Below are 51,194 nucleotides of genomic sequence, written 5' to 3' on the forward strand. Positions count from 1 at the left end.
AGATAGCACCAGAAAATGGAAAAGGTGAAAAAATTGATAATCTTTTACGTTTTGAACGCCATATTAAATTAAGTTGTTATCAAAGAGATTATATTTTAAGTCAGACTTCTGATGCTGAACGTAGTGCAAGGGATGCTGAAAAGGTGGCTAAAAAGGCTAAAGGTAAAGTAGGCCACATTTATTCCGAGTTTGTGGGTATATTAGCGATTTTTACAGCTATGTCTTTTGCAATGATGGGTTCAGTTCAAGTTTTAGGAAATTTATTCCATGATGTTAAACTTTGGGGTAAAAGTTCGATAGGATATGCTCTAGTTATTGGTGGTATATATATTCTCATCATGTATTTAATAATAATGATTCTGCTAGTGGGTATGAAGAAGTTATATGGTGATGATGATAATGATTATAAATTTACACCTAAAATTGTTAGAGCAGTTATTGAAATAAGTATATTTATGATAGTTACTGGAATATTAAGTATCTGGATGCTCAAATAATACTAATACCTATTAAGAAAAGCCGCTTCAGCTTATAGGTTGAAGCGACTTTTTATTGTCCCCGATTTCCACGATATCTATGTCTCACTTGTCTTCGACTCAATCTTAATTTTAAAAATTGAGATTGTCAAATATATTGACTCACGATTTAGATGCTTAATTACAGCTGTAATCACAACTTAATCCACGATTAAAGGTGTAAGTAGGCAAAAGAGTGAGTCAATTTGGCTATGGCGTTTTCTTCTTAACTTTATTAAGAAGAAATAAGAAAATAGAATATTTGGCTAAAAAAGAACCGCAAAGAAAAAAAGGATAATGCATTAAACTGCATTATCCTTTTTCAAATTTCCCTATAAACTAGCTAATAACATTAACTAGATTTGAACAAAACTCCCCTGGGAATGGGGACAAATACAATATTGGATCTTTGGTTGTTTCCGCCCATCGAATAACTCCCGCCTCGAGAACCTCGAGTGGGACAAATGCGGCTAAGTTGATGTTTTTTCCGATTGCTAACCAAGAGAAACTCCCTCTGAAGTGAGGGACAAATTGTAATGTTCGTAGCTTGGTTGTTACCACCTTCGGAATAACTCCCGTCTCGAGAACCTCGAGCGGGACAAAATTGGCTAAGTTGATGTTGTTGCCAAGAGCAATTCCCTCTGAAATGGGGACAAATTATAATTAATTAACGAGTGTAAACCTTGTAGAAGTGGCCTTTGTGATAAATGCCGCCGCGAGCTAAACTTGCGTTGGTTTCGTAGTCGCCATCATCATCGAATACAAATTTAGTATTTGGTGAGGCTTTTCTACAATTGTTTCTAAATTGTGATTGAGTAATTTTAAGCCATGCAGATGAATGATAGCTACCATCTTCAACAAATCCAGTTAAACCGTGTTTGTTATCGTCAATTGGAGAACCAATACTTACAATATCGTTATCCGTTGAGTACATATCAACTTCAATTGCTGCACCTGGATGAAGCATTAAATTAGTCTTTGAAGCTTGCATATCACCGTTACGTGGTGAGAAGGCCTTGGTTACAGTGTAAACTTGCTCATATGATAAATCATTGTATTTCTTGGTGAAATACTTTGCATTGATGTATGCACTTGCATCGTCAAAGTAATTATAAATTTTATAATATTTTTGGCCATTAATATATTTCCAACCATGAGTTTTCAATAAAAAAGCAGAACCAATTGCTTCATCTGTGAAATTGCCATCATCTGTTGGATCATCATTGTAATATACATGTCTACCATTTCTATATAAACGTAATGGAAGTTTTTGTCCGAATCCCAAAGTTACTAGTTTATGATCACGTCTTAAATAATGAAAGGTGCTAGCTTGAACAGTTGAAACGTGTGACATAGTATTGATGCTGCTAATACCAACAACTGCAAATGTAGCTGCAGTTAACAATTTGATAAATTTATTTTTAAACATTTTTAATTTACCTCGTTTTTATTAATTATTAATAAGGAAATCGTAAGGTGATAGGAAAGATAAGTAAATAGAATCTTCATATTTGCACGCTTAAAGTTAGAAAATGTATTTCAGCGGTATAAATCCTTTAGAGAATTGGAGTTAACTATTCTGTACTGGGTATAACAGCGTAATGCAATATCATATGTTTCATTTTTACCATGCTCGGCAGCCCAGTGATATGCTCTCATAAGTATATTTATTTCAGTAAGTCCATTTTTGAAATCCGCTTTAACAGGTAGTTCGCTAATACCTTGAATAAAACGTGTTATATAGCTATTTCAGTATCAGAATTAGTTTTTTCATTTAAAGATTCATCAAGTGCTTGAAATAATAGAAGCAAAGTGGCATGTTGCATATATTACCTTCTTAGTAAATTGTATATAAAAATAAACCTGAGTATAGACCCAGGTTTATTTTTAATTATTCTTCAATAGCACCGTGTTCTTTAGCTTCTTTGTTGTGGTCAAGCATGTATCTCATAACGTGATCTACAAAATCATTTTGTTCGCGCGGGATATACTCAAAGTGAACATGAAGCTTTTTATCACTGACAATCTTATTGTACTCTTTGATTAAGTCAGTATTTACATGTGCATGTTTCTTTCCAGAAAGTACTCCAACACTGTATTCACTATCAGAATACAATGTGATCTTACTGTCTTCATGACACATACGCACAGCTTGAACAATCGCAAGCAGTTCCATTCGATTATTCGTTACATCGAACTTCTTACTATTTCGTACTATGCCTGAGAATGTGCGTGTGTCTTCTGTACTTTTAATGTAAGTACACCAGGCACCAATGTGAAAGTCATCCTTATGGCGATCAGCACCATCTGTGTAAACTATATATTCAGTTTCCATTTATATCACACTTTCTAGTTCAAGTAATCTTGCTGAACAAATCCATAGTAGAGTCAAATAAATTATTTGAAAATAGAATCTTCATATTTGCAATAAAATAATGAGCTTAATAATTTTCTTACTTTCAGAAAAAGTAAAAGAAAAGTTTAAAAAGACCATCTGTGAATTAATGCAGATGGTCTTTTTGATTTGGCGCATCATAAAAAATCTTCCATACAGAAGATTTCAAGCATTTATTCTCATGTTTATTTAGGATATAAGCGGAAAGTGGTGAGAATGAATGACAATTGGACGTCAACTTAAGAAGATGCGGCAATTATTAAATTTAAGTCAGTCACAAATGTGTGCGGGAATTATTAGCGAATCATTTTATTCTAAAATCGAACATGATAAAAATGAGCTTAGTATCAATAAGCTTTTAGCCCTTTTGAATGCGCATAATATTTCGCTTTATGACTTTTTTGAAGAGTTTGATGAGGAAAACTTATCAAAGATTAAGTTAGAAAAGCAGGTTTATACGGCTTTTAATAATCGTAATATTAATCAACTAAGAACAATCAAAAAGAATTTAAATAATAAGGATACGATTGAATTATTAAAAATCAACTTGATGTTAGCCACTTTGAACCATCAAGTTTACGAAATACCTGAAAAAACTCGAAAAGAGATTATAAATGGTTGCCTAAAAGTTGATCTGCAAAATGAAAAGAATTTCTGGAATTTAGCGATTTCAACCTATGTCTATAATTTCAATGAATTAAGCACATTTATAGATTATATTTTAGACAATGTAACTGAATTAGACTTAACAAATGATGATATGTTAGTTTCATTATTGAATCTAATCATTAATTACATGGATCGCTGTTTTCGTGAAAATAGTCTAAATAGGATTCAGATACTAGGTGCCTTTGTAAAGCAAATTCCTGATAGTTTTGCGGTTAGTTTTCATAAGTTAATTGTGAAATATTATGTTGCGTTGGCAGATAATGATATTGCACTTGCAAACCAAATTGAAAATTTGTTGAATAAGAGTGGATATCAATCTTATATAAAAACACTATCGGTAGTTGAGTGAGAGAATGATACTCTATAGGAAATGGTTTGAATTATAAAGTGGAGGGTAAAAAAGTGACTATTGGAGAAGCACTTAAGCAGGCTCGTTTGCACAGAGGCCTAACGCAAGAGCAAATGGCAAATGGTATTATTTCGGAGTCTTTTTATTCAAAAGTTGAACGTGATGTTCACCAAATAGATACTAATTTATTGTTGAATATCTTAATTTCACAGCACATAGATGTGGGAAGTTTTTTTAGTAGAATTAGCAATCAGACGTCTAAGAAAGAGCCGGATTTTGATTTAATGAATCAAATCAGTTTTGCACAGAATAACAGGGATTTAGATAAGCTTGATAAAATTGCGAGAGAAATCAAGAGCAGAAAAGAGAAGCCGAGTTTTTGGCTACAATTTAGACTTGAGAATGCTTATGCTTGGGTACTTCATTCTGGTGATCAGATCGATCCACAATTGAGGAAAAAAGTTAAAGCTATCATAGTTGATGAAAACTGGAATAGAACGGCTTACCATTATTTGAGTCAAGCAGTGATTTTCTTAGACATTGATGATGCATATCAGTTAGTTAACTTGGCTTTTAGAGCATATAGAAAAAGACCAGATACTGATACTTTTACACTGCAATTTGTAGCTATGATTGCAGTGAATTTCTTGAATTGTTGCTATCATAAGCACGCTAATAAGGAATATGCTGAAAGTGCAGTTCAATTCCTGCGCGAGCTTCCAACAGATGGTGCGATTGGTATTAATAGTGTTTTAGGAACGTATTATGAAGCTCTATTTAATAATGATCATGCAACAGCTGATGAAGTAGTTGATGTTTTAAGAAAGAGTGGGTATGTTTCACTGATTGAAGATACCTTAGAATAAATATTGAAAAGCAATGTCATTAGTAGCGTTATTTTTAATAATTGTACCAGTGTTAGCAACTACGCAAAAGGTAGAAGCCGCTTGGGGCAATTTAGGTGTCTACAATATGCCTAGCAAGATGCGCGGAACTTGGGTCAGTCGTGATAAGAAGAGCGTCTACAATAAGATTCGGATCACTAAGAATACAATTACTCTTACGCATAAACATAAGGCTAAAGGAACTTTGTCAGCTAATGATATCAGTCCTCAAGAAAATGTAGCCTTGATTACTGTGTATGCGGCTAATAAATATCGCGGTGCATGGCAAAGCACATTGCAAAATGCTGAACATAGTAGCTTAAATGTATCTTTGATCAAGCGAGACGATAGTTCAAATTATCGCGGTCAAGGTTATATTTATGAAGTGAATGCGGGGAAAAATTTGCAAACACGCTACACTTTGCAAGGCGATGGTAGTGGTCAAAAAATCTTTTTGTATCAAGGTGAACGTTATCTTGGTATTGCTACAGTAGAGCAAATTGTGCGATTTTTGAACAAGATAAACTGTGATGCAGAAATTAGTCACTTGCAAAAGAAAGTCACGATTGGTGGTTCTTCATCAAGTAACGCAAGTGCTACCGATGACTCTAAGAATGATGCTCAAACTAATAAATCTGATATTCCTGGGGATGTTGGTATTTTTACAGTCCCAGCAAATTATCGCGGCGTTTGGTATAGCAATGATTCTAAAATGGAATTAATGGCACACAGTATGATTGTAAATGGTGATAAAACTCAACTTCATCATCAAGCTTCTAATTTTAGTGAAAAGCAAAGGCAAAGTCGTGATATTCAAGATAAAACGATGCACATTGCGGCAGCTAATATGACTAATATTAATGGTTTTAGTGGTATTTTTATAGCAGGCTGGTGTCAATCTGCTGGTGAAAAGACAGTATATGCTCTCCATCAAGAAAAAGGTCAGCCTGTTTTGCTGGAAATTGGGACAGCTGGTGGCTTGCATGATGTTATGTGGCGTAGTCCGCAACTTGCTAAGAAATATGCTCACACTAAGTTCACTGATTTGCGTAAATTAGGTGGCATTGAACTAAACTAATTTTTAGCTTTTAGAATAATCGCGCGCAAAAACGGTCGATTTCGTTTTCGACCGTTTTTTTGCGCGTGAAAGAGTATAATTATAAATAAATAGTTTAGAAACGGTGATCTAAATGAGAGAAACCAAAAATTTAGAATTTAAAGAGAAATTGACGAATACTTTTCTGAAAACGGTTAGTGCATTTGCAAATTATGGCAATGGAAAGATTAAATTTGGAATAAAGGATGATGGATCAATCGTTGGTGTGAAAAATCCAGTTGAATTTTGTTTAAATGTTGAAAATAAAATCAACGATTCGATCACACCAAATCCAGATTATAATTTAGAAATTGATCCTAAAACTAATGTGGTTACTTTAACAGTAAAGCAAGGAATTAATCCTCCATATTTATATAAATCAAAGGCCTATAAGAGAAATGATAGTGCTTCAATTGAAATTGATCGATCTGAATTATCACAGTTAATCTTAATTGGTGAAAATAGAACCTATGATAGTTTAACCGCGATGAACCAAAATTTGTCATTTAACATTTTAGAAGAAGCATTAAAAGAAAAGATAGGAATTAAAAGTTTAACATCTGATATATTGATTACGCTTAATTTAGAGCATAAGGATACTAGTTACACTAACGCCGGTGAGCTTTTGGCAGACAAAAATAATTATCGTGGAATTGGTATTGTTCGGTTTGGTGAAAGCATTAATATTATGCTTGATCGAGCAAGTTATGAGCATGAATCTATTCTTAAAGAGTATAAGCAAGCAATTCAAAAATATCGTCAATATTATCAACATGAAGAAATACAGGGAGCAACGCGAAATATTGTAAGTCAGATTCCAGAAGAAGCTTTTCGTGAGGCAATAGCCAATGCCTTAGTTCATCGAGTTTGGAACATTAACTCGCAAATTAAAATTTCTATGTATGATGATAGAATTGAAGTAGTATTTCCAGGTGGATTGCCACAAGGACTTAGCAAAGAAGAATATCTTTCAGGTCAGATTTCCATTTTGCGTAATCCAATTATTGCTAATGTTTTCTTTAGGTTAGGATTAATTGAGCAATTTGGTACAGGTGTAAGAAGAATAAATGATTCTTATAGAAGTAGTTTGGTTCAACCGCAGTTTGAAATTTTTGATAATTCGATAAAGATAATATTGCCAGTTTTAAAATTTATTACGGACGATCTGTCTAATGATGAAAAGAAAGTATATCAAATAATTCATGAAGGTGCGGATACTACGAAGCAAATTAGCCAAATGAGTAAGTTTGGTAGGACGAAAGTTTTGAAGATTTTGCGGCAACTAGAAAAACAAGGTTATATTAGAAGAATGGGTGAAGGCAGAGCTACAAAATATATTTTAAGCAAATAATCGCGCGCAAAACGCGCGTAAAAACGGTCGAAAACAAAATCGACCGTTTTTGATTAGTGTCGCAATTCGAAATTGGGTTAACTTTCTTATATAATTAATATTAATCAACACATAAGAACGAAAGAAAGACATAATGCGCATAGACAAATATTTAGCCAATATGAATGTTGGATCACGAAAAGAAGTACACCAATTAATTAAGCAGGGAATTGTTGCAGTTAATGGTACAGTTGTTAAAACACCCAAACAGCAAGTTAAAGAAAGCGATCAGGTCACTGTTAATGGGGATATTGTTGCTTATCAGAAATATCATTATTTCTTATTGAATAAACCTAAAGGTGTTTTGTCAGCGACGGAAGACCGCAGTCAGCCAACAGTGATTTCCATACTGGCGCCGCAAGATCGCTATCAAGGAATCGTACCCGTTGGTCGTTTGGACAAGGATACTACTGGCTTGCTCCTTTTGACGAATGATGGTCAGTTGAATCATGAATTGCTTGCACCTGGTAAGCATGTTGATAAAGTTTATCGTGCTGAAATTGCTGGTGTAGCTAATGATGCAACTGTTAAAACTTTTGCTTCAGGAATGACACTAGGCGATGGGACCAAACTGCAGCCAGCAGAATTGAAGATATTATCCCAGGATGAAGAGCACGATAGGTCTACAACTGAAATTAAAATTCGTGAAGGTAAATATCACCAGATCAAGCGCATGTTTGGTGCGGTAGGGATGAAAGTAGTTGAATTAGAACGAATTTCGATGGGAAAGTTAACCTTGCCTGCTAACTTAAAGCGGGGAGAATATCTGGAATTGAAGTTGGAAGATATAATAAAGTGATGGCAAAGATTAAAGAATTCAATGAAGATCCGGAATGGAGTGATTATATCATGGACTACGAAGAGAAAATACTGGAGCGAGAACAAGACGCGCGTGAGGAAGGCTTGATAAAAGGGCGTGAGGAAGGTAAAGAAGAAGGCTTCAAAGAAGGCATAGTATACGGGATTCACAATTTGATTACCATAATGCGAGATTACGGTGAGAATAATCAGAGAATTCTTCAACGGCTTAAACAAGAAGTACGGCTCTGATTTTACTGATGAGCAATTAGAAAATTTCTTGAAACAAAATTAAAACATCGAAATTAATGGCAATAATTCCTTATTTAGAAATTCTAAATGAGGGTATTTTTCTATTTAAAGTTTTAACTTTAATAATGAAAACGTAGAGCTTAAAAACAATGATATAATTAAGACCATATTAGTTAAATATGTTGAAATCCAGGACCTCTTGTCTGGATTTTTTATTAGGAATAATTATGGAAAAAATCAAAACAGCAATCTATTCAGAAGATTTTGTTCAATTAGTAAAGTATGTTCTAATTGGCGTATTAGGGCTAGTCGTTGATTTTGGAATTTATACAATTTTGACGCATTTCAAGATGAATGTTGAAATAGCTAACATTATTTCGTCTACCTGCGGGATCATCAATAACTTTTTATGGAATTCTTATACTAACTTTAAAGTTCATGATCGCATGATATTAAGATTTATTTCTTATTTTATCGTTGGCCAGATTACCACAGTGTTTACTACGATTTTCCTATTTGTTTTCGTTACCAAATTGGGTTATCCGCACTTAATGGTCAAAGTTATAGCTACTTTTATGGCTACTTTAATTCAATTTGTAATAAATAAAGTAGTTACTTTTAGAAAAGCTAAGAAAGAAGAAATCTAATGGAAAAATTATCAATTGTGGTCCCTTGTTTTAATGAACAAGAGACAATTCCACTTTTTTATCCAGCAGTGCAAAAAGTATTAGCTAAAATGCCCAAAGTGACGCCCGAATATTGGTTTGTAGATGATGGCTCCAATGATAACACACTGACCGAATTGAAAAAATTGCATGAGCAGGACAAACATGTTCACTATATTTCTTTTTCTCGTAACTTTGGTAAGGAATCCGCTATCTATGCGGGCCTATCAGCTGCAACGGGAGATTATATTGTCTTAATGGATGTAGATTTGCAAGATCCGCCTTCACTTTTACCAAAAATGTATAAAATTTTGCAGACTGGTGACTATGATGCAGTTGGCTGCAGACGAGTAGATCGTAAAGGGGAAGGTAAGTTTAAGTCTTTCTTGAGCAATCAATTTTATAAGGTGATTAATCGCATTTCTAAAGTGGAAATTGTTTCAGGCGTACGCGACTATCGCATGATGACCAGGCAGATGGTTAACGCAGTTTTATCAATGAAAGAATACAGCCGCTTTTCTAAAGGTATTTTTGCTTGGGTTGGTTTTAAGACTAAGTATCTTGAGTACCACAATGTCGAGCGCGTAGCTGGTGAAACTGATTGGACGACTCACAAATTATTCAAATATGCGTTGGGCGGGATTGCTGATTTTTCTCAAGCACCGCTTAACTTAGCTGTTTGGATTGGGACAACTTCATTCATTTTGTCAATTATTGGTCTCCTGGTTGTGATTGTTCGTAAACTAATAGTTCCTGGTTCTAGTATTTTGGGTTGGGCCAGCACAATTTCAATTATTTTATTGATTGGTGGCTTGCAGCTTTTGTGTATCGGAATTATTGGCCGTTATATTGGTAAAATCTATTTACAAGTTAAAGAACGACCAATTTATATTGTGAAGGAAGAGAAATGAGAAAGAGCCGTAAATTGTTGAATGTCTGGGATATAATTCTCAGACGTTTTTGTTTGTAAATTTTAATTTCTCACAAAAAAAGCGTGCTTTTTTGCGTAATAAATGGTGAGGGATAATTCTGTCCTACTATTTATGAAAGAGGTGCGCGATGAAAAATACGCATACATCACGATTCATGAAAAGCAATACCAAAGTCATTTTGTATCATGGAAGCAATCAGGCTGTTTATCAGCCTCGTATAAATAAAAATGTTTTTACAACTGATTTTGGTAATGGCTTTTATGTGACTGCTAATCGTAGACAAGCAGAAAAATGGGCAAAGCGTAAGGCTAGATATTCAGGTCAACCGACATTAAATAGATATGTATTCGATGCTGATCAACCCGACTTGAAAATATTAGTTTACCAAGCAGATATTGATTGGATTAAGTTTGTCATTCAAAATAGAATGAATAATATAAAAGATAATTCTGATATCGTCATTGGCCCAACAGCAGATGGTAAACTTTTTTCTGTTGTTAATTGTTGGAAACATGGTAATCTAGATTTAGATGAGGCTCTGCTAAAATTAAAACCGAGTGTTTATTCGGAGCAGTATTGTTTCAAGACAGAAAGAGCTCTCAAAGCTTTAACGTTCATAGATAAGGAGTTGGTTAGATGATTCCCGAAATTAGTGAAAAGCAATTTCATCAGCAACTAGCTGAAGCAATTAGCGACTTAATTGCTAAGAGATTAAACATTTATCCTAAGCAGGCTCTAAATTTATTTGAGAAGTCACGTGTTTATAAGGATTTAATGAATTCAGATGATGAATTTGATCAAATGATGCCAGCTGATTTTTTTGATTTGTGGCAAAATGAGCGTTTAGTCGGTGTACCAGTTAGTTCGGCCGATATTGCTAACGGATTATTGAAAGATAAGAAGTACAAATGATTATCTTATTGCTCGGAATGGAGTGATTATATCATGGATTACGAAGAGAAAATACTGTAGCGAGAACAAGATGCGCGTGAGGAAGGCTTGATAAAAGGACGTGAGGAAGGTAAAGAAGAGGGACTTAAACGAGGCGTCAAAATTTTAGTTTCTTCACTTAAAAGAGTTGGTAATACCAAGCAAGAGATCATGCATCTCCTTGAACAAAATTACGGTTCTGATTTTACCGATGAACAATTAGAAAACTTCCTAAAAGAAAGTTAAAATAGCTTGCCAACTACCTACTTGATATGGTTTAATTATGTACAAGTAAATAGGGAGTAATCGGCATAAATTGTATTTACGGCGTCAGAACGAAATTTATTTTCCGCTGTAAGTTTAAATGATGAGACTATTGACTAAACAGTGTTTTAGCCAGTAGTCTCTATTTTTTTGCTTAAATTACTCTTATGTTTAGGGAGGGCTTTACATGGAATACTATCGTCAGAAAAAAGACGAGATAGCTAAAGAGTTAAATACCGATTTAAAGCAGGGGCTGAGCGCTAAAGAGGCTCAAGAGAAATTAGCTCAAGTTGGTCCAAATGCTTTAGTTGAAGGAAAGAAGAAAAGTACTTTTCAGGTCTTTTTAGAACAATTTAAAGACTTAATGGTGATCATCCTAATTATCGCGGCAATAATTTCTGCTTTTACGGGCAGTCTGGAAAGTACGTTGGTAATTATTGTTGTATTGATTCTGAATGCGATTTTGGGTACGGTACAACATGTTAAGGCGGAAAAGTCGCTAGAATCGCTAAAGTCATTATCTGCGCCAACGGCTAAAGTTTTGCGTAATGGACAAAAAATGGAGATTGAGGCCAAGGACTTGGTACCTGGCGACATTCTTTTGTTAGAAGCAGGTGACTTAGTTACTGCAGATGGTCGAATTTTAGAAAATTATTCTCTGCAAGTCAACGAAAGTTCATTAACTGGTGAATCGACTAATGTTGACAAGTTGGACACTGATTTTGAAAAAGAAGTGCCGCTGGCTGATCGGGTTAACATGGTTTACTCCAGTTCCTTAGTAACTTATGGGCGTGCTACGGTTGTAGTAACGGCAACGGGGATGCAGACTGAAATTGGTAAGATTGCTTCCTTGATGAATGAAACTAAGGAACGTCGCACTCCGCTGCAAGTATCACTTGACCAGTTTTCATCACGATTGGCTACTGCTATTTTAATCTTGTGTGCTGTGATTTTTGGTATTCAAATGTGGCGTGGTCAACCGCTGCTTGATTCACTGCTATTTGCAGTAGCTTTAGCTGTTGCTGCAATTCCTGAAGCTTTGAGTTCTATCGTAACTATTGTGCAAGCAATGGGTACGCAAAAAATGGCTAAAGAAAATGCTATTATTAAAAACTTGGCAGCCGTAGAATCTTTAGGGTCTGTATCAGTAATTTGTTCAGATAAGACTGGTACGTTAACTCAAAATAAGATGACAGTAGAAGATGTCTATATTGGTGGTAAAGTTTTAAAGCCAAATGAGCTGGATTTGAGTAATCAACTTCACCGCTACTTGCTTTATGATGTAGTGCTTAACAACGATGCAAGTTTGGCCGAAGATAAGGCAATTGGTGATCCGACTGAGTCAGCCTTGCTGGAAATGTATCGTCAAGTGCCCGGAATTGACTTAGGTAATGGTGTTTTAGGCTTATCAGAACAAGAATTACGCGAACATTCTAAGCGTCTGGAAGAAGTACCATTTGACTCAGATCGTAAGCTGATGAGTACTAAGCATTTGATTCATACTGTACCAACTATTTTTGTTAAAGGTGCAATTGATGTGCTCTTGAAACGCTGTGTCAATATTCGTTTCGGCGATGAAATTCGTCCAATGACTGAAGAAGATCGTAAAGAAATTTTGGCACAAAACAATTACTTTTCAGAAAATGGTTTGCGTGTTTTGGCCTTTGCTTATAAAGAAAGTGATGAAGAGCTTTCTACTGAAGCAGAAGATGGCTTAACTTTTATTGGCCTTGTTTCAGAAATGGATCCACCACGTGAAGAAAGTGTAGCTGCAGTTGCTCGTGCTAAGGAAGCCGGGATTAGGACTGTGATGATTACTGGTGACCATAAGGTGACTGCCGTTGCAATTGCTAAGAAAATTGGTATTTTCAATGAAGGTGACATGGCTTTAACTGGCCTTGAATTAGATGCTTTGAGCGATGAAGAACTTGATCAAAACATTGAGAAGATTTCGGTTTATGCTCGTGTATCGCCTGAAAACAAGATCAGAATTGTTAATGCATGGCAGAGAAAAGATCGTATCGTATCAATGACTGGTGACGGTGTTAACGATGCCCCAGCCTTGAAGAAGGCCGATGTTGGTGTGGCAATGGGAATTACTGGTACTGAAGTATCTAAAGATGCTGCCAGCATGATTTTGGCCGATGATAATTTTGCCACAATTATCAAAGCTGTTGCTAACGGTAGAACAGTTTATGAAAATATTAAAAACGCTATTGGCTACTTGTTATCAGGTAACCTTTCTGCGATTATCACTGTTTTATTTGCTTCACTTGCTGGCTTACCAGTGCCATTTGTAGCGGTTCAATTGCTTTTCATTAACTTAGTAACTGATTCACTTCCAGCTCTTGCAATTGGGATGGAGCCAGGTGATCCAGACATTTTGAAACGTAAGCCGCGTGATCCTAAGGCTGGTATTTTGGACAAAGCCTTTGTGAGTCAAATTACTATTCAAGGTTTGTTGATTTCGATTAGTGTAATTGCTGCCTTTTTGATCGGACTAAAAGATAGTCCTGCAGTTGCAACGACGATGGCGTTCTCAACATTGACATTTGCTCGGCTTTTACATGGCTTCAATTGTCGTTCACAACACAGTATCTTCAAGATCGGTTTCAAAAATAACTGGTACAGTTTAGCAGCATTTGCTGTCGGAACAATTTTGTTAGCCTTGATTTTGTTTGTACCGGCGTTACATAGCTTGTTTGCAGTTACTCCGTTAACTGGGCAAGAAGTAATGTGGCTTGCTGGCTTGGCTCTGATTCCAACGATTTTGATTCAAGCAGTTAAGATGATTAGAAAGTAGAATATTTTAGATAATCCTCATGAAGTAGTAACTACTTGATGAGGATTATTTATATTTTAAACAGATTTTATGTATAAAATGCAAAAATATGATAAAATTTAGCCTGAATAAAACAATTTTAGGTGAATAATTATGAATAAAAATAAATTATACTTTTTAAAATTAGAAATTCAAAATCATCCGCTATTTGAGGATGATCTTGAATTTTCACTGGTCAGTGATGCAAGGGTTACTTCTAATACCTCTGATCGATTAACTCATTTGCTCGGCAATTTATGGGTGAATAATTTAATCACTCTAGTAGGGACTAATGCTACTGGAAAGACTACGATCATGAAACTCTTGATAGGAATTCTTCAAACAGTTGTGATGGGAAAGTCAATTGATCAAACTAAGCTAACGGATGTGCTAATAGGAAATGAGCCTATTAGTGTTACAACTTATTTTTATGGAACTGATCATGTAGTTTATAAGGATAGTTTAGTTTTCAAGTTAAAGAAAACTTTAAGTAAAAGCTGGCATATTGAGTCTGAAACGGTATATCGAAAAAAGGTAACTGTTAATCTTTCAAAGAAAAAATTATTTGATTTCAAAAATATAAAACCAGAATTAGACAGAAAAGAATTAGGCGACCTAGCTTCTTCAATTTTGTCGTCTGATGATTCGATTTTTAGAGCGATTATTTCGAAAAATAAGTATTATCCTCAAATACCATTTGATACTTTGTTCTTTACTGACTTTAATGCATTGATGTATGGTTCTGGCAATGTGCCTGGAGAAATTTTAAACTTTTTAGATCCAACAATTGAATATCTTAAAATTGAAAACAAGCCTGAGGGCTCTGGTGCTACTAAACAATTGTTTAAGCTGAAGTTTAAAGGGAAAGATACAGAGATTGCAGAAAATGATTTTACAACGATTGCAAAATACTTGTCTTCTGGTACAGCTAAAGGGATAACTCTTTATGGCGAGGTAATTAATGCACTTTCCGTTGGTGGCATCATCTTTATTGATGAGTTGGAGAATCACTTTAATCACGCTATTGTAGATTCTTTTATTGAGTATTTTACTAATCCTAAAATCAACATAAATAGAGCTACTTTGGTATTTAGTACGCACTATACTGAAATTTTGGATAAAATTGAAAGAACTGATGAAGAATATATTACTAAGAGAGAAGGCAAGATTCAGCTTCAAAGATATTCAACTGCTGATGTAAGAAGCGATCTAAATAAAGCCGATGTTTTTGAATCAGATTATTTAGGTGGGACAGCTCCAGATTATGATGCCTACATGGCTTTAAAGAAGGCTACAGAAAAGGCGGTTAAAATGGATGAGTAACTCTACAGATCTAATCGCTATTATTGTAGAAGGTCATACTGAACGAGCAATTATGGAAGTTCTATTGGAACACGATGCACTAAAATTCAACGAGGATGATCTTCTTGAAGGTGAAGTAATTAGAGCACGAAATGCTAAAAAGTTTGCTAAAGAATTTTTGAATAAAGGGTTTAGAAGTAGAAAGGTTAAAATTTATAGGATACTTGATTCCAAAACCGAAAAGTTTAATCTTCCAGAAGTGTATAAAAAGAAAGTATCCGAAGTAGTAGAACTTCGTACTAGACCTGAGATTGAAATTCTAGACATTCTTTATCATCAAGACTATCAGCGATATACAAATAACTATAAAAGTAAAGTGAAGCCTAGTGATTTTGTTAAGCAGTATTATCACGATCTTAAGAGTGTGAAATCTTATGATGAAAATTATTATTTTTGGAATAGTCACTATGATGATTTAATCAACGTGTTAAAACAATATAAGCAATATCATTCATCGGAAAAATGTATTGCTGATTTATTAAAAGAATAAAGACATATGGCTAACTTAATTACGACTAATTCCTAACCCTTTTTTCTGAGTGAAGTTCATGCTATAATCATAACCAAAGCAAGAATCAAGAGGGGTCGACTTTATTAACAGAGAAAAGCCAGACAGCTGAGAGGCCGAAGGTTGACTAGTAGCTTGATTAGCTGATTAATTGAAAATAAAAAGTAGGTTAATCCGGTATACGCCGTTATCGCTATTGAGAGAAGCATAATTTTGCTTAACCATAGGTGGTACCGCGGTTTAACTGATCGTCCTAGACAATGTGTCTAGGACTTTTTTATTGGAGGAATTTTAATGACAGATTTAGCACCTAAATACAACCCAAACGAGGTTGAAAAAGGTAGATATCAAACCTGGCTTGATGAAGATTTGTTCAAGCCTTCTGGTGACAAGAAAGCTCACCCTTATTCAATTGTTATTCCACCACCAAATGTAACTGGTAAGTTGCACTTGGGTCACGCTTGGGATACTGCAATTCAAGATACTTTAATTCGTTTTAAACGGATGCAAGGTTACGATACGCTTTACCTTCCTGGGATGGACCATGCTGGAATTGCTACACAAGCTAAGGTTGAAGCAAAATTACGTAAGCAAGGTAAAGATCGTCACCAAATGGGACGTGAAGCTTTTGTTAAGCAAGTTTGGGACTGGAAAGATGAATACGCAGCTATTATTAAGGGCCAATGGGCTAAGATGGGTCTTTCACTTGACTACTCAAGAGAAAGATTTACCTTGGACAAGGGTCTTTCAAAGGCTGTTAAGAAAGTCTTTGTTCAGCTTTATAAAGAAGGCTTAATTTACCGCGGTGAATACATTATTAACTGGGATCCAGCACTTCAAACTGCTTTGAGTGATATTGAAGTTATTCACAAGGATGATAAAGGTGCCTTTTACCACATTAAATATCCATTTGCTGATGGGTCAGGTTATGTAGAAATTGCTACTACTCGTCCTGAAACCATGTTTGGTGATACTGCTGTTGCCGTTGCACCAGGAGATGAAAGATACAAGGATATCGTAGGTAAGGAATTAATCTTGCCACTTGTTGGCCGCCACATTCCAATTATTGAAGACCAACACGTTGATCCAGAATTTGGTACCGGTTTAGTTAAGATTACCCCAGCTCATGACCCTAACGACTTCCAAGTAGGTAATCGTCATAATCTTGAAAGAATCAACGTAATGAACGATGATGGTACTATGAACGAAGAAGCTGGCAAGTATGCTGGTATGGATCGTTTTGACTGTCGTGAAGCTTTAGTTAAGGATCTTAAAGAAGAAGGCTACTTAATCAAGATTGAACCAATTGTTCACTCAGTAGGTCACTCAGAACGTTCAGGCGTTCAAGTTGAACCACGTCTTTCTAAGCAATGGTTCGTTAAGATGAAACCACTTGCTGATAAAGTTTTGGAAAACCAAAAGACTGATGGCAAGGTAAACTTTGTCCCAGAACGATTTGAACAAACTCTTGATCACTGGATGAGTGATGTTCATGATTGGTGTATCTCACGTCAATTATGGTGGGGTCACCGTATTCCTGCTTGGTACAACAAGAAGACCGGTGAAACTTACGTTGGCGAAGAAGCACCTAAGGACATTGAAAACTGGGAACAAGATCCAGACGTACTTGACACTTGGTTCTCAAGTGCATTATGGCCATTTTCAACTTTAGGTTGGCCTGATACTAATGCGGAAGACTTTAAGCGCTACTTCCCAACTAATGCCTTGGTAACTGGTTACGATATTATCTTCTTCTGGGTATCAAGAATGATGTTCCAAAGTTTACATTTCACCGGCAAGCGTCCATTTAATGATGTTGTTTTACACGGTTTAATGCGTGATGAACAAGGTCGCAAGATGAGTAAATCACTTGGTAACGGTGTTGACCCAATGGATGTAGTTGATAAATACGGTGCCGACGCCCTTCGTTGGTTCTTGCTTAATGGTACTGCTCCTGGTCAAGATACTCGTTATGATCCTAAGAAATTATCTGCTGCTTGGAACTTCATTAACAAGATTTGGAATGCAAGTCGTTTCGTAATTATGAACTTGCCAAAAGATGCTAAGCCAGCTCATATGCCAGATGCTTCTAAATTTGATTTATCAGATCGTTGGATTTTCGATCGCTTGAATCATACTGTTAGTGAAGTAACTCGCTTGTTTGATGAATATCAATTCGGTGAAGCTGGTCGTGAAGCTTACAACTTTATTTGGAATGACTTCTGTGACTGGTATATTGAAATTTCTAAGGTTGCTTTGAATGGTGACGATGAAGAATTAAAGGCAAGAAAGCAAGAAAACTTAATTTGTATTCTTGACCAAATCTTGCGTTTGCTTCACCCAATTATGCCATTTGTAACTGAAAAATTATGGCTTTCAATGCCACATGAAGGTAAGTCAGTTATGGTTGCTGAATATCCAACTACTCACAAGGAATTTGAAAACAAGCAAGCAGATCAAGACATGGCCTTCTTAATTGAAACTATTAAAGCAGTACGTAACATCCGCATGGAAGTTAATGCACCAATGTCAAGTCAAATCGACATCATGATTCAATTAGACGATGAAGCTAACAAGCGCGTTTTGGACGAAAATGCTGATTATGTTGAAAACTTCTTGCATCCAAAGGAATTGACTGTAGCTAGTGAAGTTGAAGCACCAAAATTAGCTAAGACTGCTGTAATTCCAGGCGCACAAATTTTTGTTCCATTAACTGAACTTGTTAATGTTGACGATGAGCTAGAAAAGATGGAAAAAGAAGAGAAGCGTCTTGAAGACGAAGTTGCTCGTTGTGAAAAGAAGCTGGCTAACAAAGGCTTTGTTGATCACGCTCCAGAAGCTGTTGTCAACAAGGAAAAAGAAAAGAAGGCTGACTACGAAAGTCAATTAGCCGGTGTTCGTGAAAGAATTCAAGATTTGAAAGAGAGTAAATAATTGAAATTTACTAAAGCTCAAGAAGTAATCGATTACTTATATGCTTTGCCTCATTTACATCCTAAAAATAATTTGTCTTTTATTAAGCGGTTATTGTTGGAATTAGGCAATCCTCAAGATCTAGTTAAAACGATTCACATTACGGGCACTAATGGTAAAGGTTCAACTTCATACTATTTATCAAACCTACTAAAAAAGGCTGGTCAAAAGACTGGCCTTTTTGTCTCACCGTATGTCTATGAATTTAATGAGAGAATACAGTTAAATAATCAAAATATTAGTGATCAGGATTTAGTTAAAACAGCTAATATTGTGCAGGGTACTTATGAGAAATTGCAGCAGCAGGACTCAACTTTTTCGTTAGTAACCTTTGAATATGAAGTCGCACTGGCTTTTGTCTATTTTGCTCAAAAAAAGTGTGATTATGCTGTTATCGAGGTAGGAATTGGTGGAGAACATGACAAGACTAATGTAATTATGCCAGAAGTAAGTATTATTACTACAATTGGTCTCGATCATGAAAAAATTATTGGACCTACAATTCAGGATATTGCACGTGAGAAAAGCGGCATTATTAAGGCAAAAAGACCAGTAGTTTTAGGTAACGTGCCAGAAGTAGTTTGGCCAATTTTGAAAAGTAAAGCCGAAGAAGAACATGCGATAGTTTATCAATTAGGACGAGACTTTAGTGTTTTACTTGATAATCAAATTGTTTATCAAGATCACAAAAGAAAGCTAGTTTTTGCTTTACGACCACAAGTTGAAGCCTATGATATTGCCGTTGCCTGCCAGGCGTTCTTTTTGTTGAAACTGCCTTTATCAAATGAAGAAGTTGAAACAGCGATTAATCAAACGATTATTCCAGGGCGCTATCAAATTTTACGAGAAAATCCGCTAATCATTTTAGATGGAGCACATAATATTCAGGCAATGAGTAATTTGCTGGCAGTCGTTCATCGTATGACCCAGCAAAAGCATGGCAAGCTTTATGCTTTAGTGACTATGATGAAAGATAAGGATCTTGAGCAGGTGTTTAGCTTGTTTGATGATAAAGATGAAGTTTTACTGACAACTTTATCTTATCCGCGAGTAGCTAAAAAAGATGATTTTCCAATTGATGTACAAAAAAGATATAATTATGAAAAAGATTATCGAGCTGCTTTTACCCAGCTGCGAGATCACTTGGGAGCTAATGATATTTTAATTGTTAGTGGATCCTTTTATTTGGTTAGTGCTATTTTAAATTGGAAAGGAAAACGTGATGCGCGTACAAGGGCTAGATGATGATATTCAAGGCATTATCTTTGATATGGACGGTTTGCTAGTTAATTCAGAGAAGCTGTATTGGGATGCTAATATTCAGGCGGCAGAAGAAGAGAATTTGGGTACGCCGCGGGATGCTTATCTCAAGTTAACTGGTGCTACAGTTAAAGAGATGCAGGATTTTTATCATAAATATTTTAAAACTGAAGCAGACCGTGATCGTTTTATTAAGCGAACTGATGACTTGGTGTGGCAATGGACTGATGAGGGAAAGTTAAAGCTGCAACCTGGTGTTCAAGAAGCATTAGACGAATTTGAAAAGCGTGGCTTGAAGATGGCGATTGCTTCAAGTAATTATGAAAATGTAGTTCAGCATGCTATGTGGGCGACTGGAATCAGAAATTATTTTGATTTTCATCTTAGTTATCTTGATGTACAAAGAGGTCACATTAAGGCTAAGCCGGCACCAGATATTTATCTAGAAGCAGCTAAGAAAATGAATTTACCTAAAGAAAATATTTTAGTTTTTGAAGATTCATCAACCGGTGTTCAAGCAGCTGCTAATGCAGGGTTAAAATGTGTGATGGTACCAGATTTGAAAGCACCATCTGTTAAAGATAAGCAGAATGCAACGATGATTTGTCAAAACTTTTTTGAATTTCTGAAAAAAATTTAGCTCTTTTTTGCGTAATAAGTAATGAGGGGGATTTTATGTTAAAAAGAAAACCAAATCATTACTTTGTCAAAACAGATTTAGAGCTATTGACACAATTATTTGAACAACTAGAAAATAAAGGAATTCATACGTTGCAGGACTTAAATGTTTTTCTGAAAAACTCAGGGTTAAATTCGTTTAATGATCTATTAAAGTTTATTACCAGTTCAGAATGCTCGGATGAACTTGCTATTACGGCTGAGGCAGTACTAGATCGTTTGCGCTGCGCTTCACCTAAGAGAAAGACAATTTTGACATCTAGCATTGAAGTAGGTACGTATTTAGCTGATAAGCTGATAGGGCACAAGCAGGAAGAATTGTGGGCATTGTATATTGACAATAGCAACCACATTATTGCTGAGAAGAAACTATTTCAAGGGACTTTGAATAGATCAATTGCTCATCCGCGGGAAATTTTTCGGTGGGCAGTTATTTATGGCTGCTCTGGAATTTTTATTGCTCATAATCATCCTAGTGGTAAATTAACGCCATCTGCAAGTGACTTGGAATTAACTGAAAGTTTACGTCAAGCTGCAAAAATGATGAAAATTGATTTCTTAGACCATTTTATCGTGGGAGAAGGTCAATATTTAAGTTTGCGTGAGAAAAATTGTTTTAAAGTTCTTTAAAATTTGTGTGAAAGGCGCCTTTAAAGTTATAGTATGCTATAATTATTCAAGATTTAGAGACCGCAACAGTTAAGGAGAGATTTTTGTGTTTGGATTAGGTACAAAGAATATTGGTATCGATTTAGGTACAGCCAATACACTTGTTTATATGGAAGGTAAGGGCATTGTTCTTAGAGAACCTTCAGTAGTAGCAAAGAATACACAAACAGGCGAAGTAATCGCCGTTGGTTCAGAAGCAAAAGAAATGATTGGTAGAACACCAGGCAGCATTGTAGCTATTCGTCCAATGAAGGACGGTGTAATCGCTGATTACGATACTACAGCAGCAATGCTTAAGTACTTTATGGAAAAAACTGTTGGTAATTCTAAGCCATCAGTAATGGTATGTGTTCCTTCAGGTGTTACTGAAGTTGAAAAGCGTGCCGTAATTGATGCAGCTAGAGTTGCAGGTGCGCGTGAAGCATTTGTAATTGAAGAACCGTTCGCAGCTGCAATTGGTGCTGGCTTGCCAGTTATGGATCCTACTGGTTCAATGGTTGTTGATATCGGTGGTGGTACTACTGATGTTGCTACAATTTCATTAGGTGGAATCGTTTCATCAACTTCAATTCGTCAAGCCGGTGATAAGTTTAATAATGCGATTATTAACTATGTTCACTCAAACTTTAACTTATTAATCGGTGAAAGAACTGCAGAAGACATTAAAATTCAAATTGGTTCAGCTTCAGTTGAAAAGGCTAAAGAAATTGAATCAATGAATATTCGTGGTCGTGATTTAGTAACTGGTTTACCAAAATCTGTTGATATTGAAGCAGTTGATGTTGCCAAGGCTATTCAAGATGTAGTTCAAGACATTATCGTAGCTATTAAGGAGACTTTGGAACAAACTTCACCAGAAATTGCTGCCGATGTTATTGATCATGGTATTGTTTTAACTGGTGGTGGTGCACTCTTGAAGAATTTGCCAGAAGTTATTTCTGAAGCAACTAAGGTTCCTGTGTTTATTGCTCAAGATCCACTTGATTGTGTAGCAATTGGTACTGGTGAATCACTCAAGAATATTGAAGTAATGCGTAGAAGTCGCAAATAATAAAAAAGCCGGCTGTTGCCGGTTTTTCTATAGGATCAATTCTTAATGAAAAAATTTCTGCAAAATAAAAAGTTATTATCAGCATTTATTATAATAGTTGTTATTTTAGCCGTTTTGGGTGGGAGTGTTAGCTTGCGCAATAGGCGCAATACACCTTTACTGATTCAAAGCTTGGGTAACGATGTCGTTGCTTTAGGTACTAGAATTGTTGATGTACCAGTAGGGCTCGTGTCAGGCGGATTAAATAGTGTTCATGATATTTTAAATACGCAAGAAGAAAACAATCATCTAAAGCGAGAAGTTACTAATTTAGGCCAGACGAAGGCTCGCAATTCAGCTCTTGAAAAAGAAAATAGGCAATTGAAGTCTGCATTGAAATTAAAAGATACGTTAAGTGGCTATACCATGGTCAACGCCTCTGTTATTTCTCGGTCGCCTGATACATGGTCAGATTTATTAGTGATTAATAAAGGAAGTTCAGCTGGAATTAAAAAGAATATGGCTGTCATGTGCGATGGCGGTGTTATTGGTCGAATTGTAGAAGCAAATGCTGCTTCTTCCAAGGTGGAATTACTTACTACTACTGATGAGTCGGCTAATCGCTTCTCTGTTCAAGCGGATGCTGCGAATGGAAAAACAGTACATGGTATTATTACAGTTACTTCCAATAATTATCTTGCCTTTACACAGGTGGTTGATGGTCGCAAACTGAAGGCCGGCACGAGAGTTTATACTAGTGGTATGGGCGGTAACTCACCAAAAGGCTTGTTAATTGGGACAGTTACTACGACAACTCGTGATTCATTTGGTCTATCTGATCAGATTAGAATTAAACCAGCAGGTGATATTAGTGATCCATCTGTTGTAACTGTAATTGAAAGACAGGTGGCTAATTAATGTCTACGTTTCGAAAATGGGTTTTGGCAATTGGCTTATTTATTGCATTGGTAGTAGACGGTGTATGTGCACTTTACTTACATCAGTTTATGACTTATGACAACTTTGCAGCGTCAAGCGTCATTTTGCCAATCAGTGTAATGTTGATTGGTCTGTTTGATGATACTAATGATAATGAAATTTGGTTAGCATTAGGTGCAGGAATTGTTGCTGATATCTATTTTTATGGCATTATCGGTGTTTATACAGTTTTCCTACCTGCAAGTTGCTGGATCTGTCAAAAAATAGCTCGTTTTTTACCGGAAATGTTATGGGCTAGATTAATTGTCGTTTTATTAGGAACTGCAGTTTTTGTTGCGTATAGTTGGCTCATTTTTAATATGGTGGGTATTAGTGCTGCATCAGCACACGTATTATTAATGAGCATTTTAGTCAGTTTAGGTTGGGCAGTTGTCTTCTTTTTTCTCTTGTATTGGATTTGGGGCAATTTAGCTCAGGATTATCCATTCTTAATTGATTTAAACGCTTATCGAGTTTAAAAAAGACGCGGAAGATTTTTTCTTTCGCGTCTTTTTAATCCTTAAAAACTTTGAAGTGAGATAGCAGCTTGAGCAATAACAGCTGCTAAAGTAATAATTGCCATGATCCAAGCCATTGCAATAGTTAATTTTTGAAAACCTGATTTCTTTTTCTTTTTTCGTGCCATAAACAGCCCTCCTATTTGAACAATATTTTATGCTTATTAACGGTTTTTTTCAAATCAATTATAGTTTAGAATAAAAAGAATGGAGGAATGCTTATGCTTTATATTTTCCTAATTCCAATTATTGGCTTAGTAGTTGCTTTTTTTATCAATAAAATTTTCCCTAAAGCACAGTTTAGAGGGTACGATGTTATGCCATTTTTCTTTCTTTCAGCTTGTGGATTAATTACTTTACATATGAATAAACCTTCTTTTTTACCTTATGGTTTTTTATGCTATTTTGTATTAGTGATTGTTGTGTCGCTGAACGATGCGATTAGAAATAAAAATATTTCTTTAGGAAAAACAGTTAGAAAATTATGGGATTATTTGACTGCCTGTACTGTTTTCTGGTATATCGGACTTTTATTGATGCTAGTGTTATAAAATAAAATTACTTGTATATGCTTAAGTCGCAAAATTTCAATATTTTGTGACTTTTTTTTATTTTGAAAAATCACAATAAAAAAGAAATTTAAAAATCTGTATTTTTTTCTTATGAATGTGGTAGAGAGTGGGGAATTGTGGTAAATTATTTAGTGGAAGGGGGCTAGACCATGTTCATGGGTGAATATCACCACAATCTTGATAGCAAGGGTCGCCTGATTATACCAGCGAAACTTCGCGATCAGATTGGCGACAAGATGATATTCACGCGAGGAATGGAAGGCTGCATTTTTGGCTACTCGATGGAGGAGTGGTCGAAGATTGAAGCTAAATTAGCAAAACTTCCGTTGACTAAGAGGAATACACGTAAATTTATGCGTTTATTCTACTCTGGTGCGATGGAATGTGAGTTTGATAAGCAAGGTCGCGTTAATCTGACAACAACGTTGAAAATGCATGCCAAACTCATTAAAGAATGTGTCATCATTGGTGTCTCTGATCGAATTGAAATTTGGTCAAAAGAACGTTGGACTAGTTTTGAAGAAGAAGCTAACGAAGACTATGATGATATTGCTGAAAATTTGGACGACATTGAACTATAAAAAATATGAAATTCAAACACACCAGTGTACTCTTACACGAAACTATCGACAATTTGAAACCAAAAAACGGTGGTCTTTATGTAGATGCAACTTTTGGCGGTGGTGGACATGCTAAATATTTGCTCAGCAAAATTGACACCGGTACGCTTGTAGGTTTTGACCAAGATGAATATGCGATAAAATCGGCGAAGTTGAACTTTGCGAATTTATTACAACCGGATAGTGAGCCAAGGTTAGAATTGGTACATGACAACTTTAGTAATCTGGAAAAGGACCTGGTAAAACTGGGTTACTCAGATGGAATAGATGGCATTTACTATGACCTAGGTGTATCTTCCCCTCAATTTGATCAAGCAGATCGCGGTTTTTCATATCGTTATGATGCGCGATTAGATATGAGGATGGATCAAAGTCAGGACTTAGATGCTTATCAGTTAGTTAATACTTTAAGTCAAAAAGAACTGGCAGATATTTTGTATCAATATGGCGATGAAAAGTTTTCTCGTCAAATTGCTCACAGAATCGTAGAAAGACGACGGGAAAAGCCAATTGCAACGACTTTTGAATTAGTTGATGTGATTAAAGATGCGATTCCTGCGTATGCACGAAGGACTGGAGGGCACCCGGCAAAGAAGAGTTTTCAAGCTTTGCGGGTCGCTGTTAATCACGAACTTGATGTTTTACAAGCTTCGCTAGAGGAAGCAATTAAGATATTGCGTCCAGGTGGTCGAATCAGTGTAATTACGTTTCAGTCTCATGAAGACAAGATCGTTAAAAGGATTTTTAAGAAGTATTCAGAAGTTGAGGTGCCAAGAGGAATGCCATTTATACCGGACGGTATGAAGCCAACGCTACGTTTGGTAAATCACAAACCAATTGTAGCCTCTACTTCTGAGTTAGAGAACAACAACCGCTCACACAGTGCAAAACTACGGGTTGCAGAGAAGTTATAAAGAGGAAAATGTTATGGCTGATAGCTCAGCAAGAAAAATTGAATATGAACCAAGTAGTAGAAATGGTTCGCAAAGACGACAACGAATTATCCTTGATCCGCGTAAAGTTCCTTATAGTGGCATAGAAAAAGCTTTGATGATTATTGGAAGCGTCATTACGTTGGGCATGATGATCTTTCTAGTTTCTTCTAGTATTTCTGCAACTTCGGCTCAACATGATTTGACTAGAACTCAACAAACAGTTGCTAAGGAACAGAATAAGATTACCGATTTACGTCAAGAGATTGGGGAGTTGACCTCTACTTCACGTTTAAATAAAATTGCACGTGAAAAAGGATTAACTCTAATTAACAAAAATATTAGGACGATTCGTTAATGAAAAAAAACAGTAATTTAAAATTACAAAAATCCAAAGCCCACGGCTACCGCTTTACGGTGGGGAGATTTCTCCAAATGGCCGTGGCTTTGGTTTTTCTTGTATTTACGGCTAGATTTTTATATATCGGAATATCCAAGACAGTTAATGGTCAAAATTTATCACAGCGTACCAAGCAGCTTTATAAGCGCAATCAGGTAATTAAGGCCACGCGAGGGACTATCTATGATCGAAATGGATTAACAATTGCGGAAGATTCGCATTTGTATACGGTTTATGCGATTTTAGATAAGACTTCGATCAACTATAAGAATAAACCTGAGTATGTAGTGAATAAAACCAAGACAGCTGAAAAGCTGGCACAGGTTTTACCATTGTCTGCGGAAAAAATTTACCAATATTTAACCCCAAAAAAGAAGGTCTTTCAGGTACAATTTGGGACAGGTGGTAGTGGACTGACATTGCGGCAAAAGAAAAAGATTGAAGCAATGAAATTACCAGGAATTAAGTTCTTGGAAACACCATCTAGATTGTATCCCAATGGTGTTTTTGCATCACATACTGTTGGATTGGCTCAACCAATTTGGAATAAAAAGACTAATGCACAAAACTTAGTCGGAACTATGGGAATTGAAGCCTATTTCAATAAGACTTTGACTGGGACAGATGGTTACCGGATTTCTTCGGTAGATGCATCTGAATATCAGCTTCCAAATAGTAATCAGGTTTATAAGCCTGCTAAAAATGGAAACAACTTGTATTTAACACTAGATTCTCAGTTGCAGAGTTTGCTTGAGACTCGCTTAAGTGAAGTACAGAAAACTTACCGACCAACATCAATTACTGCTACAGTTGAAGACATGAAGACTGGGAAAATTTTGGCAGCTTCTCAACGCCCTACTTTTAATCCTCAAACTATGAAGGGATTAACTAAGTCGTATCGGGATATCTTGGTCCAAGATACTTATGAACCAGGATCAGTTTTCAAGATTTTGTCGTTCGCTGCAGTAGTCAACAGTGGCAATTACAACCCTAATGAGTATTACCGGTCTGGTTCTGTTAATATTGCTGGTTCGACTATCCATGACTGGCTGACTTCAGGTTGGGGCACAATTCCATTGTCTCAAGCTTTTGAACGTTCAAGTAACACTGGTTTTGTTAAGTTAGAACAAAAGATGGGTGCTAAGACTTGGAAGAAGTACTTGAGGAAGTTCAGAATTGGTGAAAAGACGGGAGTCAGTCTTCCAGGTGAGCAGCCGGGGATGATTTCGTTTAAAACACCAGTTGACCAAGCAATTACTGCTTTTGGTCAAGGCGTTGCTGTGAATGTAATGCAAATGATGCAAGCTTATAGTTCTTTGGCTAATAATGGTCAAATGGTAAAGCCACAGTTGGTTAATAAAATTACTGACTCTGATGGCAATACAATTCAAGGCTATCAGATTAAAAAGGTTGGTACTCCAGTATATAGTGCTAAAACCAGAAAAGTAATTGTGGCTAACATGAGAAAGGTACTTAATAAGCAATCAGGAACTGGTTCTGCTTATAAGATGGGAAACGCCGATATTGCTGTTAAGACGGGGACTGCGCAGATTGCTAACCCTAAAGGTGGAGGTTATCTAAAGGGTGATAGTAATTATATTTTCTCTGTTGTTGGTATTTATCCAGCAAGTAAACCACGTTACTGTATTTATTTGACAATTAAGCAACCACACTTAATTGGAGGCGGAGCTGAAAAGATTTTGGCTTCAATTTTCAAACCGATGATGCAGAGAATCATTTCGATTGCTAAAAATGATGATGTATCAACTACTGTAAAAGTACCAAACTTAAAAGCTAAAACCGTTGCACAAGCTGAAAGTCAAACTAAGCAATTAGGACTTAATTTGGTTAAAATTGGTAGCGGTGATCGGATTAGCAATCAAGGAGTTAAGAGTGGCGAAAAGTTAGAGTCTGGGTCTAAGATTTTTGTCAATACTTCAGGAAAAATCATTTGTCCTGATATGACGGGATGGACTTATAGTGATTTACACCAATTTGCTAGTTTGACAGATATTAAGTTAAGCATAAAAGGTACCGGCACTGTTGCGAGTCAAAGCGTGGCTAAAGGAACAGAATTAAAAGCTGGAAGAAAATTAAACATTAAGTTAAAGGAGTAACTCAGAATGAATATGATGTTGGCAAGTTGTATTGCCCTAGTTAGTTCACTGGTTTTGACAGTGATCTTTATTCCATTGTTGATTAAATTTATGCGGTCACATCACGAAGGACAAGAAATTCGTGATGAAGGTCCTAAATGGCATCAAAAAAAGTCTGGCACACCTACAATGGGTGGGACCGTTTTTGTAATTGCAGCAGTTATTTCTGTTATTTGGGTAGCTGCTATGCAGCACAGCTTGAATAAAGTTGTTTGGATTTTGGTAATCAGTCTCTTAGGCTACGGTATTATCGGTTTCCTTGATGATGGTATTAAGCTTTACTTCAAACGTAATTTAGGCTTGCGTGCATGGCAAAAATTAGCATTACAGATTATAATTGCAATTTTAATTGTCTTGATTGCTACAAGTGATCATTTTCAATTTGGGTTATATATTCCTTTTGCTGGGGTTGTCCATAGCTTAGTTTTATTTGTGGCATTTATTATTTTTTGGCTGGTTGGTTTTTCAAATGCTGTTAACTTGTCCGATGGTCTTGATGGTTTAGCAACAGGTTTATCAGTTGTAGCATATGGTACATATGCCTATATCGCATTCAAACAAAAGAATTTTGCTGTTTTGGCCTTTTGTATGAGTGTAATTGGTGGTTTAATTGCCTTCTTTATTTTTAACCATAAGCCGGCTAAAATTTTCATGGGTGATGCTGGCTCACTTGCTTTAGGTGGCGGTTTAGCAACAATCAGTATTATGCTTAACCGTCCCTGGTCATTATTGTTAGTTGGGATTGTTTTTGTTTGTGAAACTGCTAGTGTAATTTTACAAGTAATTTCTTTCCAAACTACGGGTAAGCGTATTTTTAAGATGACACCTATCCATCACCACTTTGAAATGTTGGGTTGGTCAGAATGGAAAGTAGATATTGTCTTCTGGTTAGTTGGATTAATTGGCAGTATTTTGTATTTAGTAATTTGGGGATAATCATAAAATGAAGGATATTAAAACTTATAATAATAAAAACATTTTGGTTCTAGGCTTGGGTAAAAGTGGTTTTGCTGTTAGCGAACTCCTTTTGCAATTAGGAGCAAATTTAACTTTAAATGATAAAGCTGATTTGGAGAAAAATGCTAAGGCACAAGAATTGAAAAGTCGCGGCGTACGCGTAATTGGCGGTCATCATCCAGTTGATTTGCTTGAAAAAGAACATTTTGATTATTTAGTTAAAAATCCAGGTATTCCCTATGAAAATCCGATGGTTCAAAAAGCTGAGGAGTTGAATATCCCGATTATTACTGAACCAGAAGTTGCTTTAAGTTGTAGTGATGCTCCCTATGTTTGTGTGACTGGTTCAAATGGAAAAACTACTACGGTAATGCTGACACAAAGAATTTTGGACCATCATTTGCAAAAATCTGGTCATCATGCTTATGCAGTTGGTAATATTGGCGTACCGATTTCTGAAGTTGTACCTAAGGCAACTAAGGATGATATTTTAGTAGTTGAAATTTCTAGTTTCCAGCTTTTGGGTGTAACTGATATTGATCCTAAAGTTGCAGCGATTGTTGATATTTACAACAACGTCCACTTAGATTATCACAAGACTTTCGAAAATTATGTCAATGCAAAGTTGAATGTAACTAGAACGCAAAACAGTAATGATTACTTTATTGCTAATTATGATCAAAAAGATATTTTGGCTAAGGAAAAAGAAGTTTCACCAGCTAAAATGCAAACTTTTTCTGAGACAGATCATAATGCTGATTATTTCATTGGCGATGAATATCTTGAAAGTCAAAACGAAAAGATTATGAAGATTTCTAATATTAAATTACCAGGTATTCATAATTTGCAAAATAGTTTAGTCGCTATTGCAATTTCTAAAATTATGGGCGCTGATAATGATGATATCGCCGCAGTATTGAGCACCTTTACTGGAGCTAAGCATCGTTTGCAATATGTAACAACACTTGATGGCTGCAAGGTTTATAATGATTCTAAGTCAACTAATATTGAAGCAGCAACTGTAGCTATTCCATCATTTAAGCAACCGGAAGTATTGATTGCTGGTGGGTTAGACCGTGGCTTCACTTTTGATGATTTGGTACCATTATTTAAAAAACATGTTAAGTCAATTGTTCTTTATGGTGAAACTAGATATTTGTTAGCTGACGCAGCTAGAAAAGCAGGAATTAAGGACATTGTAATTGTTAATACACTACAAGAGGCCGTTCCTCGTGCTTGGGAATTAGTTGAACCAGGCGATGTACTATTGTTCTCACCAGCATGTGCTTCTTGGGATCAATTTAGAACATTTGAAGAACGTGGCGATTACTTTGTTAGATTTGTTGAGGAATTAAAGACTAAATAAAATGAGAGTTATTTTTACAGGTGGCGGTACAGGCGGTCACATTTACCCAATTATGGCAATTATTGAACGTTTGAAAGAACGCGGTATTAGTAAAAACGATGAAATCTTATTTGTAGGTACACAAAAAGGATTGGAATCAAAAATTGTTCCAGCAGCCGGTGTTAACTTTAAAACAATTAAGATTCAAGGCTTTAACCGTAAACATCCGTTAAAAAACTTTGAGACTATCAAGCTATTTTTACAAGCTACTAAAAGCGCACGCCAAATTTTACGGGACTTTAAACCAGATGTCGTTTTAGGTACAGGTGGTTACGTTAGCGGTGCTATGGTTTATGAAGCAGCTAAAATGCATATTCCAACAATGATTCATGAATCTAATTCAGTGGTTGGATTAGCTAATAAATTTTTGGGTCATTATGTGGATAAAATTTGTTATACATTTGATGATGCTGCAAAGGAATTCTCAGAAAAGAAGAAACTAGTTAAGACAGGTAATCCACGGTCACAACAAGTTTTAAGCTTGCACGAAGAAAAAATTGATCTTGAAAAAACATGGGGATTAAATCCAAAAATGCCAACTGTTTTAGTATTTGGTGGGTCCCGTGGAGCATTAGCAATTAACAGAATTATGCTTAAGTCATTAATGACGCTAAAGCAAAAGCCATATCAAATTATTTGGGCAACAGGTACTTTTTATTTTGATAAGGTACAAGAAAAAATTAAGAATGTTGATATTGGTAATAATATTAAAGTTTTGCCATACATTAAAAACATGCCAGGTCTATTGCCAGAAATGACTTGTGTTGTTTCAAGATCTGGTGCAACAAGTATTGCAGAATTTACTGCATTAGGTGTACCCGTTATTTTGATTCCAAGCCCTAATGTAACTCATAATCATCAAATGAAGAATGCGCTTGATTTAGAAAAAGCTGGGGCAGCATTGGTTATTCCAGAAGATGATTTAAATCCAAATAATTTTGTCTCTTCGATTGACCATATTTTGCTCGATGAAAAGTATGCTACTGAAATGAGCAAAGCTTCTAAGGCTTTAGGCGTACCTGATGCATCTGATCAAGTGATTAAGGTGATGGAAGAAATTTCACGCTAGGAGGTAGGTGAGGCAGATGGCCAAAAAGCCAGTAACTAAGATTGATCCAAGGAAAGAATTGTCTCCGTACTTGAATCATGAATTTAACCAACAAAGGAATAGTCGAAAATCGCAGACCAAGATTTCTGCCTCACTCTCAAATTTACAGGCAGAAAGACGACGATCATTACGACGTAGGCTAGGTCTGATAATGACGGTTTCAGTTTTGGCGATAGCTGGTTTAGGATACTATATTTCACCTTTAGCGAATATCAGTACTGTTAAAATAATTGGTGCAGAGCATTTACCTGCTAAAGAAATTGTTAAGGTATCTAAGATCAAGGCTAGCGATAAAGTTTTTGATTACTTGTTTCAACAAAAAGATTTGAGTCAAAGATTATCCCAAAAATATCCAGAAATTCAAAGTGCACAAGTTCATTTAGGTCATATTAATCAATTGATTTTACAAATTAATGAACGTAAAACCGTGGGCTACTTAAAAGATGGTGATTCTTACCGAAAGATTTTGGATAATGGAAAAATAGGTACGAGAGCTCTACCTTGGACAAAAGTGAACCAAGATAAACCTATTTTTGTTGGCTATAATAAATCAGATGAATTAAAAAATGATTTAAAGTTATTTAACAGTTTACCTAATTCATTTAAAAATCATGTAAAATTATTAAGTGGGAATACCAGACGAAATTCACAAATTATTTTAGTAATGAAGGACGGTAATGTAGTGATTGGCAATACTGCTACTTTGAATAGCAAACTAAAATATTATGATACTATTAGAATTAAAGCTGGCAAACATAGCCTTATTGATTTAGAAATAGGTGCATTTAGTAGACCATTAACTTCTAGTGAAAAGAAAGCTTATGGCATATCGTAGCTGTTTTGCAAGTTTATTTATGTTAGAATTTTTTCAAGGCAAATATTAATGGGGGCTTAATTTTGGAGAATTCAAATCTTTTAGTGGGTTTAGATATAGGAACCACAAGTGTAAAAGCCGTTGTTGCAGATTCTGGTAAGGTTATCGGTGCAGTTACAACGCCAAATTCAGGAATGCGACACGGTCAAATAGTAGATATTGATCAAACTGCTAGTGCAATTAGTCGTGCATTAAAAGGTGTAGCAGAAAAAACAAACGCCAAGATTTATAGTGTAGTTACAGGAATTCCGGTAGGGATGTTACAACTGGAAACTGCAACTGGTTTTGCTAATGTTGGTGAACAAGGGCAAGAAGTAAATAATGATGATGTAAAAAGAACGATTAGATCTGCGATTCATTCAGCAGCTAAGGATGATCGTGAAGCAATTACATTTTTGCCGAGTCGCTTTTTGATTGATGGTAAAACTGAAGTTGATGATCCAAGAAAAATGATTGCACGTTCCTTGGGTGTTAGTGGAATTTTATTAACTGCACCTACTAGTCCTTTGCACAATATCAAGAAGGCTATTGAAAGAGCCGGTTATCATAATAATTTCTTTGTGCCAACGCCTTTAGCAATTTCAAGTGTAGCATTGAATGAAAGTGAAAAAACTTTTGGTTCGGTAATTATCGATCTTGGTGGTGGCGTAAGTACGGCAACTGTTATTAAAAATGGCCAAATTAAGTATGCCAACATCGATTTAGAAGGCGGAAGCGATATTACTAATGATATCTCTGCTGTTTTAAGTATTTCGAAAAAGGACGCTGAACAAATTAAGTTGGACTATGGATTTGCGGATCCACAATTTGCCTCAAAAAACGATAAATTTGCTATTAATAGTGTTGGTGCAAATAGTCAGCAAATGGTTGACGAAGTATATCTTAGTGAAATTATTAATGCACGCTTAGAACAAATTTTGACTCGTTTAGGAAAAGGTTTAGTTAAGCATAATGCATTGAAGCAACCAGGTGGTATTGTGATTACAGGTGGTAGTAGCCTATTACAAGGAATTGATAGTCTGACTGCTAATGGGTTAAATGTTAAGGCCCGAATTTATGAACCAGATCAAATTGGTATGCGTAATCCGATTTATACAGCTGCTTATGGTATCGTCCACTATTCATATAAGATGTCTGAAGTTGACTATCTTGTTAATGGCGTAATCTATGGTTTTGGTGAACCCGCTGTGGAAGACCCCGTTTCTCAGCCAAAAAGTACCAAGATTTCTAAAAGTACGACTTCTAATAGTGAAAGTGAAGCCAAAGAAGCTTATAATAGAAGCAAAATGTCTGCCAGAACAGAATCTGCGCCAGACGATGAAAATAATACTAAGCAAGAAAAAACTAATAGCTTGAAGAGTTTCTTTAAGAAATTCTTTGATTAAAGGTGGTTAATTTAATGGATTTTACATTCGATTCAGACGACAATAAGAATGCTGTCATCAAAGTAATTGGTGTTGGTGGTGCCGGCGGCAATGCTGTTAACCGAATGATTGACGATGGCGTACAAGGTGTTTCTTTTATTGCAGCAAACACTGATGTTCAGGCTTTGAACAGCAACAAAGCTGAAAACAAGATTCAACTAGGGCCTAAGTTGACCCGTGGGTTGGGTGCTGGTTCACATCCTGAAGTAGGACAAAAAGCTGCAGAAGAGAGTGAACAAACGATTGAAGATGCACTTAAGGGTGCAGATATGATCTTTATTACTGCTGGTATGGGTGGCGGTACCGGTACTGGTGCGGCTCCTGTAGTGGCAAAAATTGCGCGTGAGACGGGCGCATTAACTGTAGGCGTAGTTACACGTCCATTCAGTTTTGAAGGCCCTAAGCGCTCTAAAAACGCTGCAGAAGGTATTACTCAGCTAAAGCAATATGTTGATACTTTGGTTATTATAGCTAACAATCGTTTGCTTGAAATGGTTGACAAGAAGACTCCTATGATGGATGCCTTCAAGGAAGCTGATAATGTCTTGAAGCAAGGTGTTCAAGGTATTTCTGATTTGATTACTTCAACTGACTACGTAAACTTGGACTTTGCTGATGTGAAGACTGTAATGGAAAATCAAGGTGCAGCTTTAATGGGAATTGGCCGTGCTAGCGGTGAAAATAGAACAGTTGAAGCTACTAAGCTGGCGATTTCTTCACCATTATTAGAAGTTTCTATTGATGGTGCTAAGCAAGTGTTACTTAACATTACTGGTGGACCTGACCTTACATTATTTGAGGCTCAAGATGCTTCAGAGATTGTTTCTAAGGCTGCTGGTGACGATGTAAACATTATTTTCGGTACTTCAATTAATCCTAACTTGGGCGATGAGGTGGTAGTAACTGTAATCGCTACTGGAATTGATTCTAAGGCTGAAGAAGCTGCTTCTAAGCAATTACCAGGTCGTAGCCACCAAATTAAGGCTCAACCAGTTAAAGAAAAAGAAGAAGCTCCTAAGGCTGAAGAACCTAAGCAACCAGTTGATCGACCACAAACAGTTCAGCCTGCTGCTGAAAAACAAGAACCTGAGCAGCCTAAGCAAACGATGGTTGATCCAACCAGTGTTTGGGGACTAAATGATAGCGAAGACAATCAAAGAAGAAATACCCAACCTACTGAGCCTAAGAAAGATTATGAGGGTTTTGATACTTTTAGTGATGAAGACCAGGATAGTATTTCTCAAATTGAAACTAGCGCTCAGGACGATAGTGACGATAACAGTGATATTCCATTTTTTAAACATCGTAGTGAAAACTAGTTTTGGAGGTAGTATAAATGGCTTTTGATAAATTAGGAAGATTTTTCGGAATTTCTAATGATGATGAATTAGAAAATGACGAAGAATATGCCTCACAGACTAAAAATGAAAATGAAGACTTGCCTCTGAACTCAGTTAATCGCGATAATGTGGTTTCAATTAAATCAGGCTTGAATTCGGCTAAAAGCAAGATTGTTTTATATGAACCACGGGTATATTCCGATGCTAAGGATGTTGCACAAAATTTATTAAATAATAAAGCAGTAGTGATTAATTTTAGCAGAATGGAAGACAGTTCAGCACGTCGGATTGTTGATTTCATCACGGGTACTGTATATGCATTAAATGGTGAAATCCAACGTATTGGTGATAAAATCTTTTTAGCAACTCCACCAAAGTTTGTTACTGATGGCAAAATTAGTGATTTAGTGGATAAGAAAGACAATTTAAGCTAATGGTTAATATATTAAATTTAATTTACTTGGCACTTACGTGGATTTTATGGCTTTATAGTCTGCTGATCGTGATTGATGCAATTATGAGTTGGCTACCAATGCTAAGTAATTCTGTTGTTGGTCGCTTTTTAGACAAGGTTGTAAATCCATATTTAAATTTGTTTCGAAAAGGTCCATTTGCGAGATTAGCTTATTCAACTGGAATTGATGTCTCGCCAATTATTGCTTTATTTATCTTATATTTCATTCAAAACTATGTTTTAAGATGGATATTTGATATTTTATTGAGGATGATGGTGTAATGGAACGCAGACAGGCAAGTAAGTTTTACCCACATTTTAATCAAGAGGAAAGACCAGTAATTGACTATTTTACTGGTCTTTTTAATCAGCTGATTTTTAAGCATGAGCCAATTTTGACTGATTTTTTGGATCCGGGAAAACGAGCAATTTTAAGAACAATTGTTGGTAATGATGCATTTGTTCAAGAGTATGGTGGCTATTCTAATGCAGAGAAAAAGCGAGTTTATTTAAGTGAAGAATGGCTTAATCTGCGACCGAGTGATTATCAGATTCAGCCGTATGAAATTGAATATCCGCAAAAATTTACTAAAATAAATCATAGTGTTATTTTAGGTACCTTGGCGAATTCGGGTATTGATACAAGTATTTTTGGCGATATTATTACTGATAATCAAGGAAAATGGCAGTTTTTCACTAAAAAAGAAATGACGGAATTTTTTGAAGAGCAAATTGACCGCATTGGCAGAGCAAAAGTAAAGCTGAGACCGATTAGCTTCAAAGAAGTTTTGGTTCCTGAGGATGATTCGATTGAAAAAACGGAAATAGTTGCCTCAATGCGAATTGATGCTGTATTATCGGGTATTAGCAGACAAAGCCGCGGTCAAATTCAAAAGATGATTAATAGTCAGCTGGTTAAATTAAATTGGCATGAAATAGCAGATTCTAATATAATGATTAAAGAAGACGATGTCTTGAGTTTAAGACACTTTGGTCGGATTTTGATTGAGGATGTTTCGACTACAAGAAAAGGTAAATATAAGGTGGTGCTCAGACTTTGGCAGACAAAGAAACACAATTGACCCCGATGGATATTCACAACAAGGAATTTAAACGGCGTGGTCGTAATGGATATGATCGTCTTGAAGTAGATAGCTTCTTAGATCAGATTGTTGATGATTATGGTGATACACTTGATCGAGTGGTTGACTTGAAGAATGAAGTAGTTTCTTTAAATAAAAAGTTAACTGATTTACAAGAAAAAGTAGATGATTATCAAGATCAAGTTAATGAATATAACGAAAAAAAGCGTTCTTTAAATAAATCATTAATTTCGGCACAACAAACTGCTGATGAAATGAGAGAGAAAGCAGAAGCAGAGGCTAAGCAGATTATTGCGGATGCCAAAAAGCAAGCGGAAGATAATATTAACTTCCAAAAGCATCAACAAGATACTATTTCTACGGATTATATGCGTGTAAAAGAGCAAGTTAGTGAATTTCGTAGTAATATTCAAGAAATGCTACAGACTGAAATCGATAATTTGAATGATGAAAAGTGGCAACATGCATTGGATGATTACTTCAACTTAGAGCGTTATTATCCAGATGATGGTTCGGAGCCAGTAAGTGCTGATGATGAAGACGTTGAAGATGAAGATGTTGACAATGATGATGAAAATGACGTAAACTCTTCTCAAGGCCCTGATGATTTGGAGTTGGATCAACCGGATGATTCTGACGATGCAGATAATGAAGAAAATGCTGCACCTAAACCAATGACCGGGGACAGTCCAAGTCATGAAACAATTAATGTTAAGCCTGAAATGAAATCAGATCCTTTAGGCCCAACAATTGTTTTTCCTGACGACTATAAAAAATAAGCATATTAGATTGACAGTAAAGCTTGAAGGCAATTCAGCGAGCTAGTGATGGTGGAAGACTAGCATAAGAGCCTAAGAGCTGATCAGCTGCCTAATTAATCTAAACGGTATTTGCACGTTACGCAAAGTTAAGTGGAACTTATAATAAGTTCAATTTAGGTGGTACCACGGTTAGCCTCGTCCTAATTTTAGGATGAGGCTTTCTTTTTTAGAAAGGAATTTTGTTAATGAGAATCAAAGATACTCTTAATTTAGGTAAAACTAAATTTAAGATGCGCGGTAATCTACCTGTTCGTGAAGCTGAATGGCAAAAAGAATGGGAAGATAACAAGTTATATGAACAAAGATTAAAGTTAAACGAAGGTAAGCCTCGTTTTGATTTACATGATGGCCCTCCATTTGCTAATGGTAATATTCATATGGGACATGCGTTGAACAAGATTTCTAAAGACATCATTGTTCGCTACAAGAATATGAACGGTTATTATGCACCATACGTACCAGGTTGGGATACTCATGGCTTGCCTGTTGAACAACAATTAGCTAAGCAAGGCGTTGACCGTAAGACAATGGATCGTGCTAAGTATCGCGAGCTTTGTCGACAATATGCTGAAGAACAAGTTCAAAAGCAAATGGCCGATTTTAAGCGTCTAGGCGTTATGGCAGATTGGGATAATCCATATATTACCTTGCAACATGACTTTGAAGCACAAGAAATTCGCGTCTTTGGAGAAATGTATAAAAAAGGTTATATTTATAAGGGCTTGAAGCCAGTTTACTGGTCATGGTCAAGTGAATCCACTTTAGCTGAAGCTGAAGTAGAATACCATGATATTAAATCACCTAGAATTTATGTTGCTTTTCCAATTAAAGATGGTAAAGGTATCTTAGATTCAGATGTTTCATTAGTAATTTGGACTACTACTCCTTGGACTATTCCAAGTAACGTGGGTATTACCGTTAATCCAAGATTTGACTACTCCTTAGTAGAAGTTGACGGTAAGAAGTATGTAATTGGTTCAGATCGTTTGCCAGTCGTTGCAGAAGACTTAGGCTGGAAGGACTACAAAGTACTTAAACAATTAAAAGGTACTGATTTTGATGGGATGACTTATAAGCATCCCCTTTATGGTAAGACTGGTGTAGGCCAATATGGTTTGGTAATGAATGACACCTATGTTACTGATGATGACGGTACCGGCTTAGTTCACAACGCTACTGGTTTTGGTGAAGATGACTACCGTGTTGGTCAAAAGTATGGTATCCCGGTCTTCAGTCCAATGGACGCACAAGGTCGCTTTACTAAAGATATTCCAGATCCAGATCTTGTAGGAATGTTCTATGATGATGCTAACAAGGTGGTAGCAGATAAGCTTAAAAAGGCTGGCGCTTTGCTCAAGTTAAGCTTCTTTACTCACTCATACCCACATGATTGGCGTACTAAGAAGCCCGTTGTCTTCAGAGCAACTACTCAATGGTTTGCTTCAATTTCTAAGTTTAGAGATCAAATTCTGGATCAAATTGAACAAGCTAACTTTATTCCTTCATGGGGGAAGACTCGTCTTTACAACATGATTAAAGATCGTGGCGACTGGGTAATTTCTCGTCAGCGTGCTTGGGGTGTACCATTGCCGATCTTCTATGCAGAAGACGGTACCCCAATTGTTACTCCAGAAACGATTGACCATATTGCCAAGATCTTTGAAAAAGAAGGTTCAAATGCTTGGTACACTCATACAGCTAAGGAACTGTTGCCAGAAGGCTTTACTTCAGAACATTCACCAAATGGCGAGTTTACTAAAGAAAAAGATATTCTTGATGTTTGGTTCGACTCTGGTTCATCTTGGGCAGGCGTAATGGAAAAACGTGATGGTTTACACTATCCAGCTGATCTTTATCTTGAAGGTAGTGACCAATACCGTGGTTGGTTCAATTCAAGTTTGATTACGTCTGTTGCAGTAACTGGTAAGGCACCTTATAAAGAAGTATTATCACAAGGCTTTGTGCTTGATGATAAGGGACACAAGATGTCTAAGTCACTTGGTAATGTAATCTCACCAAATGACGTAATCAAGAAGATGGGTGCCGAAATTATTCGTCTCTGGGTAGCTCAAGCTGATACTACTTCTGATGTTGCAGTCTCAATGGGAATTTTGCAGCAGTCTGCAGAAAGTTACCGTAAGATCAGAAATACCTTCCGTTACATGTTGGCCAACACTAGTGAGTTTGATCCAAAAGAAAATCGCGTTGCTTATGCTGATCTTCGTTCAGTTGATCAATACATGGAAGTGAAATTAAATGACTTAGTTAAAGACTGTCTTGCTGCTTACGACAAGTTTGATTTTACTACTGTCTTCAAGAAGGTCTTCAACTTTGTTTCTAATGATCTTTCTGCATTTTATCTTGATTTTGCTAAGGATGTACTTTACATTGATGGTGAAAACAGCCATGATCGTCGCTCAATGCAAACTGTTATTTACGACGCTGCTGTTAAATTGGCTAAGATCTTAACACCAATTTTGCCACACACTATGGAAGAAATCTGGGGCTTCTTGAAAGAACCTGAAGATTACGTTCAACTTGCTAATATGCCAGAAGTTGAAGAATATGCTAACCATGATGATTTGCTTGAAAATTGGGGTAAATTCATGAAGTTGCGTGATGACGTCTTGAAGGCTCTAGAAGATGCAAGAAATAAGAAGTTAATTGGTAAATCGTTTGAAGCAACAGTAACTATTTACCCAGATAAGGAAACTAAGGCAATGCTCCAAGACTTGGATGCTGATTTCAGACAAATTCTAATTGTATCTAAGTTAACTATTGCTGACGGCGAAGCTCCAGCAGAAGCGGAGAAGCTTAATAATGCAAGTATTGTAGTAGAACGTGCTGATGGCGAAGTTTGTCCGCGGTGCCGAATGATTAGAACTGATATTGGCGTAGATCCAAAGTTGCCAATGCTTTGTGGTCGTTGTGCTAAAATCGTTGAAGCAGATTACCCAGAAGCTGTTCAAGAAGGATTTGAAAACTAATGCGGTTAGGTACTGTAAAACAATTTGATGAAGGCAGTAGCTATGGCTTTATTGAAGATGATCGTAATCATAAGTCATATTTTGTCTTCTATAAAGCAATTAAAGAGGAAGGCTATAAAACTTTGCAAGTAGGTCAAAGAGTTAAATATCAGTTAGCTCAAGGTAAAAATGGTCTGCAATGTGTAAATGTTTATTTAGCCTAAAAAGGAGCTGGGATTTTGGATTTAAAGGAAACAGAAATCTCGTCACAGCAGATTTTTCAAGGACGTATTTTGGATCTGGCTGTTCGCACAATTAAGCTTCCTAATGGTGAAACTGCAACTAGAGAAGTTATTAAGCATAAGCCTGCATCGGCTGTTATTGCAATTAATGATGAACAAAAGATGTTGTTAGTAAAGCAATGGCGGGAACCAATTAAGCAGATTACTTTGGAAATTCCAGCTGGTTTGGTTGATTCCACTGATGCAAGTCCGCTTGATGCAATGAAGCGTGAGCTGAATGAAGAAGGTGGCTATCGCGCAGATTACTGGGAAAAGGTCAGTGAATTCTATTCTTCTCCTGGTTTTTGTGATGAAAAGATGTATCTTTTCTATTGTGATACCTTAACTAAATTGACTGATAAGCGGGCACTGGATGCAGATGAATTTTTAACTTCTAGTTGGTATAGCTTAGATGAATTAAAAACTTTATTGGCTGAAGGAAAAATTGTTGATGCAAAGACAATTTATGCAATTACTGTTTGGGAAAATATGATGTTGCGTAATGCTCAGACCGATAATAAGGATTAGTTATGGTAGAAAAACGCTCTGATTATCGTAAAAGGCAGAAAAAAAGCCTACTTAGTAAGCTAAAATCTTCCTTTTCTGATAATGATTCAGAAGAAGTAGATGTAAATCCTGACTTTAAGCGGGATGGCTCTGAAGAAGAACCTAGAAGACGCCCTCTGGCTGGGGATGGACAAGAATTTTATCAGCATAATCAATCGAGTGATAAGGAAACGATTCGCCAAGAGAAGTCTTTAAGACTGAAAAAAAGATTGAATCGTGCTATCCTGATAGTGATTGTTTTAATTATATTGGTGCTATTAGCACTATTTCATTTATAGTGGAACTGAGGAAATAAATTGAAGATTGCGATTATCGTCCCAATGGCGGAAGAAGCTGAATTTTATCGTGATCATTTCCATGCAGAAACAAAAGAAATGTTCGGATCAACAGAATTCGAACATTTTTCTGTTAATGGCAATGATGTATATTTAGGTTTAAGTGGTATCGGTAAAGTGAATGCCGCTATGAATCTGACTAGTTTACTAACTAAAGAAAAAATTGATGTAATTTTTATGACTGGTTCTGCTGGATCATTACAAGATGATGTTCATCGTAAAGATGTGATTTTAGTAAATGATTTTGCCTATCACGATGCTCACTGTGTTAGTGCCGGTGAATATGTAGAAGGTCAGATTCCAAGAGAGCCTGCTACCTTTAAGTTGAATTCGCCTGAAAGGGAAGCATTTAAGAAATATTTAGGTGAAGAAGACGTAGATTTTAAGGAAGGGCTTGTTGTTACTGGAGATACTTTTGTTCAATCAGAAGAACAAAAAGAGTTAATCAAGAAAAACTTTCCAGAAGCTTTAGGAGTAGAAATGGAAGGAGCCGCTTTTGCACAAGTTGCTCGTCATTTTAAAACTCCGTTGGTTGCTATGCGTGCAATTTCCGATAATGGGGATGCTAATGCAGACAATGATTTTGACAAGTTTGTCAAGGAAGTCGGCGCTAAGGCAGCTAAGTTAATTAGTGATTATGTAGAAAAGATGAATTAAACGTGCGTGAAATTTATTTAGATAATGCGGCAACGACACCAATGTCACCCAAGGTAATTGATATTATTACCGATGAAATGAAAAATGATTTTGGTAATGCCTCTAGTACCTATGAATTAGGTCGTAGGGCCAGAAATGTAATTGATCGAGCTCGTCACCAGATTGCTCAAGATATTAATGCTCAAGATGGAGAGATTATTTTTACTTCAGGTGGTTCAGAAAGCAATAATACAGCGATTCTTGGAACTGCCTATGCTCGTAAAAATATTGGTAAAAAGATTATTACTACGCCGATCGAACATCCCTCGGTTCTTAATCCAATGAAACGTTTGGAAAATGAGGGCTACAACATTGTCTATTTGAATGTCGATGAAAACGGGCAAATTTCTTTAGAACAGTTAAAAAAGGAATTAACGCCAGACACTATTTTAGTATCGATTATGGCCGTTAACAATGAAGTTGGTACCATTATGCCGCTCAAAGAAATCGGGGCAATGGTAAAGGACTCCAATGCATATTTTCATGTTGACAATGTTCAGGGAATGGGCACAATTAAAATTGATGTTAAGGACATGAACATTGATTTTCTGTCTGTTTCTGCACATAAAATTAATGGACCTAAGTTTTTAGGCTTTTTATATGAAAATGCGGATATCGATATTCCAAATTTGATTTTAGGCGGTGAGCAGGAAACCAAACGTCGAGCTGGAACAGAGAACGTACCAGGAATTGCCGGCTTTGGCGAAGCTGTCCGTGAAGTATCCGAGATTGGTCGTGATGCTTTGCAAAAGAAATATGCTCATTATCAAGACATTATTTTAAAGGAATTAGACGATCATCAAATTAATTATGAAATTAATGGTGGGTATGGTCCGGGTTACTCACATCATGTGCTTAATCTGCATCTCAATGGTGTATCTACTACTTCTTTACAAACAAATCTTGATTTGAATGGATTTGCCGTGTCAGGCGGTTCAGCATGTACTGCTGGTTCTTTGGAGCCATCACATGTTTTAATTGCTTGTTTTGGAGAAAATTCACCAAGAATAAATGAGTCGATCCGAATTTCATTTGGGCGTTATAATACGGATGAAGAAATTGAGCAATTCGCCCAAGAATTAGTAAAAATTGTACAAAGAATTCAATCTAAAAATAAATAGTTGCTTTCAAAAAGAAAGTATCTTATTATAAATAAGTGAGGAAAATTATGGCAAATACAGTTGTGATTAATGGTGATAAACGTAAGTTTACTTTGAATCCTGAGTTGAAGCTTTATGCTTTGATTGATGCTGGCTTTGTGAAGACAGCTAAGGGTAATTTTAATTATGAACATCCCCTTTACAATGATTCACCTTATAACGCGCCTACTAAGTTAAAGATGACCATTAATAAGGACTTGTCGCATTTAACTATGGTTATTACTGATCGCAACGGTTTGCAGAAGGTTAATATTTTTAAAAATAAGCAATTAGCTCCTACTGTAGAACTTTTAGATTATATTTTAAAGGATCTTGAGGAGCGTAAGATTTTGCTTGAAGTAAAGGATTGATTGAATAATGGTTGACAATAGCAAGACTAGAGTAGTTGTAGGTATGAGTGGTGGCGTTGACTCGTCTGTTTCAGCACTTTTACTTAAACAACAAGGCTACGATGTTGTTGGTGTCTTTATGAAGAATTGGGATGATACCGATGATTCAGGCGTCTGTACAGCTACTGAAGACTATGAAGATGTAAAAAAGGTTGCCGATAAGATTGGTATTCCATATTATTCAATTAATTTTGAAAAAGAGTATTGGCACCGCGTTTTTGAATATTTCTTGGATGAATACAAGAAGGGAAGAACCCCTAATCCTGATGTAATGTGCAATAGTCAGATTAAGTTCAAGTCGTTCTTGGAGTTTGCGATGGACTTGGATGCTGACTACATTGCAATGGGGCACTATGCTAAGACTGTTAAGGATGCCAATGGTGTTACTCATATGATGCGTCCTAAGGATGGTAACAAGGACCAGACGTACTTTTTGAGCCAATTGAGTCAAGAGCAGATTAGTAAGGTTATTTTCCCTCTAGCTAACCTAACTAAGCCACAAGTTAGAGAGATTGCTTTGGCTAATGGTTTAGCTACCGCGAAGAAAAAAGATTCTACAGGTATCTGCTTTATTGGTGAGAGAAACTTTAGAAAGTTTTTAAGTGAATTCTTACCAGCTAAATCAGGTAAGATGGTCACTCCTGATGGTAAGGTAGTTGGTGAGCATGCTGGTTTAATGTACTACACCATTGGTCAAAGACAGGGCTTGGGCTTGGGCTCAACTAAGGAATCAACTGATCCATGGTTCGTGGTCGGCAAGGATCTTAAGAAGAATGAATTAATTGTAGAGCAGGGCTATGATAGTCCACTTCTATATGCTAGTCGCTTGAAGGCAAGTGATATGTCATTCTTTACTGGTAAGCCAGATCATGATTTTGAGATGCACTGTACTGCAAAGTTCCGTTATCGTCAATGTGATATCGGCGTGACTGTTAAGTATCATGCCGCAGACAATACTGCTGATGTTTACTTTGATGAGCCAGCTCGTGCAGTTACACCAGGTCAAGCACTTGTTTTATACAAGGGTGAAGAATGTTTAGGCGGCGGTAATATTGATGCTGCTTACCAAGAAGAAAAGCAATTACAATTAGTTTAAAAAATATGCAAAAAGAGCGTTCGATTTTTCGAACGCCTTTTTCTTTGTGCTAAACTATTCTTATTGATTAGACAATTAGGGGGATTTAAGCAATGCAAATTTATTTTGTTCGTCATGGCAAAACTGAGTGGAATTTAGCTAGTCGCTTCCAAGGAGGACATGGAGATTCACCACTTTTGCCACAAAGCTTAGAAGATATAAAAAAATTAGGTCATCACTTGCAAGGAACTAAATTTAGAGGAATTTTTGCCAGTCCGCTTGATCGGGCCTTTAATACCGCTCAGGGCATCGATGATGCAATGAACGCTAACTTACCTGTTGTGATCGATGAACGACTCAGAGAGTTTAATTTGGGTGATATGGAGGGAATGAAGTTTGGGGATGCAGAGAAAAAATTCCCTAAACAAATGGATAATTTTTGGCACCATCCAGATAAATATGATCCGACTGAACTTCATGGTGAGGATTATCCACATGTTATTGCTCGTGGAAAAGCATTTGCTCAAGAAATGGCACAAAGATTTCCTGACGATGATGATAAGATTCTAGCAGTTAGTCATGGTGCGGCATTATCAGCTATTATGGGTGGACTTTTAGGCTATCCATTGAAAGATATTCGCAAAAATGGCGGCCTTAGCAATACCTCTTTAACTGTCTTAGAAACACTAGATGGCGGAAAGACTTTTAAACCGGTAGTGTGGAATGAAACTAGTTATTTAGGACGTAAATTATCGAAGACGGACTCGTTATAATGGATCAAAAAATAGCGCAACTTTATGATGAAGGTAAAGTAGAACAAGCCATTCATCTTTTAATCAAAAAAATCGATCAGCATCCACAACAAGTTGCTAATTATTTGCAGCTATCGACGTATTTAATTGAGCAAGGAAGCTTGGATCAAGCACAGAAGCTATTGGAGCAGGCCCAGCATCTGGTTAAAGAGCCACAAGAATTAAATTATAATCTGGCAGTGTGTTATTACATGCAAGGCGATTTTGATAAGGCACTGGCTTTATTAGATCAGATACCTAATGATGACTTAACTCTTTATCAAAAGGCACTAACTTACTTAAAATTAGGGCAAGGCCAAAAAGCTTTAGCTTATGCTTTGACGATCAAAAAAGTTGATGAGCGAATTCAGGAATTGCTAGGCGATATTTGGTTAAGTTTGGGTGAGAATCAACAGGCTCAGCAAATGTATTTGGCAATTCCTGATAATAAGAAAAATGCGAAAGTTTATTTTTTACTAGGTGTCACTACATTAGAAAAAGATCGTGACCAGGCTCAAAAATATTTTGCTCAAGCTAAGCAGATGGATGCTAAGTATTATCAACAAGCAATGAATCAGTATGCTTCAATTATGAAGATGCTAAATGACAAGGAAAAGAAAAATTATGAATGAATTTACCGGTAAGGTTAACGGGATTGTTTTTGAAAATAGTAAAGACTTGTATAAAATTCTTGACGTTGAAATTATCGGCACTTTATCCGATTATTCTCGTCCCGATATTAAGGTGACAGGGAATTTTGGCGATATTCAAATTAATAGTAGCTATCGCTTCGAGGGTAAACTAGTAATGCATGAAAAATTTGGCTTGCAGTTTAGAGCAAATAACTATAAGCAAGTCTTGCCACATGAAGAGGGATCTTTAACTAAGTATTTGAGTTCGAATAAGTTCCCTGGAATTGGTAAAAAGGCTGCGACTACGATTATTGATGAATTAGGGCTAAATGCCTTAGATGTATTGAAGGAAAGTCCAGCTAAGATTGATAAGCTTTCTTTAACTAGAAAGCAAAAGGATAGTCTTTTGGCAGGACTAAATGCGATGGATTCTTATTCAGAAGTAATTTTAAAATTGGCTAAATACGGCATTAATAAGCGTATTGCAGGACGGGTTTACCAGCTTTATCATGGTGAAGCATTAGCAAAACTAGAGAAAGATCCTTATGCAGCAGTTAATGATATTTCGGGTTTTGCATTTAAAACCGCGGATATGATGGGAAGCCAATTAGATATTGCTAGTGATGATCCACGTAGAATTAAAGGTGCTGTTTATCAAGTATTACTCGATGCTTTAAATGGTGAGGGAGATACTTATGTAGGCTTAGCTGAGTTATTAACAGAAGCAAGTAAATTGCTTCAAATCAATCAATTCGACCCAATTGCTAGCTGTATTAATAGTTTACAAGAAGCTGGCAAAGTAATAGTTGATGGTGAGAATGCTGCTCTACAAAATATTTATCAAACAGAAGTTGATATTGCTCGCTTGATGAAAAACTTGGTAGAAAAAAAAGAAGATAAAAAAAGAGAACAATATGATGATAAAAAGGTAGAGCAAGCAATCAAGGATGCTGAAAAGGAGCTTAAGATTCACTACGACGATACACAGAAGTTGGCCATCAAAAACGCAGTTAACCAACCGATTTCTATTTTGACAGGTGGACCAGGTACAGGTAAAACTACTATCATTAATGGAATTTTATTAGTATTACGCAAGCTGGCTGAGATTCCTTCCTCCGCTCTTTACAGTGAAGATCCTCCGTTTTTACTAGCAGCACCGACTGGACGTGCAGCTAAAAGAATGGGTGAAATTACCGGAATCAGTGCTAAAACAATTCACCGAATGTTGGGGTTAGGTATTGGTGATACTAACACTCAGGACTTGAATGAGTTAAATGGTGAAATCTTAATTGTTGATGAAATGTCGATGGTTGACATGTTCCTTTTTAAACAACTTTTGGCAAGTATTCATGATACGCGGCATATTGTTTTCGTCGGTGATAAGGATCAGTTACCTTCGGTTGGAGCTGGCAATGTCTTCAGTGACCTGATTAAATCGCAAGCGTTTCCAACTACTATTTTGAAGCAGATTCATAGACAGGGTGATGATTCAACGATTATTACTTTGGCGCATGATGTTAATGAGGGTAAAGATCAGCAAGCCTTGTTTAAGAAAACAAAGAATTATTCTTTTATTAGCTGTCGTCCCGAATTAGTAGGGGATGCAGTTGGACAAATTGTTAAACTTGCTTTAAAACGTGGATTTGCAAAAGATGATATTCAAGTGCTTAGCGCGATGTATCTTGGCAATGGTGGTGTAACTAACCTTAATAATGTTATTCAGGCAATTTTAAACCCATCTCAGCCTAAAAGTAAGGTATTAGAAGCACATAATGAAGTTTTCCGAATTGGCGATCGTATTCTGCAATTGCAAAATAATCCTGAAAAAGATATTTATAATGGACAAATTGGTAAGATCATTAGCATTGATGAAGATGATGCCAAGGAATGCATGATTGCAGATTTTGATGGAAGAGAAGTTGCCTTTTCTAGAAAAGATTTAAATGATCTGACCCGGGCTTATGCAATCACTATTCATAAATCACAAGGTTCAGAATTTCCATTGGTAATCTTGAATCTAACCATGCAGAATTTTGTGATGCTAAAACGAAATCTTTTGTATACTGCAATAACGCGAGCTGAGAAAAACTTAGTGTTAGTTGGTGATCCACGGGCATTTGTGGCAGCTTTTAAGACGCCGGGAAATGATCGTAAGACTGGCTTAGCAGCGAAGATTTGTCAGCAATTGGGTATTACAAAATCATTGGATAAATCTGATCAAAGCAAGCAGCACGAAAAAGCTCAAGAAATGGAGAATGAAACCGATAAAGCAGAAGTAGCAGAAGATTTTGTTCTAACCCCGGAAAAAATATATTCTGGTGAAATTGATCCAATGATTGGAATGGAAAATATCAAATTATAAGGATAAAAGCCCCTTGAATTGTTAAAACAAGGGGCTTTTTCATTATACAAAATCATGGTATAATTATTGCTGTCTAAACATACGTTCCAAAATATGGATAATTAACATGGATATTACAATAATTACACTAACAGTAGGCATATTAACCTATTATTTTTTTCAAAAGCGAAAAAAGAAGAAAATGAAAAAAATAGAATTATCTGTAACAGATAAGAAAGAAATAACTAAAATTGAAAAAATTGCAGGCAAAAGATTACCATACCGTTTTCCTAATCATAAGAACTTGACCTTTCAGATCATTGAATTAATGCGACCAGGTTATATTAAGCGACGCATTTTTGACAATAAAGGCCATTGTCATTATTTGATTAAGTACTATTTAGATCGTTCAGTGGCGGAATTAGTTGAATTTGGTAAGACGGATGGTCATTATTGGCGTAAGACTAGTTGGAATGGAGAAACTAAGGTAACTTACCATTATGGCAAACATGAATTCAATGAGTTAGACGAAATTACAAAAAATTTGCGCTATTATGGCTCAATAGTCAAAGAAGGTAGAAACAAAATTTTGCCTTTGGAAAATGACTTAAATCAGTATGTGAATGAGTTAGAAAATCATGCTAGTTATCAAAAAGCTTGGATTACACATAAAAAAGTAACTGATTCACAGACTGTTCATGATGCTATGATAGTTGAAAAAACTTTGTTGAATAATAAACGTGATTTGAAACGAGCTTTGGCTCTGCAAAATGTTTTACGAATTCGGGCAATTAATTCTGGCTATAAGGTTTACAATCAAAAAGTAAACGCATTTCAGAAAAGAATGACTGAACTACATTTGAATCAAATAAAACATTTGCGACCTATGAATATTTTATCTCAACGTGATTTGCGCCATCTTAGCAATCTCTTGGCAGGCGCTGCCGCAGAAGAATTAGTGAATTCTCGTTTACGTGAAGTGCAGACAGGAAAAGAAATAATTCATAATTTACTGTTACCATATCCCTATGAAAAAAAGAATAGTTTAGGGAGTAACCAAATTGATCATGTGATAATTACGACTAGCGGGATTTTTTGCTTGGAAACCAAAGCACGAACAAGTAAAAATGGACAGTATAATGTGCAGGCTGATTATGATCAGATAGCTGATCAAGTGGCCAAGCATAAAGAAAGTATTAAATATGTCCTAGAAAAAAGCAACAACCCAGTGATTATTAATTTATTGAGACGCTTGCCAAATATAGATCAATTAATCAGAAACGTGGTTGTATTTGTAAGTAGAATAGATGATGAGTTCACATTGACTGATTCGAACCGTTATCAAAAAATGGGAATAGATGTTGTGCAATTGGCAGATATTCAGTCGTTATTAGTCAAAGCTAAAACTGGAATTGGATTACAGCCAGACGAAATTGCAGCTATCAAAGAAGAAATGGATAATAGTAAACAATTGCAAGAAGAAAAAAATTATCAAGAAAATGTTCTATTTTTTGAAGATCAGGAGTCAACGTTAACTCAAAAGCAGGTGGAAGAGCAATTGTATCATGCTAATCAGGTGATTAAACATATCGATCAGATTAATGGCCTTCTTGGTAATTACTTGCAGGAAGCACGGGAGTGGCAAAAGCAGTATCAAAAATACCGTTATTGGAAGAAATTTTATGATCAAGTACATGATTTCATTGATCAGGACCAATATTATCAAAATCATAATTCGAAAAGAGATATTTTAGATAAGATATAAAAAAGGAAGAATTTGGAATTCTTCCTTATTTTAATAAATTCGAAAATTGCAATTTCAAATTGAACACTTTTGAAAATTAAATTCTGTATATTGA

The 51,194-nt window shown here is 36.1% G+C and carries 52 protein-coding genes (1 of these 52 only partly in view); 49 read left to right on the forward strand and 3 right to left on the reverse strand.

Annotated features, from left to right (window positions below):
- On the forward strand, nt 1-497 hold the 3' portion of the coding sequence (locus CP352_RS01785) for a hypothetical protein (RefSeq protein ID WP_023488089.1). The gene continues 256 nt to the left of window position 1, outside the view; 497 of the gene's 753 nt are visible here — the last part of the coding sequence; the start codon falls outside the window, past its left edge; its stop codon occupies nt 495-497.
- 685 nt (nt 498-1,182) lie between these two features.
- On the opposite strand, the gene CP352_RS01790 is transcribed toward CP352_RS01785, so the two are convergent.
- Both CP352_RS01790 and CP352_RS01795 read right to left on the reverse strand, forming a co-directional pair.
- Entirely contained in the window at nt 1,183-1,944 is a 762-nt protein-coding gene (locus CP352_RS01790) for a hypothetical protein (protein WP_089143161.1), read from the reverse strand.
- Between the two features lie 462 nt (nt 1,945-2,406).
- On the reverse strand, nt 2,407-2,850 hold the full coding sequence (locus tag CP352_RS01795) for an RNase H family protein (protein WP_089143162.1): 444 nt from the start codon (nt 2,848-2,850) through the stop codon (nt 2,407-2,409).
- 280 nt (nt 2,851-3,130) lie between these two features.
- Here CP352_RS01795 and CP352_RS01800 point away from each other — a divergent pair, with 280 nt between their 5' ends.
- The 21 genes from CP352_RS01800 (at nt 3,131) to mreD (ending at nt 23,897) form a co-directional block, all read left to right on the forward strand.
- Nucleotides 3,131-3,928, forward strand: coding sequence for a helix-turn-helix domain-containing protein (locus CP352_RS01800; protein WP_089143163.1), 798 nt, complete (start codon nt 3,131-3,133; stop codon nt 3,926-3,928).
- Nucleotides 3,929-3,981: 53 nt separating this feature from the next.
- On the forward strand, nt 3,982-4,794 hold the full coding sequence (locus CP352_RS01805) for a helix-turn-helix domain-containing protein (protein WP_089143164.1): 813 nt from the start codon (nt 3,982-3,984) through the stop codon (nt 4,792-4,794).
- Between the two features lie 13 nt (nt 4,795-4,807).
- Nucleotides 4,808-5,890 carry a hypothetical protein gene (locus CP352_RS01810; protein WP_233186894.1) on the forward strand — a complete coding sequence of 361 codons (1,083 nt, stop codon included), beginning with the start codon at nt 4,808-4,810 and terminating at the stop codon, nt 5,888-5,890.
- 112 nt (nt 5,891-6,002) lie between these two features.
- Nucleotides 6,003-7,259 (forward strand): ATP-binding protein, encoded by a 1,257-nt coding sequence (locus CP352_RS01815; protein ID WP_089143165.1) that lies wholly within the window; start codon nt 6,003-6,005, stop codon nt 7,257-7,259.
- Between the two features lie 133 nt (nt 7,260-7,392).
- Nucleotides 7,393-8,097, forward strand: a complete 705-nt coding sequence (locus CP352_RS01820) for a pseudouridine synthase (RefSeq protein ID WP_089143166.1) — start codon at nt 7,393-7,395, stop codon at nt 8,095-8,097.
- Nucleotides 8,097-8,348, forward strand: coding sequence for a hypothetical protein (locus CP352_RS01825; protein WP_233186895.1), 252 nt, complete (start codon nt 8,097-8,099; stop codon nt 8,346-8,348). The genes CP352_RS01820 and CP352_RS01825 overlap by 1 nt, the downstream gene beginning before the upstream one ends.
- Nucleotides 8,349-8,575: 227 nt before the next feature.
- The gene (locus CP352_RS01830) at nt 8,576-8,995 is read left to right on the forward strand and encodes a GtrA family protein (RefSeq protein ID WP_089143167.1); all 420 of its coding nucleotides are present in this window, start codon (nt 8,576-8,578) and stop codon (nt 8,993-8,995) included.
- Nucleotides 8,995-9,924, forward strand: coding sequence for a glycosyltransferase family 2 protein (locus tag CP352_RS01835; RefSeq protein WP_023488099.1), 930 nt, complete (start codon nt 8,995-8,997; stop codon nt 9,922-9,924). Before CP352_RS01830 ends, CP352_RS01835 begins: the two co-directional genes overlap by 1 nt.
- Nucleotides 9,925-10,072: 148 nt before the next feature.
- Nucleotides 10,073-10,585, forward strand: a complete 513-nt coding sequence (locus CP352_RS01840; protein ID WP_005727083.1) for a DUF3990 domain-containing protein — start codon at nt 10,073-10,075, stop codon at nt 10,583-10,585.
- Nucleotides 10,582-10,857: a hypothetical protein gene (locus tag CP352_RS01845; RefSeq protein WP_005718809.1), complete on the forward strand. Its 276-nt coding sequence runs from the start codon at nt 10,582-10,584 to the stop codon at nt 10,855-10,857. Before CP352_RS01840 ends, CP352_RS01845 begins: the two co-directional genes overlap by 4 nt.
- An 87-nt stretch (nt 10,858-10,944) precedes the next feature.
- The gene (locus CP352_RS01850) at nt 10,945-11,121 is read left to right on the forward strand and encodes a hypothetical protein (protein WP_223845442.1); all 177 of its coding nucleotides are present in this window, start codon (nt 10,945-10,947) and stop codon (nt 11,119-11,121) included.
- A 205-nt stretch (nt 11,122-11,326) separates the two neighbouring features.
- On the forward strand, nt 11,327-13,942 hold the full coding sequence (locus CP352_RS01855; protein WP_089143168.1) for a cation-translocating P-type ATPase: 2,616 nt from the start codon (nt 11,327-11,329) through the stop codon (nt 13,940-13,942).
- A gap of 132 nt (nt 13,943-14,074) precedes the next feature.
- On the forward strand, nt 14,075-15,283 hold the full coding sequence (locus CP352_RS01860) for an ATP/GTP-binding protein (RefSeq protein WP_089143169.1): 1,209 nt from the start codon (nt 14,075-14,077) through the stop codon (nt 15,281-15,283).
- A complete protein-coding gene (locus CP352_RS01865; RefSeq protein ID WP_089143170.1) occupies nt 15,276-15,812 on the forward strand; it encodes an N-6 DNA methylase in 537 nt (178 codons plus the stop codon). The genes CP352_RS01860 and CP352_RS01865 overlap by 8 nt, the downstream gene beginning before the upstream one ends.
- A gap of 312 nt (nt 15,813-16,124) precedes the next feature.
- A complete protein-coding gene (locus tag CP352_RS01870; protein WP_089143171.1) occupies nt 16,125-18,764 on the forward strand; it encodes a valine--tRNA ligase in 2,640 nt (879 codons plus the stop codon).
- Nucleotides 18,765-20,048 (forward strand): folylpolyglutamate synthase/dihydrofolate synthase family protein, encoded by a 1,284-nt coding sequence (locus CP352_RS01875; protein WP_089143172.1) that lies wholly within the window; start codon nt 18,765-18,767, stop codon nt 20,046-20,048.
- On the forward strand, nt 20,026-20,703 hold the full coding sequence (locus CP352_RS01880; protein ID WP_023488111.1) for an HAD family phosphatase: 678 nt from the start codon (nt 20,026-20,028) through the stop codon (nt 20,701-20,703). Before CP352_RS01875 ends, CP352_RS01880 begins: the two co-directional genes overlap by 23 nt.
- A 35-nt stretch (nt 20,704-20,738) precedes the next feature.
- Nucleotides 20,739-21,371: a RadC family protein gene (locus CP352_RS01885; RefSeq protein ID WP_023488112.1), complete on the forward strand. Its 633-nt coding sequence runs from the start codon at nt 20,739-20,741 to the stop codon at nt 21,369-21,371.
- Nucleotides 21,372-21,456: 85 nt separating this feature from the next.
- A complete protein-coding gene (locus CP352_RS01890; RefSeq protein WP_013086148.1) occupies nt 21,457-22,461 on the forward strand; it encodes a rod shape-determining protein in 1,005 nt (334 codons plus the stop codon).
- 45 nt (nt 22,462-22,506) lie between these two features.
- The gene (gene mreC, locus CP352_RS01895) at nt 22,507-23,358 is read left to right on the forward strand and encodes a rod shape-determining protein MreC (protein WP_013086149.1); all 852 of its coding nucleotides are present in this window, start codon (nt 22,507-22,509) and stop codon (nt 23,356-23,358) included.
- The gene (mreD, locus tag CP352_RS01900) at nt 23,358-23,897 is read left to right on the forward strand and encodes a rod shape-determining protein MreD (protein ID WP_089143173.1); all 540 of its coding nucleotides are present in this window, start codon (nt 23,358-23,360) and stop codon (nt 23,895-23,897) included. The genes mreC and mreD overlap by 1 nt, the downstream gene beginning before the upstream one ends.
- A gap of 41 nt (nt 23,898-23,938) precedes the next feature.
- Here the strand turns inward: mreD and CP352_RS01905 are convergent, their stop codons facing one another.
- The gene (locus CP352_RS01905) at nt 23,939-24,064 is read right to left on the reverse strand and encodes a DUF4044 domain-containing protein (RefSeq protein ID WP_005718831.1); all 126 of its coding nucleotides are present in this window, start codon (nt 24,062-24,064) and stop codon (nt 23,939-23,941) included.
- A 93-nt stretch (nt 24,065-24,157) separates the two neighbouring features.
- On the opposite strand from CP352_RS01905, the gene CP352_RS01910 reads away from it, so the two are divergent.
- The 27 genes from CP352_RS01910 to CP352_RS02040 all read left to right on the forward strand — a co-directional run bounded on the left by CP352_RS01910 (nt 24,158) and on the right by CP352_RS02040 (nt 51,100).
- Complete coding sequence (locus CP352_RS01910; protein WP_005718832.1) at nt 24,158-24,487, forward strand: DUF3397 domain-containing protein; 330 nt, start codon at nt 24,158-24,160, stop codon at nt 24,485-24,487.
- A gap of 170 nt (nt 24,488-24,657) precedes the next feature.
- Nucleotides 24,658-25,089 (forward strand): division/cell wall cluster transcriptional repressor MraZ, encoded by a 432-nt coding sequence (gene mraZ, locus CP352_RS01915; RefSeq protein WP_005718833.1) that lies wholly within the window; start codon nt 24,658-24,660, stop codon nt 25,087-25,089.
- A 5-nt stretch (nt 25,090-25,094) separates the two neighbouring features.
- Complete coding sequence (rsmH, locus tag CP352_RS01920; protein WP_023488117.1) at nt 25,095-26,042, forward strand: 16S rRNA (cytosine(1402)-N(4))-methyltransferase RsmH; 948 nt, start codon at nt 25,095-25,097, stop codon at nt 26,040-26,042.
- 13 nt (nt 26,043-26,055) lie between these two features.
- Nucleotides 26,056-26,418 carry a cell division protein FtsL gene (ftsL, locus tag CP352_RS01925; RefSeq protein WP_023488118.1) on the forward strand — a complete coding sequence of 121 codons (363 nt, stop codon included), beginning with the start codon at nt 26,056-26,058 and terminating at the stop codon, nt 26,416-26,418.
- A complete protein-coding gene (locus CP352_RS01930) occupies nt 26,418-28,577 on the forward strand; it encodes a penicillin-binding transpeptidase domain-containing protein (protein ID WP_089143174.1) in 2,160 nt (719 codons plus the stop codon). Before ftsL ends, CP352_RS01930 begins: the two co-directional genes overlap by 1 nt.
- Before the next feature lie 6 nt (nt 28,578-28,583).
- Nucleotides 28,584-29,552 (forward strand): phospho-N-acetylmuramoyl-pentapeptide-transferase, encoded by a 969-nt coding sequence (mraY, locus tag CP352_RS01935; RefSeq protein WP_005718838.1) that lies wholly within the window; start codon nt 28,584-28,586, stop codon nt 29,550-29,552.
- A 7-nt stretch (nt 29,553-29,559) separates the two neighbouring features.
- Nucleotides 29,560-30,939: a UDP-N-acetylmuramoyl-L-alanine--D-glutamate ligase gene (gene murD, locus CP352_RS01940; RefSeq protein WP_089143175.1), complete on the forward strand. Its 1,380-nt coding sequence runs from the start codon at nt 29,560-29,562 to the stop codon at nt 30,937-30,939.
- 1 nt (nt 30,940) lies between these two features.
- Nucleotides 30,941-32,047, forward strand: a complete 1,107-nt coding sequence (murG, locus tag CP352_RS01945; RefSeq protein WP_023488121.1) for an undecaprenyldiphospho-muramoylpentapeptide beta-N-acetylglucosaminyltransferase — start codon at nt 30,941-30,943, stop codon at nt 32,045-32,047.
- A 16-nt stretch (nt 32,048-32,063) separates the two neighbouring features.
- Entirely contained in the window at nt 32,064-32,921 is an 858-nt protein-coding gene (locus CP352_RS01950) for a cell division protein FtsQ/DivIB (protein ID WP_089143176.1), read from the forward strand.
- Nucleotides 32,922-32,983: 62 nt separating this feature from the next.
- Nucleotides 32,984-34,345: a cell division protein FtsA gene (gene ftsA, locus CP352_RS01955; RefSeq protein ID WP_013086157.1), complete on the forward strand. Its 1,362-nt coding sequence runs from the start codon at nt 32,984-32,986 to the stop codon at nt 34,343-34,345.
- Between the two features lie 14 nt (nt 34,346-34,359).
- Nucleotides 34,360-35,703 carry a cell division protein FtsZ gene (gene ftsZ / locus CP352_RS01960; protein ID WP_057726421.1) on the forward strand — a complete coding sequence of 448 codons (1,344 nt, stop codon included), beginning with the start codon at nt 34,360-34,362 and terminating at the stop codon, nt 35,701-35,703.
- Nucleotides 35,704-35,720: 17 nt separating this feature from the next.
- Nucleotides 35,721-36,158 carry a cell division protein SepF gene (locus CP352_RS01965; protein WP_005718844.1) on the forward strand — a complete coding sequence of 146 codons (438 nt, stop codon included), beginning with the start codon at nt 35,721-35,723 and terminating at the stop codon, nt 36,156-36,158.
- Nucleotides 36,158-36,460, forward strand: coding sequence for a YggT family protein (locus CP352_RS01970; RefSeq protein ID WP_005718845.1), 303 nt, complete (start codon nt 36,158-36,160; stop codon nt 36,458-36,460). The genes CP352_RS01965 and CP352_RS01970 overlap by 1 nt, the downstream gene beginning before the upstream one ends.
- A complete protein-coding gene (locus tag CP352_RS01975; protein ID WP_065990433.1) occupies nt 36,460-37,260 on the forward strand; it encodes an RNA-binding protein in 801 nt (266 codons plus the stop codon). The genes CP352_RS01970 and CP352_RS01975 overlap by 1 nt, the downstream gene beginning before the upstream one ends.
- Nucleotides 37,236-38,060 carry a DivIVA domain-containing protein gene (locus CP352_RS01980; protein WP_089143177.1) on the forward strand — a complete coding sequence of 275 codons (825 nt, stop codon included), beginning with the start codon at nt 37,236-37,238 and terminating at the stop codon, nt 38,058-38,060. The genes CP352_RS01975 and CP352_RS01980 overlap by 25 nt, the downstream gene beginning before the upstream one ends.
- Before the next feature lie 227 nt (nt 38,061-38,287).
- Complete coding sequence (gene ileS / locus CP352_RS01985; protein ID WP_089143178.1) at nt 38,288-41,089, forward strand: isoleucine--tRNA ligase; 2,802 nt, start codon at nt 38,288-38,290, stop codon at nt 41,087-41,089.
- Nucleotides 41,089-41,292: a cold-shock protein gene (locus CP352_RS01990; RefSeq protein ID WP_005721332.1), complete on the forward strand. Its 204-nt coding sequence runs from the start codon at nt 41,089-41,091 to the stop codon at nt 41,290-41,292. Before ileS ends, CP352_RS01990 begins: the two co-directional genes overlap by 1 nt.
- 15 nt (nt 41,293-41,307) lie before the next feature.
- The gene (locus CP352_RS01995; protein WP_005724551.1) at nt 41,308-41,877 is read left to right on the forward strand and encodes an NUDIX hydrolase; all 570 of its coding nucleotides are present in this window, start codon (nt 41,308-41,310) and stop codon (nt 41,875-41,877) included.
- A 2-nt stretch (nt 41,878-41,879) separates the two neighbouring features.
- The gene (locus CP352_RS02000; RefSeq protein WP_013086162.1) at nt 41,880-42,194 is read left to right on the forward strand and encodes a hypothetical protein; all 315 of its coding nucleotides are present in this window, start codon (nt 41,880-41,882) and stop codon (nt 42,192-42,194) included.
- Nucleotides 42,195-42,212: 18 nt separating this feature from the next.
- A complete protein-coding gene (locus tag CP352_RS02005; RefSeq protein WP_005721331.1) occupies nt 42,213-42,908 on the forward strand; it encodes a 5'-methylthioadenosine/adenosylhomocysteine nucleosidase in 696 nt (231 codons plus the stop codon).
- Nucleotides 42,909-42,910: 2 nt separating this feature from the next.
- Nucleotides 42,911-44,068, forward strand: a complete 1,158-nt coding sequence (locus tag CP352_RS02010; RefSeq protein WP_005718858.1) for a cysteine desulfurase family protein — start codon at nt 42,911-42,913, stop codon at nt 44,066-44,068.
- 47 nt (nt 44,069-44,115) lie between these two features.
- A complete protein-coding gene (locus CP352_RS02015; protein ID WP_013086163.1) occupies nt 44,116-44,457 on the forward strand; it encodes a DUF1831 domain-containing protein in 342 nt (113 codons plus the stop codon).
- Nucleotides 44,458-44,464: 7 nt separating this feature from the next.
- The gene (gene mnmA, locus CP352_RS02020; protein WP_013086164.1) at nt 44,465-45,592 is read left to right on the forward strand and encodes a tRNA 2-thiouridine(34) synthase MnmA; all 1,128 of its coding nucleotides are present in this window, start codon (nt 44,465-44,467) and stop codon (nt 45,590-45,592) included.
- Between the two features lie 92 nt (nt 45,593-45,684).
- The gene (locus CP352_RS02025; protein WP_005718864.1) at nt 45,685-46,344 is read left to right on the forward strand and encodes a histidine phosphatase family protein; all 660 of its coding nucleotides are present in this window, start codon (nt 45,685-45,687) and stop codon (nt 46,342-46,344) included.
- A complete protein-coding gene (locus CP352_RS02030; RefSeq protein ID WP_089143179.1) occupies nt 46,344-46,994 on the forward strand; it encodes a lipopolysaccharide assembly protein LapB in 651 nt (216 codons plus the stop codon). Before CP352_RS02025 ends, CP352_RS02030 begins: the two co-directional genes overlap by 1 nt.
- The gene (locus tag CP352_RS02035) at nt 46,987-49,356 is read left to right on the forward strand and encodes an ATP-dependent RecD-like DNA helicase (protein ID WP_023488129.1); all 2,370 of its coding nucleotides are present in this window, start codon (nt 46,987-46,989) and stop codon (nt 49,354-49,356) included. The genes CP352_RS02030 and CP352_RS02035 overlap by 8 nt, the downstream gene beginning before the upstream one ends.
- 106 nt (nt 49,357-49,462) lie before the next feature.
- Nucleotides 49,463-51,100: a nuclease-related domain-containing protein gene (locus tag CP352_RS02040; RefSeq protein ID WP_023488130.1), complete on the forward strand. Its 1,638-nt coding sequence runs from the start codon at nt 49,463-49,465 to the stop codon at nt 51,098-51,100.
- The last annotated feature ends 94 nt before the right edge of the window (nt 51,101-51,194 follow it).

This window comes from Lactobacillus sp. UMNPBX1 (assembly GCF_002554085.1).
Taxonomy (GTDB): Bacteria; Bacillota; Bacilli; order Lactobacillales; family Lactobacillaceae; genus Lactobacillus; species Lactobacillus crispatus.

Bases quoted from the DNA above. Each gene is read 5' to 3' on its own strand.
- CP352_RS01790 (WP_089143161.1), bottom strand. From the start codon at position 1,944: ATGTTTAAAAATAAATTTATCAAATTGTTAACTGCAGCTACATTTGCA.
- CP352_RS01795 (WP_089143162.1), bottom strand. From the start codon at position 2,850: ATGGAAACTGAATATATAGTTTACACAGATGGTGCTGATCGCCATAAG.
- CP352_RS01800 (WP_089143163.1), top strand. From the start codon at position 3,131: ATGACAATTGGACGTCAACTTAAGAAGATGCGGCAATTATTAAATTTA.
- CP352_RS01810 (WP_233186894.1), top strand. From the start codon at position 4,808: ATGTCATTAGTAGCGTTATTTTTAATAATTGTACCAGTGTTAGCAACT.
- CP352_RS01815 (WP_089143165.1), top strand. From the start codon at position 6,003: ATGAGAGAAACCAAAAATTTAGAATTTAAAGAGAAATTGACGAATACT.
- CP352_RS01820 (WP_089143166.1), top strand. From the start codon at position 7,393: ATGCGCATAGACAAATATTTAGCCAATATGAATGTTGGATCACGAAAA.
- CP352_RS01825 (WP_233186895.1), top strand. From the start codon at position 8,097: ATGGCAAAGATTAAAGAATTCAATGAAGATCCGGAATGGAGTGATTAT.
- CP352_RS01830 (WP_089143167.1), top strand. From the start codon at position 8,576: ATGGAAAAAATCAAAACAGCAATCTATTCAGAAGATTTTGTTCAATTA.
- CP352_RS01835 (WP_023488099.1), top strand. From the start codon at position 8,995: ATGGAAAAATTATCAATTGTGGTCCCTTGTTTTAATGAACAAGAGACA.
- CP352_RS01840 (WP_005727083.1), top strand. From the start codon at position 10,073: ATGAAAAATACGCATACATCACGATTCATGAAAAGCAATACCAAAGTC.
- CP352_RS01845 (WP_005718809.1), top strand. From the start codon at position 10,582: ATGATTCCCGAAATTAGTGAAAAGCAATTTCATCAGCAACTAGCTGAA.
- CP352_RS01855 (WP_089143168.1), top strand. From the start codon at position 11,327: ATGGAATACTATCGTCAGAAAAAAGACGAGATAGCTAAAGAGTTAAAT.
- CP352_RS01860 (WP_089143169.1), top strand. From the start codon at position 14,075: ATGAATAAAAATAAATTATACTTTTTAAAATTAGAAATTCAAAATCAT.
- CP352_RS01865 (WP_089143170.1), top strand. From the start codon at position 15,276: ATGAGTAACTCTACAGATCTAATCGCTATTATTGTAGAAGGTCATACT.
- CP352_RS01870 (WP_089143171.1), top strand. From the start codon at position 16,125: ATGACAGATTTAGCACCTAAATACAACCCAAACGAGGTTGAAAAAGGT.
- CP352_RS01880 (WP_023488111.1), top strand. From the start codon at position 20,026: ATGCGCGTACAAGGGCTAGATGATGATATTCAAGGCATTATCTTTGAT.
- CP352_RS01885 (WP_023488112.1), top strand. From the start codon at position 20,739: ATGTTAAAAAGAAAACCAAATCATTACTTTGTCAAAACAGATTTAGAG.
- mreC (WP_013086149.1), top strand. From the start codon at position 22,507: ATGAAAAAATTTCTGCAAAATAAAAAGTTATTATCAGCATTTATTATA.
- mreD (WP_089143173.1), top strand. From the start codon at position 23,358: ATGTCTACGTTTCGAAAATGGGTTTTGGCAATTGGCTTATTTATTGCA.
- CP352_RS01905 (WP_005718831.1), bottom strand. From the start codon at position 24,064: ATGGCACGAAAAAAGAAAAAGAAATCAGGTTTTCAAAAATTAACTATT.
- CP352_RS01910 (WP_005718832.1), top strand. From the start codon at position 24,158: ATGCTTTATATTTTCCTAATTCCAATTATTGGCTTAGTAGTTGCTTTT.
- mraZ (WP_005718833.1), top strand. From the start codon at position 24,658: ATGTTCATGGGTGAATATCACCACAATCTTGATAGCAAGGGTCGCCTG.
- rsmH (WP_023488117.1), top strand. From the start codon at position 25,095: ATGAAATTCAAACACACCAGTGTACTCTTACACGAAACTATCGACAAT.
- ftsL (WP_023488118.1), top strand. From the start codon at position 26,056: ATGGCTGATAGCTCAGCAAGAAAAATTGAATATGAACCAAGTAGTAGA.
- CP352_RS01930 (WP_089143174.1), top strand. From the start codon at position 26,418: ATGAAAAAAAACAGTAATTTAAAATTACAAAAATCCAAAGCCCACGGC.
- mraY (WP_005718838.1), top strand. From the start codon at position 28,584: ATGAATATGATGTTGGCAAGTTGTATTGCCCTAGTTAGTTCACTGGTT.
- murD (WP_089143175.1), top strand. From the start codon at position 29,560: ATGAAGGATATTAAAACTTATAATAATAAAAACATTTTGGTTCTAGGC.
- murG (WP_023488121.1), top strand. From the start codon at position 30,941: ATGAGAGTTATTTTTACAGGTGGCGGTACAGGCGGTCACATTTACCCA.
- CP352_RS01950 (WP_089143176.1), top strand. From the start codon at position 32,064: ATGGCCAAAAAGCCAGTAACTAAGATTGATCCAAGGAAAGAATTGTCT.
- ftsZ (WP_057726421.1), top strand. From the start codon at position 34,360: ATGGATTTTACATTCGATTCAGACGACAATAAGAATGCTGTCATCAAA.
- CP352_RS01965 (WP_005718844.1), top strand. From the start codon at position 35,721: ATGGCTTTTGATAAATTAGGAAGATTTTTCGGAATTTCTAATGATGAT.
- CP352_RS01970 (WP_005718845.1), top strand. From the start codon at position 36,158: ATGGTTAATATATTAAATTTAATTTACTTGGCACTTACGTGGATTTTA.
- CP352_RS01975 (WP_065990433.1), top strand. From the start codon at position 36,460: ATGGAACGCAGACAGGCAAGTAAGTTTTACCCACATTTTAATCAAGAG.
- ileS (WP_089143178.1), top strand. From the start codon at position 38,288: ATGAGAATCAAAGATACTCTTAATTTAGGTAAAACTAAATTTAAGATG.
- CP352_RS01990 (WP_005721332.1), top strand. From the start codon at position 41,089: ATGCGGTTAGGTACTGTAAAACAATTTGATGAAGGCAGTAGCTATGGC.
- CP352_RS02000 (WP_013086162.1), top strand. From the start codon at position 41,880: ATGGTAGAAAAACGCTCTGATTATCGTAAAAGGCAGAAAAAAAGCCTA.
- CP352_RS02015 (WP_013086163.1), top strand. From the start codon at position 44,116: ATGGCAAATACAGTTGTGATTAATGGTGATAAACGTAAGTTTACTTTG.
- mnmA (WP_013086164.1), top strand. From the start codon at position 44,465: ATGGTTGACAATAGCAAGACTAGAGTAGTTGTAGGTATGAGTGGTGGC.
- CP352_RS02025 (WP_005718864.1), top strand. From the start codon at position 45,685: ATGCAAATTTATTTTGTTCGTCATGGCAAAACTGAGTGGAATTTAGCT.
- CP352_RS02030 (WP_089143179.1), top strand. From the start codon at position 46,344: ATGGATCAAAAAATAGCGCAACTTTATGATGAAGGTAAAGTAGAACAA.
- CP352_RS02035 (WP_023488129.1), top strand. From the start codon at position 46,987: ATGAATGAATTTACCGGTAAGGTTAACGGGATTGTTTTTGAAAATAGT.
- CP352_RS02040 (WP_023488130.1), top strand. From the start codon at position 49,463: ATGGATATTACAATAATTACACTAACAGTAGGCATATTAACCTATTAT.